Consider the following 57,671-nt stretch of genomic DNA (forward strand, 5'->3'; position numbering starts at 1 on the left):
CTATTGAAGAATTTAACAATCAAATTAATTACAAAAATGTAGCTTAACTTAATGTGCAGTTTTTATTTGCATATCCACAGGAAATATTTTAAGTATGCTACTCTTGGAGTTTACTTCATAAAATGTAAAGTTGTAATCTATAAAATATTTATTGTTTGGAGTGAATTTATAATTTACACCCTCATCATTAATGCGTTTTTGTATGTCTTTGTGATGTCTTATGTATAATTGAAAATTACTGCCAACATTTATTAACTCATGGAAACCTGCTTGGAATTCAACTATCTCGGGTTGAGTTTTTCTTAGATTAACGAAATTTTTACCGTATATACTAAATGAGTCTATTTTGTCCTTAATCAATGTGATGCCTATATATTCTTGTTTTTCAGCAGGATTTAAAATTAGCTGATCTTTATAAACATCATATTTTAATTTGATATTGTGGTATGGCTGATTTGTATATACAACAGTTCCTATGCTAAATTTATCGTTTTTAAAAAACATCGTGTAATCACCGACTACCTTATAAGGATTGTAAGCATATGGTCCATTGTTTAAACCTATATTTTCTTTACCAACAATCGAGTCAAACTTTGAGTATAAAAATGGGTCTGTATTTGTTTGTGAATAGAGTTGTAGAGTGCTTGTAATCATTGTGAAAAATAGTACAAGATTTATTTTGGTTTTTTTGTATTGCATTTTATATAGAAAAAATGAATTTGGTTATTGGTTAGATATTATTTTTTTTATAAAAATAACATTATAAAACACAAAAAAAATTAAAAATGTTATTATTTTTTATTTTTTGTGTGATAATGAATTTAAAGGATGAAAAAAAATGATTTTATAAAAAAAGTTTTCAATATTGATTTATTACTTAAAAATGTATCTTTTTTTGATTCAAGTTGGTGTAACAAAAAGAGGCTATCCATTCGGATAGCCTCTTTTCTATAAATAAACCTTTAGTAAACTAAGATCTGATTACTCTTTTTTCTCCTCACGAGGAGGTCTGGCGATAAGTGCTTTTTTGGACACTTTTTCTTTTTTGGTTTTAGGATCGATTCCTAGGTATTTCACTTGGAAAACATCTCCCATTTTAACCACATCAGCAACATTTTCGGTACGTTCCCAAGCTAGTTCAGATACGTGTAATAAAACTTCGTTTCCTGGTGCAGCAGTATATTCAACTACAGCTCCAAAATCTAGCATTTTGATTACTTTTACCTCATAAGCTTCTCCTATTTGAGGTTTGAAAGTTAAAGCATCAATTTTGGCTAATACTGCTTTTATTCCGTCAGGATCAGTTCCTAGGATTTCTACAATTCCTTGTTCATCTACTTCGTTGATAACAATTGTAGTACCAGTAGCTTTTTGAAGATCTTGAATAACTTTTCCTCCAGGGCCAATTAATGCTCCAATGAAGTTTCCAGGAATAGTTCTAGTAAGGATTTTTGGAGCATGAGCTTTTACTTCGGCTCTTGGCGTTGCAATAGTTTCGGTTAGTTTTCCTAAAATATGCAAACGACCATCACGAGCTTGTGCTAAAGCTTGTTCCATAATATCATAACGCAATCCTTCGATTTTGATGTCCATTTGGCAAGCCGTAATACCGTCAGCAGTTCCAGTTACTTTAAAGTCCATATCTCCTAAGTGATCTTCGTCACCTAAAATATCTGACAATACTGCAAATTTTTCACCATCAGTAATCAATCCCATTGCAATTCCTGAAACTGGTTTTGCCATTTGAACTCCTGCATCCATTAAAGCCATTGTTCCAGCACAAACTGTTGCCATAGAAGACGAACCGTTAGATTCTAATACTTCAGAAACTACACGAATTGTATAAGGGCAATCGGCAGGAATCATATTTTTTAAAGCTCTTTGTGCTAAATTACCGTGACCAACTTCTCTTCTTGAAGTTCCTCTTAGTGGTTTTGCTTCACCTGTTGAGAAAGGAGGGAAGTTGTAATGCAAGTAGAATTTTTCTTCTCCTTGCTCAGATGGGGAATCGATTTGGTTGGCTTCTCTAGAAGTTCCTAGTGTTACGGTGGCCAAGGCTTGAGTTTCTCCACGTGTGAATAAAGATGAACCGTGAACTCTTGGTAAATAATCGGTTTCGCACCAAATTGGTCTTATTTCCGTAGTTTTTCTACCGTCTAAACGAATTCCTTTTTCGAGAATTACGTTACGAACGGCTTCTTTGTTTGTTTTATAGAAATATTTTCCAACTAAACCAGTAAGATCTGCGTTTTCTGCATATTCTTCTTCGGTGAATAAAGCTTTTGCTTCTTCTTTTACAGCTGCAAATTTTTCGCCTCTTTCACTTTTTCCAGAAGCTTCTTGGGCAATTGCATAGCATTTGTCATAAGCAGCTGCTTTTACTTTGGCATAAACAGTCTCGTCTTCAACTTCGCCTTCATAAGTTCTGTATTCTTGAGAACTCAATTTTGCTCTTAAGCGTTGTTGTGCTTCAATTTGAACTTTGATAGCTTCGTGAGCAAATTTGATCGCTTCAATCATTTCGGCTTCAGAGATTTCTTTCATCTCTCCTTCAACCATCGCAACAGAATCCATAGAAGCACCAATCATCATATCGATGTCTGATTTTTCTAATTCTTCTCTGCTTGGGTTGATTACTAATTTCCCGTCTATACGTGCAACACGTACTTCAGAAATTAAGTTGTAAAATGGGATATCTGAAACTGCTAAGGCTGCCGAAGCGGCTAAACCTGCTAAGGCGTCTGGCATTACTTCCTCGTCATGAGACATCAATTGTATCATAACTTGTGTTTCGGCGTGATAATCGTCTGGGAAAAGAGGACGCAATACACGGTCAACTAATCTCATTGTTAATATTTCGCTGTCGCTTGGTCTTGCCTCTCTTTTGAAGAAACCTCCAGGGAAACGCCCTGCTGCAGCAAATTTTTCACGATAATCTACGGTTAATGGTAGGAAATCTACACCTGGGTTGCTGCTACGAGCCGAAACTGCGGTTGCAAGGATCATGGTGTCACCCATTCTTACTACTACAGAACCATCAGCTTGTTTTGCTAAACGTCCTGTTTCGATCGAGATACTTCTTCCATCTCCTAAATCGATTTTTTCTACAAATAATTGTGGAATCATAATTTTTTTTCCTTATTGGTTATACAATCGGTCTTAGTCGTGTTGTTTGTTGTAGTTGTTGTGTAGTTAATGTCTAAAACCCAATGAAAAACCAAACTTTTTTTAATTAGATGTCAATTTTCGCAAATTTGACAAGAATTTTTAAATTTAAAATATTTTTTTAAATCTAAAAAGATAAATAAAAAAAGAGGCACTTTCGCACCTCTTTTCTTTATATTGATTATTTTCTAATACCCAATACTTTGATAATCTCACGATATCTGTTGATTTCTTTTTTCTTCAAGTAATCTAACAATGCTCTTCTTTTACCTACTAATAATACCAATGAACGCTCAGTGTTGAAATCGTGACGATTTTTTTTCAAGTGCTCAGTAAGGTGAGTAATTCTGTGAGTGAATAGTGCGATTTGTCCTTCTGCAGATCCTGTGTTTTCTGCTTTTCCTCCGTGTTTAGCGAAGATTTCTGCTTTAACTTCTTTAGTTAAGTACATGCTAATATTATTTAAATGATTATTATGCGTTCTTACTTTATTGTAAGATGGGCGCAAAAATACTATATTATTTTGAATTTTGAGTTATGAATTATGAATTATTTTATTTGTTTAAAATAATTTAGCAACCTCTTGATTCACAAATTCTAGAAAACGCTCATCGGCTTCGGTAAATGGATCGATCACATGGCTGTCAATATCAATTTGACCAATATTTTGACCGTTTACAAAAAGAGGGATTACGATTTCTGATTTTACCGTAAAACTACAAGCGATGTAATTGTCTTGTGCACTTACATCAGGAACAACAAAATTGGTATTGCTTTCGGCCACTTGTCCGCAAATCCCTTTTCCGAAAGGAATAACAGTATGGTCAGTTTCTGCTCCAACATAAGGGCCAAGGTGTAATGTTTTGGTCTCATGGTTGGCAAAATAAAAACCTACCCAGTTGTAATAGGGAACTGAATTACTCAAAAGTTGACAAATATTTAAAAGTTTTTCATCTCTTGAGGTAGTTGTTTTTGTGGTTATTAGGGTTACTTCTTGTTGTAATTCTTGAAAAGTCATGATCTGTATATTTTTATGCAAAAGTATTTAAAGCTAATCCCATATTTGTATAAATTTGGCAAAAAAAATAAATTTGAAAAAGTATTTTATTTATTATAAGCCTTTTCTGTTTTTTCTGGCTAGTTTTTTTGGGTGTTATATTTTATTGACCTTTCTGTATCAATTCTTTTTAAAAGATTATAAGGATGTTACGGTCGATCCTGTTACTAGAGTTGTAGCCCAAAATACCGAAACATTAATTTCGTTTTTTTCTTCAAATGTTCATACTGAAGTTGTTTTTGGTGAACCTTTCGTTAAGATGTATTTTCAAGATCTTTATATGTTTAGAATTGTTGAAGGGTGTAATGCAATAAGTGTTGTTATTTTATTTATCTCATTTGTAGTTGCTTTTTCAGGTAGTTTAAAAAATACTTTGCTTTTTATTTTAGGAGGGAGTCTTGTTATTTATATTCTAAATGTGATCCGAATAGCTTTACTATTGTTTTTACTTTATTATTTTCCTGAGCAAAACGATCTGTGGCATGATATTTTTTTTCCTCTAATTATTTATGGATTGGTCTTTATTTTATGGATAATTTGGGTTAATAAATTTTCTAAATATGCTAAATAAAATGCTTCAAAATAAGTCTCGATTTTTGGGATGCATCGTCTTGGTTTTTTTGTTGGCACTTGTTAGGTTTTTTGAAAATCAACTGTTTTATGATCCTTTTTTAGATTATTTTAAAGGGGATTATTTAGAAAAACCTTTGCCTGATTTTAATGTAGGATTGTTGTTTTTGGGATTAGTGTTTCGGTTTGCTTTGAATGCATTGATTTCGTTAGGGATTTTGTATTTTTTATTTAAAGATAAAGACATGATTCTGTTTGCAGGTGTTTTGTATTTGTTTCTTTTCTTTATTCTTATACTCGCTTATTTTGGTATTCTTTATTTTTATGACAATAGTGAAAATTTATTGTATTTTTACGTGAGGCGCTTTTTGATTCAGCCATTGTTTGTCATTGTTTTTATACCAGCTTTTTATTTTCAAAAGCTTACAAAATGATAGAGAATTGGTGTGAGGTTGTTTCTAAAATTAATTGAAATTTATAAAACGTTTAATATAAAGGCTTGAGTATGTAATTGTTTTTATAAAAGTTTAACAACATGTTGGTTTTGTGTACTCAATAATATATGTTAATTTTGTGATATGAAATTTAAAAAGCACATAAGTATTTTTTTGACAGTCCTATTTTTGGTTTCCAATGTAGGGTATTCATTTTATGTGCATTACTGTGGTGATTCTATTTCGTCGGTAACTTTAAAACCTACAACTTTAGCTTCGGATATGAAGTCTGAAGGAGATTGTTGTCAAAAAATTTCAACCGAGAAAGAGCGTTGCTGCAAGGATAAAAAAATTGTTGTTCAGAAGAAAACTGAAGACAAAATTTTTAAATCTGTCGCATTTGAATTTTCAAGTGTTTTTTTGGTGCCAAAAATACAGTTAGTTGTTTTTGAAACAGTTGTACTTCTTTTAAATAAAATTTCTATAGCTTATCATTGTGATGCCAATGCACCACCACTCTTTAAGCTATATAATCAATACCTCCTTTATGATATACTATAATGTTTAATTTGAGTTAAGGTCATTTTGACTTAGCATTTTTAATCATTATACTATATTAATATGAAAACAAAATCAATAATGTTATTATTGCTCTTGTTGGCTACTTTTGGGGTATATTCTCAAGATACCTTACAAGAAATAAAAGTAAAAAACAAACGCAAGAGCTTACAAAAATCTTATACCCTTACGGGAAATACTACGCTCATAACGCACAAAGAATTACTCAAAGCTGCTTGCTGTAATCTAGCTGAAAGTTTTGAGACAAATCCTTCTATAGATGTTAATTTTTCGGATGCGTTGACAGGTACAAAACAAATAAAAATGTTAGGATTAACTAGTCCGTACCTAATGATTACTCAGGAAAATATTCCTTCGGTACGCGGTGCATCTCAAACTTTCGGATTGTCATTTACACCAGGCCCTTGGATTGAAAGTATTCAAATCACTAAGGGTGCGGGAAGTGTTGTTAATGGTTTCGAAAGTATTTCGGGTCAAATTAACACCGAACTGGTAAAACCATTGACAGACATTCCTTTGTTTCTGAATGCATATGGTTCTACGGACTCTCGTTTTGAGCTGAATGCTAATTTAAATAGAAAATTGTCTGATAAATGGGCGACTAGTTTGTTGTTACATGGTAATATTCGAAATTCAAAAATGGATATGAATGACGATGGTTTCTTAGATAATCCTCTACAAAAACAACTTAATTTAGTAAATCGTTACCAATATTATAATGCAGAAACGGGTTGGGTGAGTTTTATTAATTTCCAGTTTATGGATGATCATAAACAAATGGGGCAATTGGATTTTAATCCAGATACCGACAAAGGAACAACTAACCATTGGGGTTCAGAAATTGATACTCGAAAAATTGATCTTTCTTCAAAAATAGGATATGTTTTTAAGGATATGCCTTATCAAAGTATTGGTTTTCAGAATGCTTTTTCTAGTTATAATCAAGATTCTTATTATGGTTTGACGGATTATGCTATTAGGCAAAATAGTTTTTATTCTAATTTAATCTTCAATTCTATTATAAATAACGATAGAAATAAGTTTGCTACAGGTTTGAATTTTACCTTTGATGATTACAGAGAGTTTGTAAATGCAACAGATTATAGTAGAACAGACAATACGGTTGGTGCTTTTTTTGAATATACTTACGATAATCAAGATAATTTTAGCTTAATACTAGGAGGTAGAGTTGATTATGGCAATCGTTTAGGCATTTTTGCAACTCCAAGACTACACGCCAAATACAATCCTTGGGAAAAAGGAGTTTTGAGATTATCTGCGGGGAGAGGAAAACGTTCGGCTAATATTTTTGCCGAAAATCAAACTTTGTTTGCCAGCTCTAGAACATTCGATATTCTAAATGCAGGAGGTAAGTTATATGGATTAGATCCTGAAATTGCATGGAATTATGGTCTTAGTTTTATGCAAGGGTTTAAATTGTTTGGTAGAAGCGGGGATGTAACGGCTGATTTTTACAGAACAAATTTTCAAAATCAGATTGTTGTTGATGTTATGGAAAGCCCGCAATCAGTGGTTTTTCATAATTTAGATGGAGCTTCGTATGCGAATAGTTTTCAATTAGAATTTAATTATGAATTAGCAAAACATTTAGAATTTCGTTCTGCTTACAAATATTATGATATAAAAACCGATTATCTGTCTGGAAATTATCAACGACCATTGCAAGCTGCTCATCGTTTCTTTGGAAATTTAGGCTACGAAACGCATATTCAAGACAAAGGACAGCAGTGGAAATTTGATTTTACATATAATTGGATTGGAGAACAACAATTACCTAATACGGCTTCTAATCCTGTGGCATATCAACTTCCAAGTAATTCTCCAGCCTATTCTTTGATGAATGCCCAAATTACTAGAACTTTTTCGAGTACTTTTGAAGTGTATGTAGGAGGAGAGAATATTGGGAATTATACTCAAAAACCTGCAATTATAGATCCGCAAAATCCTTTTGGCTCTTATTTTGATGCTACAATGTTATATGCACCCGTATTTGGGCAAATGTATTACGCAGGATTGCGATTTAAAATAAAATAAAACAATTAAGAATTAAATTTAAAAATATAAAGATCATGAAAAATATAGTTATAATTATGTTGTTGGTATTGGTTGGTTTCTCTGCACAAAGTCAAACAAAAAAAAATAAAAATGCCAAATATACTACCGAAGTGAATGGAAATTGTGAACAATGTCAGAAGAGAATTCAAAAAGCAGCTTATTCTGTTCCTGGAGTAAAATCGGCTACATGGGATATTGGGACCCATCAATTGACTGTAGTTGTTAATGAAGAGAAGTGTTCTTTGACAGATGTAAAAAAAGCAATCGCCAAAATAGGGCATGATACAGATTCAGTGAAAGCAACAAAAGAAGATTATGATAATTTGCACTCCTGTTGTCAATACGATAGACTTTAGTTTGTTTAGCAATAAAGTTTTTGTACGAGTCAATTGATTTGTATAAAACAAAAAAGGAAGCATCAAAATAGAAGTTCTGTTTTGGTGCTTTTTTTTTAATCGTTAATTAAACTTTAAAATAAAGCACGGGTTTGTGGGACATCTAAATTATTATTACTTTCACGGCTCAAATTTAAAGCAGAAATTTATGAGTAATTTTGATTGGACCCAATTAGTAAATCCTGAATTTTATATAACATTTACAATTGGAGGCGTTCAGTTGGGTTTGTATATCGTTTTGTTTATTGTTTTTGCAGAAACTGGCCTTTTTGCTGGTTTTTTTCTTCCAGGTGATAGTTTACTTTTCCTTGCTGGAATTTACAGCAGAGATTTGGTTCAGAGTGTGATTTATATCGAAAGTGATTTGTTAAATCTTCTTTTGCTTGCCTCATTAGTAGCTTTTTCGGGTATAATCGGGAATATGGTTGGATATTGGTTCGGTGCCAAAAGCGGATATTATTTATACAATAGAGAGGATACTTTTTTGTTCAAGAAAAAATATTTGATTCAATCTAAAGATTTTTTTGAAAAACACGGAGGGAAAGCTATTATCTATGCAAGGTTTTTGCCTGTAGTAAGAACTTTTGCTCCTATTGTTGCTGGAATCGGGAGTATGGATAAGAAAAGATTTATGTTCTATAACATATTGAGTTCTATTTTGTGGTCTTTTACATTGATATTTGCCGGTCATTATTTATACGGATTTTGTCTAAATCAATGGGGGATAGATTTAAAAGAGCATATAGAGAAAATTGTAATTGCTATTATTTTAGTGTCAACAATCCCAGTTTTCCTAAAGTTATTCAAACAGAAAGGTGCTGCTAAATAAGTACTTTATATAAAAGTAAAAACCGTCTAATTAGACGGTTTTTTTTATGAGAGATGATTGAAAAAAACGATTTTCGACATCGCAAAAATCGTTTTCAATTCAAATATTACATCATACCTGGCATACCTCCACCCATGTGGTTTCCTCCGCCAGCATTTTCTTCTTTGATATCGATTAAGGCACATTCTGTTGTCAGAATCATACCTGATACCGAAGCGGCGTTTTCTAAAGCTACACGAGTTACTTTTTTAGGGTCAATAATTCCTGCTTTTAGCATATCAACATATTCGTCAGTTTTGGCATTGTATCCAAAATCACCTTTTCCTTCAGATACTTTTGCTACAACTACTGAACCCTCAAGACCAGCATTTTCAACAATCGTTCTTAATGGAGATTCAACTGCACGAGAGATAATTTTAATTCCTGTTGCTTCATCAGCGTTTTCTGCTTTTAGGCTAGAAAGAGCTTCTTTTGCTCTTAATAAAGCAACACCTCCACCTGCAACAATTCCTTCTTCAACGGCAGCACGAGTTGCGTGAAGGGCATCATCAACACGGTCTTTTTTCTCTTTCATTTCAACTTCAGATGCAGCTCCAACATAAAGAACAGCAACACCCCCAGCTAATTTAGCCAAACGTTCTTGTAATTTTTCTTTGTCATAATCAGATGTAGTAGTCTCCATTTGACCTTTGATTTGGTTCACACGATTTTTAATCATGTCTGCATCACCAGCACCGTTTACAATGGTAGTGTTATCTTTGTCGATAGCGACTCTTTTTGCGCTACCAAGCATTTCTAATGTTGTGTTTTCTAAAGTGTGCCCTCTTTCTTCTGAGATTACAGTTCCGCCAGTTAAGATTGCGATGTCTTCTAGCATTGCTTTTCTTCGATCTCCAAAACCAGGAGCTTTAACAGCAGCAATTTTTAAGGCTCCACGTAATTTGTTTACTACCAAAGTTGATAAGGCTTCACCATCAACATCTTCAGCAATAATTAATAATGGTTTTCCGGATTGTGCAACTGGCTCTAAAACAGGTAATAATTCTTTTAAAGAAGAAACTTTTTTGTCATACAAAAGGATGTAAGGGCTGTCAAGTTCTGCTTCCATTTTTTCTGGATTGGTAACAAAGTATGGAGAAAGATATCCTCTGTCAAATTGCATTCCCTCTACAACATCTACGTAAGTGTCTGTTCCTTTGGCTTCTTCAACAGTGATTACTCCTTCCTTTCCAACTTTTGCAAAAGCATTAGCGATTAATTCACCAACTACTTCGTCGTTATTGGCTGAGATCGATGCAATTTGTTTGATTTTGTCAGAGTCGCTACCAACAACTTTTGCTTGTTTTGCTAGATCAGCAACGATTACTTCAACTGCTTTGTCTATACCTCTTTTTAAGTCCATTGGGTTTGCTCCAGCAGCAACGTTTTTAAGCCCTTCTTTTACGATAGCTTGTGCTAAAACAGTAGCGGTAGTAGTTCCGTCTCCAGCTAAATCATTTGTTTTAGAAGCAACTTCTTTTACCATTTGAGCTCCCATGTTTTCAAGAGCATCTTTTAATTCGATTTCTTTTGCAACCGAAACACCGTCTTTAGTTACAGTTGGCCCACCGAAAGATTTACCAATAATAACGTTACGCCCTTTTGGGCCAAGTGTTACTTTTACAGCATTTGCCAATGCATCAACTCCACGTTTTAATCCATCACGTGCTTCTATATCAAATTTTATATCTTTTGCCATTTTATTTTGTTCTGTTTAAAGTTTATTAGTTTAAGATTTCAAGTTGTCTTGATACTTAATTCTTTCAGACTTATTGTTGTTTAGATGATAGCAAGGATATCGTCCTCACGCATAATCAAATAATCTTTTCCTTCTAGTTTTAATTCGGTACCAGCATATTTCCCGTAAAGAACTGTGTCTCCAATTTTTACAGTCATAGTGTGGTCTTTTGTCCCATTTCCAACAGCAACTACTGTTCCTTTTTGTGGTTTTTCTTTGGCTGTATCTGGAATAAAAATTCCTGACGCTGTTTTCGTTTCAGCCGCTACTGGTTCAATAAGAACTCTATCTGAAAGAGGTTTAATGTTTAAAGTCATGATTTTTTATATTTATATTTAATTTACTGATTCTTGTTCTTTCAGAAATTATGCCATTGCGCTTAAACTGACATTATTTCTTATGAAAAATGCCAGCTTTGGCAGGCTGGCATTCTATGTATTGGTGTAAATAAATTACTTAGCTGGTGTAGCTGGTGCAGGTGTGTTTTCTGCAGGAGCTTGAGTAGGAGCATTTGTTTTTGGAGCTGCTGCCTCAGTGTTATCTATAATTTTTGAATCAGAATCGCTTAAGGTTCCAGTGAAGCTTAAACCTGAAAGTAAAATTAAAGCAATTAATAAAGTTGCTAATGTCCAAGTGCTTTTGTCTAAGAAATCAGTTGTTTTCTGAACACCACCTAACATTTGAGAACCACTTATTGTAGAAGATAGTCCGCCGCCTTTAGGATTCTGAACCATTATTACTACTACCAATAGAAAACATACTATTGTAATTAAAACTAAAAAAATTGAAAACATACTATTATTTATTAATTATTATTTTGTTGGACTATCTTAATATCTTTTATACGGTCTGCAAAGAAACTACTTTTTTCTGGATATTTCAAAATTAAAATTTCATAAGCTTGAATAGCTTTTTGATATTTTTTTTGTTCCAAATATACTTTGGCTAAAGTCTCTGTCATCAAATAAGAATTGTCTTCTTTGTTTAAGTCGATATTTGGTGTAAATACGGCTCCAGGCTTTATCGGTGGTATTTTTGGACTGGTCTCTATGAACTTGTCAATCAATGCTGCTTTTTTTATTTTATCTTCATCAATGATTGGCTGGGGTTCTTTGGGAATACTTTTAATTTCAGGTGTTTTTTCGCGAACGATTGGTTGAATGCGCGAAATTTGTAACCATTGATGAAAGGAATGGGTTTCGGATTTTGAAAAATCGATTGGTTTTCCTATTTCTAATTTTTTTTCAATTTCGGTTATAGCTTCCTCTGTTGTTTCTTTGGTTTGCTGGGGTAAGGCGGTATTGATTGGCCCTAAAATCGATTGCTCTATATTTTTATCAATATCAATTTTATCAACAAGTAAAGAATTACTTGAAAGAGTTGTAGTGTTAGCTTCTTTTATTGAAGTAAGTATCGAATGCTCCAAAGGACTTATTTTGGGCTCGTCTATTTCTTCTTTTTTTATAATTAAACTATCTACTACATTAATATTGAGTAATTCCTCTATTTTTTTTTCGTAAGTTTTCTTTTGAATTGCTGTAAATGAATCTGAAGTTATAAAATCAAACAATACACTTCTATCTGTTGTGTGAGCTGCGGCTATTTTTAAAGCAAAATTATATTTGTAGCTATTTTGATTATAAAGACCTTTCAGACGTAATGCTCTTGCGCTTTGGAAAAATGGAAATTCATCCAATACTTTTTCTAAAGCCATCGTTTGATTTTCGATGATTTCCTCTGGTTGGTTTAATAAATAATTATAGCTACTGATGTTCATTTTAAATATTTCTTACTTTTTTATTTGACTATATAATTGGAAACTAATTTACCATTTTGCTAGAGATTCGTTGAAAATATCTTGTGTGATTCTTTCGAATATTTCTTTGATTGCGGCGTCTTTTGTCGCTCCAACTAATTGTGTATTTGCTGGAAAATCATAATAAAATTCGAAAGATTTATCGAAATCATCTGACTCTTTGTTTTTATTGGTAAACCTAACATTTATTCTAATTTTCAGCCTACTTTGAGCAGCTTTTTGATCAGCAGTTGCTGTCATTGGACTAATTCGGTAATCTGTAATTTCGCCTTCATAGGTCAAATCTCCTCCATTTTTTACTAATTGTAAATTGGTTTGGTTTTGGATTAAGTCCTGTAAAGTTAACGTAAAAGTTCTATCAATACCAGGTTCGATTACCTCTGCATTATTAGGAAAAAAGTTTACTTGATAGGTTTTGGCATCAATTTTTCCTGTTCCTGTAAAGTTGTAAACAGAACAGCTGTTGGTAATTGTTGTAATGGTAAGTAGTAATAATAAATGTATTTTTTTCATTGTACTTTGTGAAATTCTTTTTTAGAAACTTTCTAAAGGAGAGAATATAGTTTCCAAATGTAGTTTTTTTAGTGTTTGAGTTTTGTTTTATAAATCAAATTGTTTTATTTTTCGATATAGAGTGCGTTCCGAAATTCCTAATTCGTCAGCAGCAGCTTTTCGTTTTCCTTTGTTTTTCTCTAATGATTTTTTGATCATTTCAATTTCTTTCTGCTCCAATCTCAAAATTTCTTCTTCTTCTATGGTTTCAGCCAGAAGATAATTGTTGGAATCCTGCTCTTCATAATCTTGTTCAATATTTGAATGATATGAAGTGCTTGGAGTTTCTTCAAAATCTATTTCGCTATCATCTTCTTTTGATCCGTAAATTTTTTTGATAAGTGATTTGTTATTTTCCTGAACATTAGAATTTCCATTTTGCATTAATTCTAAAGTAAGTTTTTTTAAATCGTGTAAATCACTTTTCATATCAAAAAGAACTTTGTACAAAATTTCTCTTTCGGTATTAAAGTCGCTTTCGCTTTTTTTATCTTTTATAACTGAAGGTAAAACGTTGTTGTCTTCACTTGGTAAATACGATTGAAGTGTTGTAGCATTTATATCTCTATTGGTTTCTAGGACTGATATTTGTTCGGCAACATTTCGCAATTGTCTAATATTACCACTCCAGCGAAACTTTTGCAAAAGCAAAATAGCACTTTCGTCTAGTTTTAATGGAGGCATTTTGTATTTGTTGGCAAAATCGGCTGCAAATTTTCGGAACAATAAATGGATATCATCTTGGCGCTCTCTTAATGGCGGTAATACAATATCTACAGTGCTTAAACGATAGTATAAGTCTTCACGAAATTTTCCTTTTTCGATAGCCTTGAATAAATTAACATTGGTTGCTGCTACAATTCGAACATTTGTTTTTTGTACCTGAGAAGATCCAACTTTTAAGAATTCTCCATTTTCTAAAACACGTAACAAACGAACTTGCGTAGTAAGGGGTAATTCGCCTACTTCGTCAAGGAAAATTGTTCCGCCATTGGCTACTTCAAAATAACCTTCTCGGGTGCTGGTGGCGCCTGTAAAAGCTCCTTTTTCATGTCCAAAAAGTTCACTATCTATTGTTCCTTCAGGAATAGCACCACAGTTTACAGCTATGTATTTTCCGTGTTTTCGATGCGATAGGGAATGGATTATCTTTGGAATGCTTTCTTTTCCTACACCACTTTCACCAGCAACCAAAACAGAAATGTCGGTCGGTGCAACCTGAATGGCTTTTTCTATTGCACGATTCAGTTTTGGGTCATTCCCAATAATCTCAAATCGTTGTTTTATGTTTTGAACTGTTTCCATTTTTTATATCAAGGCTAGAAGCAATTTGTTTTTTTAATTTACCACAAATTACACAAATTTTCACAAATTCTTTTTCTATGTATTTATTAATCTTTTGTGAATTAATGATTTGTTTTGAAAATTTGCAATTATTCCGACTGGTGTGTCTGCTAATTTCATATAATTTAATGTTTGTGCAAGATGATCATTACTAATTTCTTTTACTGATTTTATTTCGAGAATAATATCATCATAAACAACAAAGTCTGCATAAAATTTATGAGGTAAAATAATTCCCTTGTATTCTACATTAAATTCTTTTTCTCTTTCGAACGGAATATTATGATTTTTAAATTCTATCTCTAAAGCATCTTTATAAACAATTTCAAGTAAACCAGGTCCCAGTAATCGATGAACCTCCATACAAAGGCCTACAACTTTGTAGTTTTCATCTTTTTTGTAATAATACTCAGAGTCACTCATGTTAATTTTTTAATAAAAGTAAATTTGTGAAAATTTGTGGTCAAAAGAAATTAGTTCATTTCTGAATATCCTACTGCTTCCCCTTTTAGGGTTCCGCTAGTACAACTTATGATTTTTACATTTACAAAATCTCCAATTTTATAATGTTCTTTTGGGAATACCACTGTGATGCTTTGTGAATTTCTGCCCGAGAATTCTTCCTTCGATTTTTTGGATACTTTTTCAATTAAAACTTCAACTGTTTTCCCTATAAATTCTTCGCTACGAAACCAAGCGTGTTTTTGTTGCAAATCAACAATTTCTTGTAATCTTCTAGCTTTGGTTTCTTCAGGGATATCATCTTTCATTTTTCTTCCAGCCAAAGTTCCTGGGCGTTCAGAATAACTGTACATGTAACCAAAGTTGTATTTTACATATTCCATCAAGCTCAAAGTGTCTTGGTGATCCTCTTCGGTTTCTGTTGGAAATCCTGAAATCATATCTTGCGTGATGGCAGCATCAGGAACAATTGCGCGGATTTTATTTATCAAAGTCATATATTCTTCGCGAGAATGCAAACGGTTCATTTCCTTTAAAATTCGATTACTTCCCGATTGAACAGGTAAGTGAATGTGCTTGCAGATATTTGGGTATTTGGCAATAACATGTAAAATGCTTTCGTGCATATCCTGCGGATTAGATGTCGAAAAACGAATTCGCATTTTAGGAAAACCAACAGCAACCATTTCAAGCAATTGATCAAAATCGACTGCGGTTGCTTTTTGCATTTCGGTAGCGTTTACAAAATCTTTTTTCAATCCGCCGCCATACCACAAATAACTATCTACATTTTGGCCTAAAAGAGTAACTTCTTTAAACCCTCGATTCCATAAGTCTTGAATTTCGTTCATAATACTTTGAGGTTCGCGGCTACGCTCACGTCCTCGAGTAAAAGGAACCACACAAAAGGTGCACATGTTGTCACAACCTCTGGTGATCGAAACCAAAGCGGTAATCCCGTTGCTCATCAATCGCACCGGAGAAATATCGCCATAAGTTTCTTCTTTAGACAAAACAACATTTATGGCATCACGACCATCTTCAACTTCATTCAATAAATTTGGTAAATCTTTATAGGCATCAGGTCCTACAACAAGATCTACAATTTTTTCTTGTTCTAAAAACTGACTTTTCAAACGTTCAGCCATACAACCCAAAACGCCTACTTTCATTTTTGGGTTTACTTCACGTTTTACAGCGTTGTATTTTTCTAAACGTTTGCGAATGGTTTGTTCTGCCTTATCTCTAATAGAACATGTATTGACCAAAACCAAATCGGCTTCTTCTAGAACTGAAGTAGTGTTGTAACCGCCATCAGCAAGGATAGAAGCAACGACTTCGCTGTCTGAAAAGTTCATGGCACAACCGTAACTTTCAATAAAAAGTTTTTTAGTGTTTTCTGGTTTATGTTCTAATACAAGGCTATTCCCTTGTTTGCTTTCTTCAATTATCTTTTCCATAAGGGTATTTTCAATTCCGCAAAGATAAGGTAAATGCAGTAATTATGACAAGATGTCAGATGAAGAATTAACAACTTTTTATGTACTTGTTTTTAGGTTTTGTATTTAGGAGCTACTTCCTGCTTTTCGTTACAAGTCCTCGTCCCGCTGGCAACATTTTTATGTAGTTGCAAGAGCTTCCTTTGGTCGCTTTGCCTCTACACAAAATGTAAGCCATCGAAACTCTGGGCTTTTCACTATAATCAGGGCTAGGGCAGTAGTTTTCAAAAAGAAGAATTTACAAAACCCGAAATTCTTTCAATAAAAAACCATTAGCAACAGATTTAAATTCGTTCAATTGATTTTGAATCCAAATGGGCTCCTGTTTCAATTCTTTAGCCATTATCGTAGCGACTTTTTCAGAACATTCTATCGCTGCTCGTGCATCTAGAAATAATAACCTAACACGTCTTGCTAGAATATCTTCTACAGTTCTGGCCATCTCGTATCGAATGGCCCAAACCACTTCGGCTAAAGTATATTCGTAATTTGGGTGCAATTTTTCTTTGAGTTCAGGTTCGGTTCTTTGTAATTCAAGTATATCATTGGCATCTGTTCCATAGACAAACAAATGGTTTTGAAAATTTGTGGTGTTGTTTTGATTGTTTCCGTGAATAGATAAATGCTTAGTGACACATTTGTTTTTGGGTAATTTATGAACTTCGATAGTTTTGTTTACAAGATCTTCGGCGATTTTTCGATAGGTTGTCCATTTGCCCCCGGTTACACTAATTAAACCTGTTTTTGAAATAATTATTTTATGGCTTCGGGAAACTTCTTTAGTGTTTTGTTCTTCTTTTCCAGGAACTGCCAGTGGTCGTAATCCTGCAAAAACGGATAAGACATCTGATCTTGTTGGTTTTTTGGATAAGTATCGTTGGGCTGTTTCTAATACAAATTGAATTTCTTTTTCTAATGCAATTGGTTCGATTGCCGTTTTCTTGACTAGTGTGTCGGTTGTGCCAACTACAATTTTATCATGCCAAGGAACTGCAAAAAGTACTCTTCCGTCACTTGTTTTTGGGATCATCAGTGCATTTTCGCCCAAAAGAAATGATCTGTCAAATACTAAATGAATACCTTGACTCGGAACAATGTATTTTTTATAAACGGTATCATTCATTTTCATAATAGCATTGGTAAAAACGCCAGTCGCATTTATAACCGTTTTGCTTTTTATGCTATATTCTATTTGGGTTTCTTTATCTATTGTTTTTACACCTATAATTTGTTTTTTATTATTTTTTAGTAATTGAGTAACTTTAAAATGGTTGAGTACGCAAGCTCCTTGTTCTACAGCGGTTTGTGCCAGATTTATTGCCAAACGAGAATCGTCAAATTGGCCGTCGTGATAGAGTACTCCGCTTTGTAAGTCTTTTTGTTGTATCGAGGGTAATGCGTTTATGGTTTGCTCTTTGGTTAAATATTTGGAACTTCCTAGACTCAACTTTCCAGCTAATACATCATAAAGTTTTAGACCTAAAGTATAAAAATAACCTCCCCACCAATTGTAATTAGGGATGATAAAGGATTCGTTCTTAACTAAATGTTTTGCGTTTTTGGCTATTAATCCTCTTTCTTGAAGGGCTTCCATTACTAAAGCAATATTGCCTTGTTCTAGGTAACGAACTCCGCCGTGAACCAGTTTTGTGCTTCGGCTAGAGGTTCCTTTAGAAAAATCTATAGCTTCTAATAGAAGTGTTTTGAGTCCTCTACTGGCCGAATCTACTGCTGTACCCAGTCCATTAGCACCTCCGCCAATAATGATGATGTCCCAAATTGGCTCTTGGTTGAGTTTTTTTAACTGTTCTGTTCTATTCATTTAGCAATTTTATTGTAGTAAATTTAATCAAATAATTATATGATTTGTTGTTGTAAAATGAATTTTAAGTTACCCGAAAAGCATTGGACAGTTTTAATTGTGATCTAAGATCATTTTTTCGAACAGCAGTGTGATTTTTGAATTAAAAAAAAATCTGCTTGCTAAAAAAATAACAAGCAGATTTATAAAAAAATATAAAAATTAAGAGAAAATTTTATTGCCAACCGCCACCAAGTGCCTTATACAATTGTATCAAAGCATTGAATTGTTGGTATTTGTTATCAATTAGACTCAATTCAGCGTTTAGAGTTTCCGCTTTTGCAGCCAAGACTTCCAGATAATTTACCATACCGTAGGTCAATAATTCATCTGAGTAATCGCTGGCTAAATTCAAGGTTTCAACTTGTTTGTTGCGAACTTCAATTTTAGTAGTTTCATTTTTATATTGTGCTAAAGCATTTGAAACTTCGTTTCCAGCAGTAAGTAAAGATTGCTCAAATTGTAATAAAGCGGCTTGTTGGTTGGCTTGGGCAACTTCATAGTTCGTCCTGATTTGTCTTTTATTAAAGATGGGTTGGGTTAATCCGCTAACAATATTGGCAAAAATAGAATTCGCACTCAACCATTGTTTGATGTCAATACTTTGAAAACCTCCTGTAGCTGATAATGTAACAGTTGGATAAAAGTTGGTTTTTGCAATGTTGGTTTGTTCAAAATTTTGAATCAAATTATATTCTGCCGCAATAACATCAGGTCTGTTTCTAAGCAGAACAGCAGGAACACCTAAAGTGATTTGAGTATCTATTTTTTGATTTTCGATGGTACCTCTTTCTAAGTGTTTTGGATTTTCACCCATTAACATATTTAGTTTGTTTTCAAGAAAAATCACATTGTTTTTCAAATCAGCCAAAATCAATTCAGTTGTGAATTTCTGCGCTTCGGTTTGTTTTACACCCACTTCATTCACCGATCCCGCTTTTTTCAAATCGATCATGGTTTGAACACTCTCTACACGATTGATTAGAGTTTCTTCGGTAACTTTTATTTGGGCATCAACAGAAAGTAATTCAAAATAAGTAGAAGCAATTTGAGCAATTAAATCTGATTTTACCGCTTGATTGGCTGCTTGAGTTTGCAAATAAGCAGCATTGGTAGCACGTTTGTTACTGCGTATTTTACCCCAAATATCAGCTTCCCAAGATAAATTACCAGTCAATTGATATTGGTTAACCTTTGTGTTTTGAACCACTCTACCCATTTGACTGTTTTTGGATAATTCTTGATGAGTCCAATCGGCACCCATAGAAAAAGAAGGTAAATACCCTGCTTTTCCTTGTTTCATCATGGCTTCAGAGGCTGCCAAGGTTTGCATGGCAATTTTGATATCCAGATTGTTTTGCAATCCAGTTTTGATGTATTCCTGCAAAATTGGATCTGTAAATATTTTATCCCAAGACACATTCGCCATTGAAGTACTATCGGTACTTTTTGTTTCGGTACGATACAATTCATCGGTTTTAACTTCCGGCCTTTTATAATCTTTGGTAACTAAACAAGATTGCAACAAGATTGCCGAGATTGCCAATAAAGCAATGTTGTATATTTTATTTTTCATAATCTTATTCTAAAGTTTGAATGTCTGATTCCTCAACAGGTTCAGGGAGTGGTTTTCCAGAAATTTTTTCTTGTAAATTTTGGAAAATGATAAACAAAATCGGAATAACAAATACTCCTAAAACAGTTCCGATTAACATTCCGCCAATAGCTCCTGTTCCGATGGCTTTGTTACCCACAGCTCCAGCACCTTGTGCCAACATTAATGGTAATAATCCTAAGATGAAGGCAAACGAGGTCATCAAAATTGGACGCAAACGTGCTACTGCTCCTTGAATAGCGGCTTGGGTTACACTCAATCCTTTTCGTCTGGCATCGGCTGAGAATTCTACAATCAAAATGGCATTTTTCGCTAACAGACCAATAAGCATAATGAGCGTAATTTGAAGGTAAATATTATTGGTTACCCCAAAGAAGAATGCAAAAATGTAAGCTCCAGCTAAACCAATTGGTAAGGATAATAAAACGGCAATTGGCAATACATAACTTTCATATTGAGCTGATAGTAAGAAATAAACAAACACGATACATAATATGAAAATAAAGAGGGTTTGTCCGCCGGCACTGATTTCTTCACGAGTTAGTCCTGAAAATTCGTATCCGTAACCCAAAGGTAACTTTTCGGCTGCTACTTCTTGAACCGCTTTAATAGCATCTCCAGAACTAAATCCAGGATTTGGTGCTCCAGTAATTTTTACCGAAGTAAATAAGTTGAATCGCTCAATAGCTTGTGGACCAAATACTTTTTCTAATTTCACAAATTGCGAAATTGGAGCCATTTGACCTGAACTGTTTCGAACTAAAACGGTATTTAATGACTCAGGATCGGTTCGGAATATTGGTTCTGCTTGATAAATAACACGGAATTGTTTTCCGAATTTATTAAAGTTTGACGAATACACACCTCCGTAATATCCTTGCAAAGTTCCTAAAACATCGGTTACTGTAAGTCCAGCTTTTTTAATGGCAGGAACATTCAAATCAATTCGATATTGAGGATAGTTTGGCGAAAATGCTGTAGAAGCATATTGAATTTCCGGGCGAGCATTTACAGAAGCCAAGAAATCTGAACTTACTTTGCTGAACTCCTGAATTGAACCTCCTTTTTGGTCTTGTAATTGCATTTCAAAACCATTCGAAAATCCGAAACCAGTTAGGGTAGGACGAGCAAAGAACAAGACTTTAGCATCTTTAATTGTCGCTGTTCGTTTAAAAAGTTCTTGAACTACAGCCGAAATTTCAGATGATTTTTCTTTACGTTCTGCCCAAGGTTTTAGTTTTACAATTACCATTCCGTAGTTGTTACCTGTACCGCTAAGCATACTACGACCCGAAATACGAAGTACTTCTTTAATTTCAGGAATGTCATTCAATTTGTTTTGTACCTCTAATAAAACCTCTTCAGTTCTTTTTAAAGAAGTTCCAGGTGCTAATGAAATATCAGACATAATTGATCCCGTATCTTCATTAGGAACGAAAGCTTTTGGCGTAATATTTAATAATAAAACGAAAATTCCAGTAAAAATGGCAATTCCCAAGAAAGCCAACCATTTTCTCTTAACAAAAAATTCTACTGACTTTTTATATTTGGCTGTGGTAGCATCAAATCCAGTATTGAAAGCAGTATAAAAACGGTCTAAAAATCCTTTTTTAGGTGCATTTTTATCGTGTTCTTTCAAGAAAATGGCACATAAAGCAGGTGATAATGTTAGGGCGTTAATAGCTGATAAAACAATAGAAACCGCTAATGTTAATCCAAATTGTTTGTAGAAAACTCCTGATGAACCACTAATAAAAGAAACTGGAATAAATACCGCTGACATTACCAGAGTAATCGAAATGATGGCGCTACTGATATCATTCATAGCACTATGGGCTGCTTTTTTAGGATTATGTTCACCGGCTTCCATTTTGGCATGAACCGCCTCAACGACCACAATGGCATCATCAACCACAATTCCCACCGCTAATACTAAAGCAAAAAGTGTCAATAAGTTGATGGTAAAACCAAACATACTCAAGAAAAAGAACGTACCAACAATAGCCACTGGAACCGAAATAGCCGGGATAAGTGTTGATCTCCAGTCTTGTAAGAAAACGAAAACTACCACGAAAACTAAAATAAAGGCTTCAATTAAAGTGTGAATTACTTTTGTAATGGATTCATCCAAAAAGTCATTCGCATTAATTAAAGTGGTGTAATTTACCCCTTTTGGAAAATTTACTGAGGCATCGTCAAGTACTTTTAACGAATGTTCAATTACTTCCTGAGCATTTGATCCAGCAGTTTGGGCAATGGCAATTGCTACCGATTGATTTCCATTGGTCAATGTGTTACTGGCGTAATTGATAGCTCCCAATTCTACTCGTGCAACATCGCCTAATTTAAGAACTTCTCCATTTGGTGTTGAGCGCACCACAATTTCTTCAAATTCTCTAGTGGTTTGTAAACGACCTTTATATTTTAAAATATATTGAAAAGAGTGATCACTACTTTCTCCTAATTGTCCAGGAGCCGCTTCAATGTTTTGTTCGGCTAATAAGGCATTGATATCAGCTGGAACTAAACCGTAGGCCCCCATTACGTCTGGTTTTAACCAAATACGCATAGAGTAATCTTTTTGACCAAAGATCATAGCTTCTCCTACACCAGTAACCCTTTTTAGTTTAGGAACGATATTGATGTTAGCATAATTTTGAAGGAAGGTCATGTCATAATTAGGATTTTCACTGTAAAGTGAGAAAATCAAAATATTGTCACTTTGTCTTTTGGCTGTAGTTACCCCAGCTTTTGTAACCTCTTGTGGTAAAAGTGGAGTAGCACGTGATACACGGTTTTGAACGTTTACCGCAGCCATATCTGGATTGGTGCCTAATTTGAAATATATATTAATGGAAGCTGAACCGTCATTATTAGATGTAGAAGTCATGTAAGTCATGTCTTCAACACCATTAATTTGTTCTTCCAGCGGAATTACAACGGAGTTCATTACTACTTCGGCACTAGCTCCTTGATAGTTAGCCGAAACGGTAACAGTTGGAGGGGCAATTTCTGGATATTGTGAAACGGGAAGTGATATTAATCCCAAAACACCCAGAATAACGATGATAATAGAAATCACCGTTGACAATACGGGTCTGTCAATGAATTTTGAAAACATAGGGTGTTATTTTATTATTTAGTTTCTTTTGTGTCAGAATTTGCTAATACAGGATTAGCTACAATTTCAGGTTTGATTTTAGTTCCTTCAGAAATAATTCCGATTCCTTCAATTAAAATGGCATCATCCACATTTAAACCTTTATCAACTACATAAAATTTTCCGCCTGGAACTTCGCGAACTTCTACTGGTTTAGCGACAACTTTATTGTCTTTGTCATAGCTAAGAACAATTCTTTTGTCTTGCATTTCTAAAGTTGCATTTTGTGGAATTAAAATTACATCTTGTAAATTGGTTGGAATTTTAACAGTCCCGCTACCACCAGAACGCAATAATTTATTAGCATTTGAAAAACGTGCTCTTACATTAAATGATCCAGTTTGCGTGTTGGCTTGACCACTAAAAGTTTCAATTTTCCCTTTTTGATCGTATTCAGTTCCATTACTTAAAATCAAATTTACAGCTGGCATTTGGGCAATTTTTTCCTGAAAAGTTTTTCCAGCTGCATGCATGGTAATATCCAATTGTTGTTTTTCGTTCATGGAAAAGTATGCGTAAATAGTGCTTACATCAGAAATTCTCGTCAACGGTTCTGTAGTTTGGCTGCTTACATAACTTCCTAAGCGTAAAGGCAAGGTTCCTACAATTCCATTTACAGGACTTTTGATGTTTGCATAATTAATTCTTGCAATGATACTTTGGTAGGTACTTTTTGCACTAGCTAAATTGGCTTTGGCAGTTTCTAATTGTACATCGCTAATGATTTTTCTTTCAACTAATGGTTTCAAACGATTAACTTCTACTTGAGCAGCATCTACTTTAGCTTTAGCAGCACTAGCTTCCTGATCGGCAGTTTGAGTTTCTAATTTAAAAAGAGGTTGTCCTTTTCTCACTTCTTGTCCTTCTTGAACATAAATCTTTTCAATATAACCATCTACTTTGGCACGAATGTCAATATCGGTAATACCTTCAAGGGTTGCTGGATATTCAGCCAATAAAGAGGTGTTAGATTTGCTAACTTTAATAACTTTATAAGGCATAACAACTGGCTCTTTTTGTTCGTTTTTCTTTGCACATGAAGCAAATACTAGCATTATGGCAATTAGCGAGAATTGAATATTCTTCATTTTGGATTATAAATTATGATTATGATTTTTTTTCTATTTCTTTAAATTCTTCAATTGATTTAAGAAGAATATCTTCAATATTTTGCACGTAAGATTTGTAAGCTTTGGCATGTTCTAAGTTGTGACTTTCTTGTTTGCAACTCATGGTTTGTGATCGGTAAATAGTAAGCTTGTCAATCAGTTCTTTTTCATGATTAATGACCTTAATATAATTAGCCAATCGGTTACTGAAAGGTGCTGCCTTAAAGTATTTCCTGCGGTCACCTGCAAAAGTGTGATAATAAATACGTTCTGAGTTTAATAATAAATGTAAATTGGTTGATACCGAACTTTTGCTAGCTCCTATTTTAGTTACAATATCTTCAAATGTCAATCCTTGTTTACATCCATCAAGAATTAATAACCCCATAATTCGGGCAGCTAAGGGAGGTACATTGTATATGGACTCAAAATGTATCCCAAACATCTCGATTAATTCTTCTTTTTCTTTTTGTAAATCTTCCATTAGTAAAAAATTTACTCAAAGATAAAGTTAGTTCGGTAATCAACGAACTAACCGAACTTTAAACTTTTGTTAAAAAAACGAAATCGATTTATTTTCAATAATCATCACATCAAAAAAAAAATGAAGTTATTGTTTTGTGCAAAATCTTGAAATTGATTTTTGAAATTGTTATTGTGATTAAATTTTTTAATGGTTGTTGTCAATAAATAATTGTTTTCTGTTGAGATTTAAATTGTAATTAAAATCAATGAAAGGTAGATATTTAAAAAAAAAAATTATTTTTGCGATTCAAACAATAGCAAGATGGCAAAGAATTTAGTGATAGTTGAGTCCCCTGCAAAGGCAAAAACAATCGAGAAATTTCTAGGAAGTGATTTTCAGGTTGAATCAAGTTATGGGCATATTGCCGATTTACCTTCCAAAGAAATTGGAGTAGATGTCGAAAATGGATTCACACCCAAATATGAGGTTTCCTCAGAAAAAAAAGCGTTAGTGTCTAAGTTGAAAGCTTTAGCTAAGAATGCCGAAATGGTTTGGTTAGCAAGCGATGAGGACCGCGAGGGAGAGGCTATTTCTTGGCACTTGGCGGAAGAACTAAAACTGAAACAAGAAAAGACAAAACGTATTGTTTTTCATGAGATTACAAAAAATGCTATTCTTAAAGCCATTGATAATCCCCGAGAGATTGATTATAATTTAGTCAATGCACAACAAGCCCGTAGGGTTTTGGATCGTTTAGTGGGATATGAATTGTCTCCAGTTCTTTGGAGAAAGGTAAAAGGAGGATTGTCTGCTGGACGTGTTCAATCTGTTTCCGTTCGATTGATTGTTGAGAGAGAACGCGAAATTCAAAATTTTACTCCAGTTGCTTCCTATTCTGTTGTGGCCGAGTTTACAACTGAAGCAGGAAAATCACTTAAAGCAAAACTCCCAAAGAATTTTAATACTAAAAAAGAAGCTGAAGATTTTTTAAATCAAAATATTGGCTCTATATATAAGGTAGCAGATTTAGAAACTAAACCTACTAAGAAATCTCCAACTGCCCCTTTTACAACGTCAACATTACAACAAGAAGCAGCAAGAAAATTGTATTTACCTGTTGGAATTACGATGCAATTAGCACAGCGTTTATACGAAGCTGGACTTATTACATATATGAGAACAGATAGTGTAAACTTGTCTAAAGAAGCGATGGATGCTGCTCAAGCAGAAATTATTAAGTCGTACGGAAAAGAGTTTTCGTTTCCAAGAATTTTTGCTAATAAGAGTAAAGGGGCCCAAGAAGCTCACGAAGCTATTCGTCCAACTGATATGTCGCGTCATACCGTAGATATTGATAGAGACCAGGCTCGCTTGTATGATTTAATTTGGAAAAGAACTTTGGCTTCGCAAATGAGTGATGCTAAGTTAGAGCGTACCAATGTGAAAATCGAAGCTAATAACCATTCTGAAGTTTTTACAGCTTCAGGCGAAGTTTTGCTTTTTGAAGGTTTTTTGAAAGTGTATCTTGAAGGACATGATGAGGAAGAAGAAGAACAAGAAGGATTATTGCCTGCATTAAAAGTAAACGAAAAATTAGAAAATAATTATATTACCGCTACCGAAAGATATACTAGACCAGCTGCACGTTATACAGAAGCTTCTTTGGTGAAAAAATTAGAAGAATTAGGGATTGGCCGTCCTTCAACGTATGCTCCAACAATTTCAACAATTATTAATAGAAATTATGTTGAAAAAGGAACTTTAGAAGGTCAAGAACGTAATTATACACAATTGACTTTACAGTCGGGTAAGGTTACTGATAAAGTCCTCAAAGAAAATACAGGTTCTGATAAAGGAAAGTTGGTTCCAACTGATATTGGAACAATAGTTACGGATTTCTTAGTTAAAAACTTTGGAAATATTCTTGATTATAATTTTACTGCAAAAGTAGAACATGATTTTGATGAAATTGCCGAAGGAAATATCGAATGGACCAAAATGATGCAAGAGTTTTATAATACTTTTCATCCTACTGTAAAAGATGTTGAGGCTAATGCGGATAGAGAAAGTGGTGAGCGTGTTCTTGGTGTTGATCCAGAGTCTGGAAAACCAGTGTCTGTTCGGTTAGGAAAATTTGGACCAATGGCTCAGATAGGTGAGGCTGATGATGAGCAGAAAAGATTCGCAAGTCTTAGACATGAACAAAACATAGGTAATATTACTTTAGAAGAAGCGTTAAATTTATTTTTGCTTCCAAAAAATTTGGGTATATATAAAGGAGAAGAAGTAGAAGTTAGTAATGGTCGTTATGGACCTTATGTACGACACGGAAGTGTTTTTATTTCTTTGCCAAGAGGTGAAGATCCATTAGATGTTTCAATGGTAAGAGCGCAAGAATTGATCGATGAAAAAGCTATAGCTGACGCACCAATTGCTGTTTATAAAGGAGAAGGAGTTCAAAAAGGAACTGGTCGATTTGGGCCTTTTATTAAATGGAACGGAATCTTTATTAATGTTAGCAAAAAATATGATTTTGATAATCTCTCTCAATCTGATATCGAAGCTTTGATAGAAGATAAGTTGCAAAAAAACATTGATAAGGTAATTCATAATTGGGAAGAAGAAGGGATTTTAGTTGAAAAAGCACGTTGGGGTCGTTCTGTAATTAGTAAGGGTAAAATAAAAATTGAGCTGAGCAAAGATATAGATGCTTCAAAGTTGACTCTCGCAGAGGTTCAAGAAATGATTGCAAAAAAGGCACCTGCTAAAAAAGTGGCTGTCAAAAATGCGACAGCTACTAAAAAACCTGCCACAAAAAAAGCAACTACCAAGAAAAAGTAACAAAGACAATTCTGTTTCAAATAAAAGTTTGAAATATATAATATAAAAAACAAAAGATGGAGTTTGATTTTTTGGTACCATTAGATGCTGAAATTTTAGAATTTGTACAAGGTTTAACTACTCAGCATTTGGGTAGTAAAGTTGTATTCCATACCAATGATTCAACTCCTGATCTTGAACAAATAGATATTGCAATAATAGGTGTTCTAGATAATAGAGGAACAGGTAATACAAAAACAGGAGTCAATCTAAGTGAGGTTAGAAAAGAATTGTATAGCTTATATCCAGGAAACTGGAAAGCTTCTATAGCTGATTTTGGTGATATTTTACCAGGAAGCTCAAAAGAGGATACTTATTTTGCAGTAAAAAAAATAGTTTCGAGTTTAATAAAAAGAAAAATCACACCTTTAATAATAGGAGGTTCGCAGGATATAACCTATGCGCTTTATCGAGCTTATGATGATTTAGAGCAAATGGTGAATTTGGTTTCTATAGATAGCCGTTTTGATTTTGGTAAAGAAAATGCTCCAATTAGTTCTGATTCTTTTTTGACAAAAATTATTATAGACGAGCCTAACAATTTATTTAATTTCTGTAATATTGGTTATCAAACCTATTATAATTCTCAGGAAGAAATAGATTTGATAGAAAAATTATTTTTTGATGCTTATCGTTTAGGAGAGGTTTCTACTAATATTTCTATTTCAGAACCTATTTTTAGAGATGCTGATTTGGTTAGTTTAGATTTAACCGCCTTGAAGTCGTCAGATTCGGGTAATTTTATCAATTTTTCTCCAAATGGATTTAACGGAAAAGAAATCTGTGCATTGTCTAGGTATGCGGGAATAAGTGATAAGGTAAGTTCGTTTGGTGTTTTTAATCATAATAACACAAAACAAGAAGCGGTATTAATTGCTCAAATATTTTGGTATTTTATAGAAGGGTTTCATTACCGTTCAAATGAATATCCTTTTGGTAGTAGAGAGAACTATTTAAAATATATAGTTCCTTTAGAAGATGAAGATTTGGTCTTTTACAAAAGTGATAAAACAGATCGATGGTGGATAGAAATTCCATTTGTAGTCAGTTCGAGCAATAAATTAAAAAAGAACACGTTGTTACCTTGTTCTTACGAAGAATATTTGTCAGCTTGTAATCAGGAAATGCCTGAAAGATGGTGGAAAGCACAGCGTAAAAATATTGTATAAAATGTCTAGAAAATAAATTTGAAAGATTTTTAGATAAAAAGTTAAATTTATGTGATTCTTTAAAATAATTACCTAATACTTACAATTTTTTCAAAACTATGTTTTTTGTCGTTATTTTTTTACTCTTTGACGATTTTTTATTTTTTTTTTAGATTTTTTAACATACATTTGACTAAATAATTTAAGACTTTGAAAGGATTGTTTTTTTTAAAAAAAATAAATAGGTTTACAGTCTGTATAATAATGAATAGATAACCCCAATTTTTATGAAGAATTTCATTGCATTTACGGCAATTTTAACCGTGTTAATTAGCTGTGGTAGATCAAGCGACAAAGGTGAGTTGGTTGGTGTGAAAGGAGCAAAGTGGCATCCTGAAAAACCTTATGGAATGACGCTTGTCCCTGGAGGATCGTACATCATGGGTAAATCTGACGATGATGTTGCTAATGTTGGTGATGCACCAACTAAAACAGTAACTGTTAGATCCTTTTATATGGACGACACTGAAATTACCAATAGTGAGTATCGTCAATTTGTGGAATGGGTAAAAGATTCTACAATTCGTTTGCGTTTAGCTATTTTAGCTGAAGAAAGTGGGCAAACAGCACCAGCTGATGGAAAAGGTAAAAATGTAGGTAGTATTGCTGATTACTCTTTTAGTAGTAATATGGATCCTGAAAAAATGACCGCCTATGATAAGTATATGTATGATAATTATTATAGTATAGGTAGTGATAAAGATCCAAATGCTTATAAAAGGCTTAATAGAAAAACAAAGCTTATTAAGGATGTAAAAAAATATCCAGATGAATATTATGTTGAGGTAATGGATTCTATGTATTTACCATTAGAAGCTTCTTATAACGGCTTGAGAACAATGGATGTAAACAAGTTGAAATTCCGTTATACTTGGATGGATATTCAAGCGGCTGCTAAAGCAAAAGTTGGGAAAAGACAAGATTTTATTAGAACAGAAGAAGTAAAGGTTTATCCTGATACTACGGTTTGGATTAAGGATTTTAGTTATTCTTATAATGAGCCAATGCATAATGATTATTTCTGGCATAAGGCTTATGGAGACTATCCTGTAGTAGGGGTAACTTGGAATCAAGCTAAGGCTTTTTGTGAGTGGAGAACTTTAAATAAAAATATTTGGTTGAAATCTAAGAAAAGTCATTATGATAATGTAAACTCATTTAGATTACCAACAGAGGCTGAATGGGAGTATGCTGCTAGAGGAGGTTTAGAATCTGCTACTTTTCCTTGGGGAGGGCCTTATACTAAAAGTGATAGAGGTTGTTTCTTAGCAAACTTTAAACCAAATCGTGGAGATTATGCTGCAGACCAAGCATTATATACTGTAGAGGCTAAATCATATGAACCAAATGGTTACAACCTGTACAATATGGCTGGTAACGTTTCAGAATGGACTGATTCGGCATATGATGCAAACTCTTATGAGTTCATGTCAACAATGAACCCTGCAATTATTGATAATTCTAATAAACGTAAAGTAGTTAGAGGAGGTTCTTGGAAAGATGTTTCTTATTTCTTACAGGTTAGTACTCGTGCATTCGAATACTCTGATTCTGCTAGAAGTTACATCGGTTTTAGAACAGTTCAAGATTATATGGGAACTCAAACAACTAAAAACGGAAAAAAATAAAAAAACCCTAGATTACATAAATAACAAAAACCTATAAATTAACTTTAAAACTTTAAAAAAATGGCTATATTGAGCAAAAAAGCAATGAATTTCGCGTATGGTATGGGAGCGGCAGTAGTAATTATTGGAGCTTTATTTAAAATTACTCACTTTGAAATTGGACCATTAACAGGAACTCTAATGCTTTCAATAGGATTGGTAACTGAAGCATTAATTTTTGCCCTTTCTGCGTTCGAACCTGTAGATGAAGAATTAGATTGGACTTTGGTTTATCCTGAACTTGCAAATGGAGAAGCTCGTAAAAAAGAATCTAAAAAAGAAAGTGTAGCTGATGCTCAAGGGTTATTGTCACAAAAATTAGATGCAATGCTTAAAGAAGCTAAAATTGATGGTGAATTGATGTCAAGTTTAGGAAATAGCATCAAAAATTTCGAATCTGCTGCTAAAGGTATTTCTCCTGCAGCTGATGGAATTGCTGCTACAAAAAAATATAGTGAAGAATTGTCTATGGCTGCTGCACAAATGGAATCTTTGAACAGTTTATACAAAGTTCAATTAGAAAGTGCTTCTAGAAATGCAGAAGCTAATAAAGAAATCGCTGAAAATGCTGATAAATTGAAAGAGCAAATGCAATCAATGACAGCTAATATTGCTTCTTTAAACAATGTTTATGGAGGTATGTTAACAGCTATGAATAACAGAGGATAATTAGTTATTAAAACTATTAAATTTTAACGAATAACTAATTATTAGAAAATATGGCAGGAGGAAAATTAACCCCTAGACAGAAGATGATTAACCTTATGTATTTGGTTTTCATCGCAATGTTAGCAATGAATATGTCCAAAGAAGTTTTGTCAGCTTTTGGTTTGATGAACGAAAAATTGGAAGTTACAAATACAACAACGACTCAAAGAAACCAAGCTTTTATGGAAAAATTGGGTCAATTGGCTCAAGAACAACCAGCACAGTATGCTGACTTAAAAGCTAAGGCAGATAAAGTAAAGTTGTTAGTAGAAGATTTGAATTCTTACCTTGATAATTTGAAATCTGAAATGACTGCTGGTCTTGAAGATTCTAAAGATTATGAAGTAATGGATAAAGGTGATTTCTTAGATAGCAAATTTTTTGCTAATGACAAAATCACTCCAGCTGGACAAGAATTTGTTGATAAAATTAATAAGTATAGAATAGAGGTAGCTAAATTAGTGCCTTCTGTAGCTCCAAAAGTAAATCGTGTTTTTTCTACAGAGGATGTTACAAACAGAGATGGTATCAAATTACCTTGGTTAGAGTATAACTACAAAGGTTTCCCGTTGGTGGCTTCTTTGACAAAATTATCACAATTACAAGCTGATGTAAAAAATATTAATTCTGAAGTATTGTCAACAATGCTTACAGGTGAGCAAGCAAGCCAACTTTCATTTACCAACTATAAAGCTTTAGTGGTTTTAGATAAAACGGCTTTCTTCCCAGGAGAAAAAGTAACTGGAAAAATTGTTTTGGGACGTGTTGATGAGAATACTAAACCTAAAAGTGTTATCTTAAATGGGGCTAACATGAGTCCATCAAGTTTTAAAGCTGGTGGAGTTGAACTTGGTTTCACTGCTGCTGGTTTAGGAGAAAATCCATTGAAAGGTAAATTTATCTTTACTGAAAATGGTAAAGATGTTCCTGTAGATTTTGAAAGTACTTATACAGTTGTACCAAAACCTAATTCAGCTACAATTTCTGCTGATAAAATGAATGTGGTATATAGAGGTGTTGTGAACCCAATGACAATTTCTTTTGCGGGTGTTGCTGCTAATAAAATCAGTGCTTCTGCACCAGGTTTAAGTTCAGCTGGAAGACCAGGTGCTTATAATATGACTCCAGGGCAAGGTTCTGAAGTGGTAATTAATGTTTCCGGAACTTTACCTGACGGACAAAAAGTTAGTGATAGAAGATCTTTCAGAATCAAAGGTATTCCTGCTCCAGTTGGCGCAATTGGTGGAGAAATGGGAATTGTTAAAGGAGCTAAGTCTCGTTTAGAAGTTTCTCAAGTTTCTGCTAAATTACCAGATTTTGATTTTAACGTTAATTTAAATGTAGTTGGATTTACTTTAAAAGTTACAGGTCAGGCCGCTGTAATAGTATCTGGAGACAGAGTTAATGCGCAATGTAAAAGTGCTTTAGCAAGAGCGACTAGAGGAGATCAAGTAACAATTACTGATATTAAAACAAAATTAGTTGGTTCTGATATTATGCTTTCTAGAACTGCTCCAGTAATTTACGAAATACAATAAATATTTAAGTTGTTGAAAATTTACCTACTTAGATAAACTTAATAATTAATAAGATGAAGACTAAAAAATTAGTAGTAGTTGTTGCATTTGTTGCAGGGAGTTTTTCTTCATTTGCGCAGTCTAATTTGCTTAATGCTAAGACACCTGAGCAAATTGGTGTGAAAACTCAATCTCAAGTATCTCTTGATAATGATAAACCTTTAGCATACGGTTATGTAGATGATAGAGATATTTTGATGGGGAAAACTACTTGGGAGATAATTGATTTGAGCGAAAGATTTAATTTTCCTCTTTATTTTCCAATTGATTCTACTAATATCGGAAAAGACAGAAGATCTTTGTTTGATGTTTTGATTAAAGGTATTAAAACGAATAGAATAACTGAGGTTTATGCTGATGATTATTTCAATACAAAAAAGACTTTCAAAGATATGACAAGTTCTTTTACTTATATTGATACCACGAATGCTGGTAGAGAAGAAGTAAATGCTAATAGAGATTTGTATTTTCCGAAAGAAACCGTAACTTACAAAAAAGTTAATGGAAAAAGAGTTAAAGTAGTTGGACCACCAGCTGTAGCTAGAACTTTAGATCCTCAATTTATTGATAAAAGAGAACTTACAGCTCAGGATGTTACGGGATATAAGTTAAAAGGATATTGGTATTTTGATAAGCGTCAAAGTGAACTAAAGTATCGATTACTTGGAATTTGTCCTATTGCTCCTGAAGCAAGAGAAGTAGGAAGCGAAAATCCTGATTACATCGAATTGTTTTGGATTTTTTACCCTTCAATCAGAGATTATCTGCATGAGTATTTAGCTTTCAACGAAAAAAATTCAGCAATGCCAATTTCTTTTGACAGAATTTTAGATTCACGCCAATTTAGTGGAACTATTTATAAAGAAGAAAATGTTTATGGCGATCGTTTGATTACAGAATATATCAACGAAAATGCTTTAAATCAATTGCTAGAATCGGATAGAATTAAAGATAAAATTCGTGATTTTGAACACGATATGTGGAATTACTAATTCTTTATAATTTTACAAAAAAAACTCTTACTTCAAAAGTAAGAGTTTTTTGTTTTTTTAATATATATAAAATGATCATGCTCGATTATATAATTGTAGGTTCTGGTTTAGCTGGGATTTCTTTTTCAGAAATAGCGTTGCAACACGATAAGAGTTTTGTTGTATATAATGACGATTCTCAAAATTCGTCTAAAATAGCTGGAGGTCTCTATAATCCCGTTATTTTAAAGCGTTTTAGTGAGGTTTGGCAGGCACAAAAGCAATTGCATTTGATGAATGATTTTTATTCTAATTTGAAGAATAGATTTACAGATACATTTGATTTTAAAATGCCAATTTTGAGAAAATTTTTCTCAGTTGAAGAGCAAAATAACTGGTTTGCAGCTTCTGATAAAATACAGTTGAGCCCTTTTTTGTGTACTACTCTCATTTTTGATAAGTATAATGGTATTGATTCCCCTTTTGGTTATGGTGAAGTTTTACAGACAGGATATGTAGATACAGCTTTGTTGTTGTCCCAATATCAAGAGTATCTTTTGCTACAAAATAAAATGATTTTAGAGTCTTTTGTCTATGAAGATTTAATTATTGAAAAGGAGTATGTATCATACAAGAATCATAAGGCAAGACATATCATTTTTGCAGAAGGATATGGGATGCATTCTAATCCTTATTTCAAGGAATTACCTCTGGATGGGACTAAGGGTGAGTTGTTTATTATAAAAGCACCAAGCCTAAATTTAGATGTCATTGTAAACACGAGTGTTTTTATTTTGCCTTTAGGAAATGAATTGTTCAAAGTTGGCGCAACTTATAATTGGAAAGATAAAACTGATTTGCCTACAGAAGAAGGAAGAATTGAATTGGTAGAAAGGATTAAAGAAATAATCAATTGTGAGTTTGATATAATTGAACATTATGCAGGAGTGAGACCCACTGTTAGAGACCGAAGACCACTAGTTGGAACCCATCCAGTTTATCAAAATATTCATATTTTGAACGGACTAGGAACAAGAGGCGTCATGCTTGGGCCTGCAATGGCTGCGGATCTATATAATTATATTGAGAACAATATTCCTTTAGATAAAGAAATTGATATCAAAAGATTTAATAAAAGGATAAAAAAATGATTTACTTATCTTTTGTTGAGGGGTCATAAGACACAAACATATTGATATAAATATTTCTTGACCATCTTAATACGATAGGAAATGTAATAACTAGTGTGATTATAATGGCTATAAACGTAGTTTGAATATCAGCACCAAAAAAAAGAAATGCAATTATAAAAGTGGCTATTCCTATTGCGACATTGAGTGCATAACTAACGTACATAGCACCATAAAAAAAAGAAGGTTCTATTTGGTATTTTAATCCACAATGACTGCATTTTTCATTCATTTTAAGTACAGAACCTAAATGTAATAGATTTTTATCTGCATACATACTCTCTTTCATGCATTTTGGACAAGTTCCTGTTAAAATGCTATATAGTTTGGATCCTTTTTTTAACATTTGCAAAAAATTATGATTTGTTAATTTTAATTATACAAATTTACTAATACAATAAAGAATAAAATAATTTATTTACATGCTTAATATACACAATTTATCTGTTTCGTTTGGTGGTACTTATTTGTTTGAGGAGGTAACTTTTCGATTAGGAGCTGGTGATAGAGTAGGTTTAGTCGGGAAAAACGGAGCTGGAAAATCTACAATGTTGAAAATGTTGGCAAGAGATTTTGCCCCCGATTCAGGAGTTATTTCTCAAGAAAAAGACATCAAGATGGGATTTCTGCGTCAAGATATTGATTTTGAAAAAGGAAGAACTGTACTTGAGGAAGCTTATGAAGCTTTTACTGATATTAAAGTTGTCGAAAAAAAGCTTGAAGAAATTAATCATCAATTGGTAACTAGAACTGATTACGAAAGTGAAGAATACAGTAAAATAATTGAAGATTTATCTGATTATACTCATCGTTTTGAATTATTAGGTGGATATAACTATGTTGGAGATACCGAGAAGATTCTACTTGGATTAGGTTTTAAAAGAGAAGTTTTTGATAATCAAACAGAAACTTTTTCGGGTGGTTGGCGTATGCGTATTGAGTTGGCGAAATTGCTTTTGCAAAATAATGATGTTTTGTTGCTAGATGAGCCTACGAATCACTTGGATATAGAAAGTATTATTTGGTTGGAAAGTTTCTTGCGTAATTATCCTGGAGTGGTTGTAATCGTTTCACACGATAAAATGTTTCTGGATAATGTAACCAATAGAACTATCGAAATTTCTCTTGGTAAGGCTTATGATTTTAACAAACCTTATTCAGAATATTTAGAATTGCGTCAGGAACTTCGCGAGAAACAATTGGCTACCCAAAAGAATCAGCAAAAAAAGATCGAAGAAACTCAAAAGCTGATTGATCGATTCCGTTATAGTGCAACCAAATCTTCAATGGCGCAATCGTTAATAAAGAAATTAGATAAAGTTGAGCGAATTGAAGTGGACGAAGATGATAATTCGGTTATGAATATTTCGTTTCCTGTTTCTAAAGAACCTGGTAAAGTGGTTATTGAAGCCGAAAATGTAACTAAAGCTTATGGCGATAAAACAATTTTAAAAGATATTTCTTTATTGGTAGAGCGCGGAAGTAAGATTGCTTTTGTGGGGCAAAATGGTCAAGGGAAATCGACTTTTATAAAAGCTCTAGTTGACGAATTCGAGTATGAGGGAACTATCAAATTAGGGCATAATGTTCAGTTGGGTTATTTTGCTCAAAATCAAGCAGAATATCTAGATGGCGAAATTACGTTGTTGCAAACTATGGAAGATGCCGCAACAGATACCAATCGTTCTAAAGTTAGAGATATGTTGGGATCTTTTTTGTTTAGGGGCGATGATGTAGAGAAGAAAGTTAAAGTACTTTCAGGAGGAGAACGAAACCGTTTGGCTTTGTGTAAATTATTGTTGCAACCTATTAATGTCTTATTGATGGATGAGCCTACGAACCACCTAGATATTAAGTCGAAAAACGTATTGAAGGCTGCTTTGCAAAAATTTGGAGGGACTTTATTGATCGTTTCTCACGACAGGGATTTTTTGCAAGGAATGTCAAATATTGTCTATGAATTTAAAGATCAAAAAATTAAAGAGTATTTGGGGGATATCAACTTTTTCTTAGAACAGCGTAATATAGAAAATATGCGTGAAGTCGAGAAAAAAGATGTAGTTAAAACGGTTGCTTCTAAAGAAAATAAAAAGGTTTCTTATGAAGACCAAAAGAAAGGGAAAACACTTCAAAACCGTTTGAGTAAAATTGAAAATCAAATCAAGCAATTGGAAATAGATATTCAGCATGACGACAAAATGTTGACCTCTAATTATGATAAACATATCGAAGATGCTTCTTTTTTTACAGCTTACAACAAGAAAAAAGCAGATTTAGATCAATTGCTTTTGGAGTGGGAAATTGTTCAGGAAGAAATAGATAAGTTGTAATTTTAATCGTTAACGTCAGTTATAATCTTTCTAAAAAAGCAATGATTGTCTTATTGATAATCATTGCTTTTTTTAGCGACTACGTAACGGAACCTATCCCTTGAATGGATTTCTCTCCTGCCAAACGACTTCGGGTTCTAATTTTGGAAAAATTTTCGGAACCTGTTTGTTTATTTGCGAGTTGCTATGATTCATGTAGCCATACATTTGAAATGGTTTGGCTCCAACAGAACTTTTAATCTCCAATGCTGTTCGGGCAAAAATTATTGCTTTAAATCCTTTGTTGATAGAATAAGCAACCATATCATAGAGCATATTTAGGTATAACATTTTCTCTTTTTGCAAGCTTTCGTCATAACCCAAAAAATAGGTGTCTATCACATCTCCATTTTTAATTAAGGTGTTGAAACCAATTAGTTTTCCGTCTAGGAAATATCCGTAGAATAAAAATTTATCTTTTAAAATTTCTTTGAAAACCCTAAAATGATTTTGGGTCAAAAAGAAAGTGTTGAATGGAGCATTTTGTGCCACATGATGATAGAGCTCATAAATGCTTTTTTCGTATTTGATAATATCCTCTAAGTGGAATTTCTTTTTCTCGATTCCTTCAGCTTTCTTTCTTGCTCTTTTATATTGGTCTCGGTATTTCTTAATCAATGAATCAATGTAATCTTGTTCGGTTTTCCATCGGCTAGGAATATCAAAAATCATATTGGGTTGTACACAATATTTATAATCTTTAGAGAAAGAGTCTTTGTTGAAATATTGAATTTCGGTTTCGTTGTAGTCTTTAAAAGTTGTAATGTGAATTTTTTTGCCAATCGATTTAAATTTTAATTTCAAATCATTTGCAGCCTGCCTTAAAGCAATAACGCCATCAGATGGTGAAATACTTTCCGAAAACTGGAAAGAATTTTGTCCCGTGAGCATATTGTTGCCGATAACCAAGACATGCGAAGCGAATTTTTTTAAAATAAATTTTCGAGTTGTTGTCTTTATACATCGATCTCTATCGCCAAAAGATTCTAATTTATTCAAATTCAAAAATTGTGCAATAGCAATCCCTACCAAGTTTTGTTCTTGGAATAATCCGATATAATGACAAATCATATTTTTGGGAGCAGATTGATCTAAGATTTCAAAATATTCTTTGGATAAAAAAATATTTTTATAACCAAGATCATCCCAGTTCTCAGGAAGTTGTTTGGCTGTTTCGTAAATTTGATAGGAAAGAGTTGTTTTCAATTTTGGTTAGAATATTTATTCAAAATTAGCCAATAAAGTTAATTATGTACTTAGAGTCGTTTTAATTTAACTAATTTTAGGCTAAAAATAATTTCCAATTAATCAGTAGAAGAAAATTATGTCAAAGCAATACGGTCAGTTTTTTTTTAAATAATTAAAAATAACAACGAATGGAAATTTATACAGAACAAACGGTAGTCCCTTTTTTGAACAATTTGAAAGATTGGTATTTTAAAGAGCAAGCAATAGAAAAGAAATTTGTATTTAAAAATTTTAACCAAGCATTAAGTTTTATTGTTCAAGTTGGGGTATTGGCAGAAAAGATGAATCATCATCCAGAACTTTTTAATGTATATAATAAAGTCAATATACGTTTGAATACCCATGATTCGGGAGGGGTAACACAGAAAGATATTGAGTTGGCTCGGCAAATTGAAGGGTTGTTTTAAGAGCAAAACCTTATTCCTAAAATTATAGAAATAAGGTTTTTTATTTGAAATTAAATTACATCCAACCGCAAACTAGTGAACCCATAATGGTCAAAGAAATAATCCAAAAGCCAGAATGTACCAATATATATTTGGTCGATTTTCTCTCGAATAGTCCGTTTATAGCGATAATAGGCATTGCAAAAAATAAACCAGATATAAACCCGTGCAAAGCACCATGTTTGTAGGTTCTAAATGCGGTACCGTAATCTTGCATAAAAGCCTGAAATGATGGTAAAGCTTCGCCTATTTTCATTGGGCCTCCAATCATTCCAAGTGCACCGCTTTGGTGAATTGTAAGTGACATTTCGGTGATAACAATCATAATCGAAAAAATATAGGTGAGTCCGAATATCTTGAGCATATTTCCCTTTGCAAGTTCTTCTTGTGTAAATCCGTTTTCTTTCATCCAAATGGTTCCGAAAATTTTTGGATTGTACCAAATAAAACCAACTACTAATGGGGCCAAAGCCGCAACTAAAATTGCAATCCAATTCATTTCCATGATTAAAGTTTTTAAGGTTATGGTATCAAATGTAAGATTTTTTTTGATGCGATTTGGTTTGTTTACTTCTATTTTATTACCGATTTTATGGTTGTAAATGTAATTTTTGATTTGAAAATCGGTGATGAGAAAAAAAACAAGTGAGTAGATAGGTTTAATTGTAAGGTGTTGTGTGTTAGTTTTATGAGCGAAATTCGAAGTTTTTTGATTTTTAAATTTGTAAGACAAATCTTTTATTATTTTTTATTTTTGTTATTTAGTCGATTTTTTTTGTTTATTAACGAAGTTTTTGATTAATTTGGTAAGGAACTTTTAAATATAACAAATGAGTAATAAAATTACGCTTCTACTTTTTACCGTATTTTTTTCAACCTCTGTTTTGGCAACTATATCCAAAGCCGAAAAAGAAGTACTTATCAAATTCAATCAAGTTACAAACGGAAGTAAATGGATCAATAAATGGGATTTGTCAGGGCCTATGGAAAAATGGTATGGGATAAAAGTGGTTGATGATAAAGTGGTTTCTATAAATTTGAATAATAATAATTTAACAGGCCGGATTCCGATTGAGATTACAACATTGTTGAATTTGCAAGAATTAAATTTGGGAACCAATTTATTGAATGGTGAGATTCCACTCAACATAGGTAATTTGAAATCCTTGCAAGTTTTGGATTTGTCATTTAACAAATTAACAGGCTATATTCCTAATTCTATTTGTACACTATCAAATTTGAAAAAATTGATGCTCGATAGAAATATTTTGTCTGGATTACTGCCTCAGCAAATAGGAAAGTTAACGGCTCTTGAGAATTTATCATTGTACGAAAACTCTTTTGGTGGGTCTTTACCAAATTCTATATACGAGTTAAAGTCTTTAAAATCACTTTCGCTTTATAGCAACCGATTTGTTGGTAAATTAAGTCCGTCAATTGGGAATTTAGAAGCATTAGAGAATCTAAACCTTTTTGATAATGACTTTAAAGGGCAGGTGCCTATTGAATTGGAAAAATTAACACGTTTGAAAAAAATGAATATTTCCTATAATTTATTTTCGGGTCAGGTTTCGAATAAATTGTCTCTTTTGGATAAGTTGAATATGACCATGCGAAATGAAATTGGAAACGTAATTTCTCTTCCAGTAAGTAAAGGATAAATTTTAGACTTACTGGCTGAGATTTAGAAGATTGTTTGTTTTAATACATTTAGTTAGATTACCCTGTAAACTCATACATTACAGGGTTTTTCGTTTTTTGATGTAAGCTTAAGGTTATGCTGTAATTATCAAATGTTATAAATTTGATAATTTTAGAGGTTGTATTGTGTCAGTTTCTTGATTTTTTGTAGATTTACTGAGGATTTAGTAGATATTGCTAAATTGGTCAAATCAGAATTATTTAAACCAAATTTTAAAATATTATAATTATGATAGTACAATATCAAGGAGAACAAAATGGTATTCCAGCTACATTTACTTTGCGAATTATTGGTAACAATCTTTCAAAAAGTAGCTCTAATTATCAAATTGATTTGCTGGTAGATAGCAAACCGTTACCAATTTTCACTTCTCTTATTCATCAGAGTTTGTCAAATTGTTTGAAAGAAGTTTATTTGTTTAGAAAACATAATAACATCAAGTTTAATGCTTCTTCTGAAAAAGTAGCACCAAAATTAGTGCCTTACGATTTGGTTTTATTCAACTATAACAAGTACGCATTGTTTGCTTCTTAATTTTTAATCTAATCGATATTATAAAGACTGTTCATTTTGAGCAGTCTTTTTTTTTATAAATAGATTTCAAAATGAGATTATAATGAAAGTTGTTTTTTGAGAATAACGAAAATAAGTCAATACCTTATTATATATAAATCAATGAGATTGATGTTTAAGTTTAGTGTAAAACCTTTTTGGAAATCTCAAAATAGGTGTGTTTTTTATAAAGCTTCTGTAGGTCTTTTTTTAATGATTAAAAGTAAATTCTTCAATTTTAAGTAATGTAAATGCATTATGCGCAGGTTTAAGTTGTTGTTTTTCAAATAGATATAAATAGGTGTAACGTAGTGAAAAGCATCTGTAACATAGCGATACCACTAAATCCTTTTTTAACAAATACATTTGGATCTCTTGATTTTTTATAGATATCTAAAAAATAAGCAGTCAAAATTTTTAATACTGTAAATATTAGCTTAAAAAATTAACGAAATCTTTATATAAGTATTTTATGATTTAATAATCCTTTTGATAAACATCAAAATCTTCAATTACTCATGAAATCTATTCGTAAAAAGTATAGACACTTTATTATAGAGAAATATAAAATTTCAGTTTTCAGTAAGTTGTTTTATAAACAGTTTATGAATCTGAAACAAGTTGAAAAATTAACCAAAACACTTAACCAAGATTTAGTAACATGACCAAAAAATTATTCATTCGGAAAGCTTTTTCCTGTATTGTTTGCTTAAAAAAAACAATCGGTTGCAATTTTATTAAAACAGCAAATAATATAACTACGCTGTTTTTGAACTCTTTTCCTGTCGGGCATTTGAAAGTAATACTATCGCTGAATACTATTTGATTTGCTGGAATTCAAATGATTTTAGTTAAACTCTAATAGATATGAAAGTTGTTGTCAATCCAACTGTATGAAATATCTGTTCTGGAACAAAATTAAATTAATCTAATAAGTCTATGTAAAGTTTTCAATTTTCAGGAAGGCTTTAAATTATAGAGGAGTTCAAACATTTTAATAATATGAAAATAAAAATATCTAAAATTCTAAATGGCACAAAATATATTCCTTTGGGAGTTTTGTTTCATTTTTTGTTTACAGGGAATTTATATGCCTCAGAGACAAAGATGTCTATTTCAGGTATAAATGTAAGCAGTGCTTTTGATCAAGAAATTATTGTGAGGGGTAGAGTTACCGCAGCTTCGGATAATTTAGGAATTCCAGGAGTTAACATTACTGTAAAAGGTTCAAAAAAGTTTGTTGCCGTTACTGATGTTGATGGTCGATATACTATAAATGTTCCTTCTTCGGATGCAATTTTAGTCTTTAGTAGTGTAGGTTTTGTTAATGTTGAAAAGAGTGTTGATCTCAATACGGAGATTAATGTTGTAATGAAACAGGATCAAACCAATCTGGGGGAAGTTGTTGTTGTAGGATACGGGAAGCAAAAAAAGGGAAGCTTAGTAGCTGCTATTAGTCAGGTTTCTGGAAAAACGTTGGAACGTGCGGGAGGTGTACAAAGTATAGGTGCTGCATTGACAGGGAATGTACCTGGTTTAATAACTTCGGCCAGCTCTGGTATGCCGGGAGAAGAGGATCCTCAAATTTTTATTCGTGGTGCAAGTACTTGGAACAATGCCCAGCCTCTTGTTCTGGTGGATGGTGTAGAGAGACAAATGAATAGTGTCGAGATTACTTCTGTAGAATCTGTTACGGTATTAAAAGATGCTTCTGCAACAGCAGTTTATGGTGTTAAAGGAGGGAATGGTGTAATCCTTATTACTACTAAACGTGGTCAATCTGGTAAAGCATTGATAAGAGCTACTTTTAATACAACGATGAAGGTACCGTCTAAATTACCAGAAAAACTGGATTCTTATGATGGTCTATTAGTTAAAAACAGAGCAATTGAAAATGAACTAGCATTGAGTCCATCGAGTTGGAATGATTATATTCCTCAGGCCATTATTGATAAGTACAGATATCCTGCAAATGTTGCTGAATCTGAGCGTTATCCTAATGTGGATTGGCAGGACGCTTTATTTAATGACTTTGCAATGTCATATAATGCTAGTTTAAATGTAAGCGGCGGAACAAAATCTGTAAGATATTTTGCAAGTGCCGACTTTTTGAGTGAAGGCGATTTATTTAAGAAATATAATAATAACAGAGGATATGATCCTGGTTATGGTTTTAACCGTCTGAATGTTAGAAGTAATTTAGATTTTCAAATTACGTCCAGCACTGTTTTCAAAGTTGGTCTTGCTGGTTCACGTGGTGTGAAAAAAAGTCCTTGGGGTGCGTCAGGGGGTGAATATACTATGTGGGATGCTGCCTATTCTACAGCTCCTGATGTTTTCCTGCCGTATTATGAGGATGGTTCCTGGGGATATTTTGCTCCAAATGAAGGTAAAGCATCAAATTCTGTAAGAAACCTTGCTATTAGTGGTATTCAGTTTGTAACAACTACAAAATTAAATACGGATTTTACACTTGAGCAAAATTTAGATAAATGGGTAAAGGGACTTAATTTTAAAGGTTTAGTTGCATTAGATAACTCGTTCGTTGAAGGAGACAGGGGAGTAAGTGATTTGTATAATGATGTTCAGGAAAAGTATATTGATCCACTTACAGGAGTGGTTCTTTTCAAGAAAGCGTATGACAATAATAATAGATTTGATTTTCAAGAGGGAGTAAAGTGGACTTCTACTGGAGGGGCTGTGCGAGATTGGAATACTTACCGTAAACTTTTTTATCAATTACAGCTAAATTACCAAACCAAAATTGCAGACGATCACAATATTTCTGCAATGGGGCTCTTTAGCAGAGATAAAGATGCGCTCGGAAGTGAAATACCGCATTATAGAGAAGACTGGGTATTCCGCGGTACCTATAATTATGCCAATAAATATTTTATCGAATATAATGGTGCTTATAATGGTTCTGAAAAATTTGGTCCGGAAAATCGTTTTGCATTTTTCTCTTCCGGGGGAGCAAGCTGGATTGTTTCGAAGGAGAATTTTATGAAAAAAACAGAGCCTTTTCTTGATTTGTTAAAATTCCGTGCTTCCTATGGTCAGGTTGGTGATGATGGAGGTTATGAGAGAGATATTAAGAGAAGGTTTATTTATCAATCTCAATGGGGATATGGTGGTAAATCGCGTTTAGGAACTACAGGGGAAACTGCTGAACAAAGTCCTTATACCTGGTATAGTGAGTTATCAGTTGAAAATCCTGAAATACATTGGGAAATAGCCAAGAAAACGAACGTGGGTGTTGATTTTGGATTCTTTAAAGGATTGGTTTCAGGTACTTTTGACTGGTATAGTGAGGATCGTACAGATGTATTATTACCGGGTGATCAAAGAGCAATTCCTCCCTATTTTGGAGCCACAGCACCAATTGCCAACTTGGGACAAGTTGAAAACAGAGGGTATGAATTAGAGTTAAAGTTTAATTATACTTTTGGAAGTGGCCTTAATTTATGGTGGACAACTAACTTTAGCCATTCAAAAAATAAAATTATAGCCGCAGATGATCCGGAATTATTTCCAGATTATCAAAAAAAGGAAGGATATGCTGTAAATCAGGCCCATTCTTATGTAAGTCAAGGGTATTACAATACTTGGGATGAGTTATATGCAAGTACAATTCATAGTACAAATGATACTGCAAAATTACCGGGTAATTACAATATACTTGATTATAATGCCGATGGTATCATTGATGCTAAAGATAATATTCCTTATGGATATACGGGAACACCTCAAAATACCTATAACAACACTGTTGGTGTTAACTGGAAAGGTTTTAGTGCATTTGTACAGTTTTATGGTGTAAATAATGTTACCAGACAAGTAGTTCTTACAAGTTTAGGGTCTCAGAATCATGTGGTTTATGATCAGGGATCCTACTGGTCACAAGATGATACAAATGCAGATTTGCCTATGCCACGCTGGCTTGCCACTGCCAGTGATTTTAATAATGGCAGCAGATTCATGTATGATGGTTCCTATCTGCGTTTGAAAAATGCTGAGGTCGCTTATACTTTCGACGGAAAAACAAATTGGATAAAATCGGCTGGACTTCAAAGCATACGATTTTATTTAAATGGAAATAATTTGTTTTTGTGGTCTAATATGCCGGATGACAGAGAAGCAAACTATGCTGGAACGGGTTGGGCATCACAAGGAGCTTATCCAACTGTGAAAAGATTCAATTTGGGAGCTAACATTATATTCTAAAATTTTAATTATGAAGAAATATATTAAAACAATATTAAAGTACAGCTGTGTTTTAGGCTTACTTATGGTTTCAGGATCATGCGAGGATTATCTTGAAAAATCTCCGGATTCAGTTATATCTCCTGAGGAAGCTTTTAAAAACTTTGAAAATTTCCAAGGATTTACAGAGGAATTGTATCATTGTATTCCAAATTTTACTAACGCTTATTGGACAAACTCCTGGAATTGGGGGGAAGATGAAATTCAATCTACTGCTCGTGATTTTCATTTTGGTGTTAAAATTGACAAGGGTGATTTTTGGGGTTGGCAGTCTGAACATGATGGCTGGCAGGCAGGATGGATGAATCGTAGAAATGTGACAACAAATGACCCAACAGGTAATGATCGTATGACTAAGGATTTATGGACATTGGGATGGAGAGGTATTCGTAAAGCCAATATTGGTCTTGCCAATATTGATAAAATGACAGAATATACCCAGGAAGAAAAGGACATGATTAAAGGTCAGCTGTTGTTTTTTAGAGCATGGTTCCATTTTGAGTTTATGCAATATTTTGGAGGTCTTCCATATATTGACGAAGTGCTTCCAAGTGATGAACCACTAAGGTTACCAAGACTTAGTTACCAAGAGTGTGCTGATAAAGCTGCCGCTGATTTTAGAGCTGCTGCAGATTTACTTCCTGTTAATTGGGATAATACCGTTATTGGTAAACGTACATTAGGGAAGAATGAACTCCGTATCAATAAGATAATGGCTCTGGGATATTTGGGTAAAAATTATTTATGGGCAGGAAGCCCGCTAATGAATAAAGTATCTACAGGAACTGAGACCTATAATGCTGAATATTGTAAAAAGGCAGCAGCAGCTTTTGCAGAATTATTGACTATTACTGAAAGTGGGACTTCTCAATATAAATTAATGCCATTTTCAAAATACAGTGACAACTTTTATACTACTGGAAGCAACTGGAAAATACCAGGTGGAACAGAGGCTATTTTTAGAGGTCCTTACTGGGGAGCAAACGGATCTAACTGGGGTACTTCTAAACAATATCAGCCAGCTCCTCAAATATGTGATGGAGATGTAAAATTCCTGCCTACATCTAATTATGTTAATTATTATGGAATGGCAAATGGAAAACCTATTAAGGATATAACTAAAGCAGACCCTGATTCTGGATATGACCCAAGTTATCCTTGGAGAGGCCGTGATCCCCGTTTCTACAATGATATTGTATTTGACGGTGCAAAATGTGTTACGGGTTCTATGCCAGCTGAAGAAGAATCAAATCGTTATGCAAACCTTTATACTGGCGGAAGCTATCGAAATATAAGCACAGGAAGTAGGACAGGTTATTTGCTGTATAAATTCATTCCTAGAAATGCTAATAAGTTCGATGATGGTTTTGGATATGGGAATAATTTAAATATTCACCTTCCTTGGATGCGTTTGTCTGATATTTATGTGATGTATGCTGAAGCAGCAGCTCAGGGTTATGGTTCACCTACAGGGAAAGATCCAAAATATTCAGGAACAGCTGTAGATGCTATAAATATAATTCGTGACAGAGCTGGTGTCGGACATGTTGCAACAGAGTATTTAGGATCATTAGATTCTTTTATGAATGAAGTTAGACGTGAACGTGCGGTTGAGTTAAGTTTTGAAGGACATCGCTTTAACGATTTACGTCGTTGGTTACTATTAATAAAAAGCCCATATACGATTAAGAAATCGATAGAATTTGACCGTGCAACTTCATTTGATGCTACAAAACCAAATGAAAATAAAGTTCTTAATATTCGTGAGGAAGTAATTTTGACAAGAAATTTCAGTGAAAAACATTACTGGTTACCGTTAAAGAATGCGGATGCAAGTATCTATTTGGAGTTTTCACAAAATCCTGGATGGTAATTAAAAAGATTATTTTAAAAATTAAAAATAAAATTATAGAATAATGAGATATATACAACTTAAGATAGTGTTATGTTTTGTACTATTTGCTTTCATACCTGCCAAGATTATTGCTCAGATTGATCAGAAAATAAATCTTTCAGGAATTGTTACAGGAGTAGACGGTAAAGCTCTTGAGAACGCAACGCTTATTAGTAACGAAGATAATGTTACAGTAACTACCGATATGAATGGAAGTTACTCAATGAGCGTAACTGCAGATACAGATATAGAAGTTAGCGCTGTTGGCTATGCGACGTTTGTCGTAAAAGCCACGCCAGGTACAAATGATATTAATTTAAAAATAGACGAATCGAATTTAGTTCAGATTGCTTTTAAGAAAGAGCAAGGGAAAGATTTGATGGGAGGTATTTCTTATATAAATCTGCCCGAGATATTACAAAAAAATTATACTGTTAATAGTTTAGAAGGAACTAATGCCCTTATTGGAGGTTTTAATGGTACACTTTGGGGAATGGGGGGATATCTGGTATTAGTAGATGGAGCTCCTCGTGATGCCTCTACGGTATTATCTACAGAAATTGATCAGATTACTTTTCTAAAAGGAGTTTCAGCAGTGGCACTTTATGGAAGCCGTGCAGCCAAAGGAGTAATTTATATTACAACAAAGAAAGGTAAAGTACAAAAACAACAAATCACTACAAGATTTGACAATGGAGTATTTATACCGAAAAGCATGCCTAAATATTTAGGATCTGCAGAATACATGAAATACTATAATCAGGCTCGTGTTAATGATGGTTTAGATCCAACATATACAGACGAAACAATCTATAATTATGCGTCTGGTAAAAACCCGTTTAGATATGCTGATGTTAATTATTATGCACCGCAATACGTAAAAGAATTTTATTTTAATTATGATGCAAATATTGAGATTACAGGAGGAAATAAAACAGCACGTTATTATACTGTTGTGAATTTTAACTCCCAACAGGATCCTTTACAGGATTTTGGAGAGGCTGCAAATAATAATAACAATAGGTTTAATGTAAGAGGAAATGTAGATATTAATATTAGCGACCGGATTTCGGCCACAATTGGTGCAAATGCTATATACAATAATTCAAGAGGTGTAAATACCGACTATTGGAATGGCGCTGCAACTTTACGACCTCATTTATTTAGTCCATTAGTGCCTATTAGTATGATTGAAGAGGGCGATGATGCTTCTAATATTCTTGTAGGAAATAGTAATTATATTGTAGATGGTAAATATTTGTTAGGTGGAACACAGCTTAATCCTACCAATCCTTTTGCTTCTATTTATGCGGGTGGATACAATACTTTTACAAGTCGTCAGTTTCAGTTTAATACTGGGGTGAATGTTGAGCTTGGAGATGTAATTAAAGGATTGACTTTTCGTACTGATTTTGCAGTTGATTATGCAACTTCTTATAATCAATCTTACAATAACAGTTATGCAACCTATGAAGCAGCGTGGAATACGTATGCAGGATTTGATCAGATTTCCTACTTAACTAAATATGGTAAAGATGCTAAGGATGGTATAGAAAATATTAATAATAGTGCTTTTGCTCAAACAGTTACTTTTTCTGGGCAGTTTAATTATTTGAGAAAAATAAATGAAAAGCACAATTTGTCAGCAATGCTTTTAGGCTCCGGATTTCAACAAGGACAATCTAGTGTTTATCATAAAACAAGTAATGCTAATTTAGGTTTAAATTTAGCTTATAATTTTGACCAAAAATATTATGCAGAATTTAATGGTGCTTATGTACATTCTGCCAAATTTGCAGAGGGTAACCGTGGTGCTTTTTCTCCTACAGCATCTTTAGGATGGAAATTATCCGAAGAGGATTTTATGAAAGGTCTAACGGCTGTTAATAATTTAAAATTGACAGTTTCTGGAGGTGTGTTAAATACTGATTTAGATGTCAATAGTTATTATTTATATGAAAGTATTTATAATCAAACTGATGGTGCTTGGTTTAGCTGGAGAGATGGTGCTCTTAACAGAAGTACAGATATTAGAAGAGGTGAAAATTTAGATTTAACCTTTGCTAAGAGAAGAGAAGTGAATGTAGGATTAGAAGGAGCTTTCTTTAAGAATTTAATAACTGTAAACACTAACTTTTTCATGAATAAAGTTACTGGAAATGTTATTCAGCCTTCAAGTTTATATCCAAATTATTTTGTTACAGGTTGGCCTAATACTTCATTACTGCCATATATTAATTATAATGACGATGAACGTATTGGTTTTGATTTTGATGTAAGATTCAATAAAAAAGTGGGTAGTGTTGATTTAGCTTTAGGATTCACAGGAACTTACGTAAATACTGAGGCAACTAAAAGAGCTGAATTATTTGAGGATGATTACCAATACAGTAAAGGTAAGCCGCTGGATGCAATATGGGGACTTAAAAGCGATGGTTTTTTCCAGGATGCACTTGATATTGCTAACTCACCATCTCAAATTTTTGGTGAAGTTAAACCAGGAGATATTAAATATGTAGATCAAAATGGTGATGGCGAAATAAACAACCAAGATCAGGTTTATTTAGGTAAAGCAGGCTGGAATGGGGCTCCATTTACATTTGGAGTTAATTTTACGGCTAAGTGGAATAATTTTACATTCTTTACAATCTTTACAGGTCAGACTGGTGCAAATGCAATGAAGAATAGCGCTTATTTCTGGATGGATGGAGAAGATAAATATTCAATTAATGTTCGTGATAGCTGGACCGAAGAGACTAAAGAAACGGCAACTTATCCAAGGTTAACTTCTCTAAACAGTGATAATAACTTGCGCCCTTCAGATTTCTGGTTGTATAGCACCAATAGAGTAGATCTTTCTAAAGTTCAGCTTACGTATGATTTTCCAAAAAAGACGCTTCAAAAAACTTTTTTTAGTGAACTTAGTGTATATGCGCTTGGATCAAATCTGTTGACAATATCTGAAAACAGAGACATTATGGAATTAAATGTTGGAAATTCTCCACAGACCAGATATTATAATCTTGGAGTTAAAGCATTATTTTAAAATTGAAAAACACTTAATTTAATTATTATGAAAGTAAAAATAATATTTTTTATATCAATCTTGTTTGTTTTTTATAGTTGCGAGGATTTAATTGAGCCAGCTATAGAAAACAATAGAGGACTTGAAGATATGTATGCAGAAGCAGAATTTGCACAAGGAATTCTTCTTAATGCCTATACAAGATTACCAGGAAATAGCTGGACATTTAATGATGTAGCAACTGATGATGCTGTAACCAATAATATTGCAAGTGGTTTTCTTAAGGCAGCTACAGGGCAATGGGCAGCTAATACTAATCCATTTGACCAATGGACAAATTCAAGAGCGGCAATTCAGTATTTGAATCTATTTCTTGCCGAAGCAGAGAAAGTGCAATGGGCAAAAGATCCAAACGTAAGTGTTTTATTTAAAGAACGTTTAACGGGAGAAGCTTATGGTTTGAGAGCATTGTATATGTACTATTTATTACAAGCTCATGCAGGAACTGGTTCGAACGATCAGTTACTAGGAGTGCCAATATTATTAGAGCCAGAAACACCAACTTCAGATTTTAATGTGCCACGTTCTACATTCGAAGATTGTATGAAACAACTGTATAGTGATGTAGAGATGGCTGTAAAGTTATTACCTCTAGATTATGCAGAAGCAATAGCATTGCCTCCAGGATATGATAATTTAAGTGATTATAATCGTGTTTTTGGTGATTTTGCAAAGCAAAGAATGTCTTCTAGAATTGCACAATTTGTTAGAGCTCAGGCCGCTTTATTGGCCGCAAGTCCTGCTTTTAGCGCTGGGAATACAACAACTTGGGATGATGCTGCGAAATATTCAGGTGAATTATTAAACTTAAATGGTGGTTTAGCAGGAATAGCTCCTAATGGATTAAATTGGTACAGTGATGTGACCGAATTAACCAATATAAAATCGGGTGCAAATCCTCCGGAAATAGTTTGGAGAGGTGATATTGGAGATAGTAATAATTTAGAAATGGATAATTTTCCTCCAACTCTTTTCGGAAATGGACGTGTTAACCCAACTCAAAATTTAGTAGATGCATTTCCGATGGCAAATGGGTATCCTATTACTAATTCAAGTAGTAATTATGTTCCAACAAATCCTTATGAAAATCGTGACCCGCGTTTGAAAAAATTTATTTTAGTAAATCAATCAACAGCTGGAGTTAATAATACTGTAATAACAACAGCTAGTGACGGTACTACAAATGATGCGCTAAACAAAGTAGGAACATCTACTCGTACAGGGTATTATATGAGAAAATTATTGAGACAAGATGTAAATTTAAATCCTACTTCAACCAATAATCAGAGACATTATAAACCACGTATGAGATATACTGAATTGTATCTTATATACGCCGAAGCAGCCAACGAAGCTTGGGGACCAACTGCAACAGGTTCTATAGGATTTTCAGCTTATGATGTTATTAAGGCATTAAGACAAAGAGCAGGAATCACTCAGCCAGATCTTTATTTGGAGTCTATCAAAGCTGATAAAACAGAAATGCGAAACATGATTAGAAATGAGCGTCGTTTGGAGTTATGTTTTGAAGGATTTAGATTCTGGGATTTGCGTCGTTGGAATTCTAATTTAAATGCTGCCGCCGAAGGTGATAAAATTGAAGCAGGGGTTCATCAAAAAATCACAGTAGAAAACAGAGTTTATAAAGAGTATATGAAATTTGGACCGATTCCATATTTTGAAACTCTTAAGTTTAATGCTTTAATACAAAATAAGGGATGGTAGAACTTAAAGTTCTATTTATTGTGTACGGAAATTTAATATAATTAAAGAAAAATGAAAAACAAGATATTTTTAATATTGGCGGTGGTGTTTGTCTCTTTGACTTCGTGTACCAATCAAGATGCAGAATTTGAAAATTTTGATTATAACTCAGTTTATTTTGCTTACCAAAGTCCAATTAGAACTATAACCTTAGGGGAAGATGTATTTGATACTTCGGCAGATAACGATTATAGATGCAAGATATTTGCTACTTTAGGAGGGGTTTATAGCAATGATACTGATGTTACTATTAATTTTGAGGTGGCTAATTCATTAACCACAGGGTTGAAATTTAAAGATGGAGGAGATATTATTCCTATGCCAAGTAATTATTATAGTTTATCTTCAGATAAGATTGTTATTTCTAAAGGGCAGATAACAGGTGGTGTTGATGTACAGTTAACTGATGCTTTTTTTGCAGATCCTCTTGCAATTGGTAAGAGTTATGTGATTCCTCTTTTGATGAAAAGTGTCACAAACGCTGATACAATTTTATCAGGTAAAGCATTAGTAGCTAATCCTAATAGAGCTATTGCAGCTGATTGGAATGTTGCTCCAAAGGATTTTATCTTATATGCGGTTAAATACGTTAATCCTTGGAATGCCAATTATTTGCGCCGAGGGACAGATGTGGTTACTAAAGATAATGCAACAACAACTGAGAAACGCAAAAAAGAGTATGTAGAATATGACGAAGTTGTTAAATTGAATACATTATCTCTTTCAAAACTAGTATTTCCAATTAGTAATTATAAGACTAAATTTGGGATAAATCTAAATCTTAAAGTAGATCTTACCTTTGATCAGAATGAAAAAATTAGTGTTAAAGAAAGAGAAGCTTCTTATCAATTAAATGACTCAACAACGGTATATAATATTACTGCTTCCGGAATAGGATCTTTTGTAAAGAAAGGAGAAAAACAGAGTTGGGGTAATAAAGATAGAGATGGGTTGTATTTAGACTACAATGTAAATTATACAATCAGAACTACTTTTCCTGTAAAAGGTTTGCCTGAAGATATACAAGAGGTTAAGTATGTAACCAAAGACACATTGGTATTAAGAGATCGAGGAGTTACAGCAGAATTTTTTGAAGCTTTACGTAAGTAATAATTTGATGATTTTATCTAAAAAAATAAATGATTATGAATAAATTATATAAAATATCGCTATTGTCTTCAGTTTTGATGATGGCTGCATCCTGTACAAATGATAATACAGTGGGATTCGATTACGAAAAACCTGAGAGTATTGCGAATCAAGAGGAAATCAATGCTTATAAAGATTTAAAATTGTACGTTGATAAAACAGTTAATCCTAATTTTAAATTAGGAGCTGGAATTTCATTGTCGGATTATGTTTCTAATGGGGTGTTAACTAGACTTGTAAACAGGAATTTTGAAGAAATTACTTTAGGCTACGAAATGAAGCATGGGGCTGTTGTTCAGGCGGATGGAAGTCTCAATCTGGATAATGTTGATAAATTGTTAAAAGCAGCTAAGGAAGCAGGAGTTTCAGTTTTTGGTCACACACTTTGTTGGCATGCGAATCAAAATGCAACTTATTTGAAAAAAATAATTGCACCAGATGTTTTAAGTTCAACGGGACCAGGTTGGGATATTGCAATGGAAAACGATTTTGAGACTGATAATGCTTCAAATTTCCAAGTCAATTCTAATGTAGTGAGTAGCTACACAGCTGTAGGCCAAGGAGCAAATGGAGTAGGGAGAGCGTTAAAATTGACAAATGCTAGTGTTCGTGCTAATGAGTGGGAAGCCCAGCTTTATGTGAAATTTTTACCTGCTGTAGCAGTAGGTGATAAATACAGACTTACTATGGATGTACGTGCAGATGATGCTACAACTTCGCCTACTCAAGCACAAATCAATCCAGGGGGATATAAACATTGGGATTTCTTTGGGGCAGTTCCTTATACAACTACCTGGACTACTTATGTGAAAGAGATTACTGTTACTGCAAATATGGAAGCTTGTAATACCATTGCTTTTAATCTTGGTAAAACGGCTACCAGTTTTTACTATGATAATATCAAAGTAGAAAAGTATAATGCAACTGGTAGTATCCAAACAAAAGAAAAAACAGCAGAGGAAAAGAAAACGATCATTTCTGATGCTCTCGATAAATGGATTTCGGGTATGGTGTCCAATTCTAAGTCGTATGTAAAAGCTTGGGATGTTGTAAATGAGCCTATGGATGATGGGAATCCTTATGAACTAAAAACAGGAGTTGGTAAAGCAAATATGGCTGGAGATGAATTCTACTGGCAAGATTATTTAGGCAAAGAGTATGCTGTTGAGGCTTTTAAACTTGCTAGAAAATATGGTAATGCAACCGATAAATTGTTTATCAATGATTACAATTTAGAATACAATCTCGATAAATGTAAGGGTATCATTGAATACGTGAAATATATAGAGTCTAAAGGTCAAAAAGTGGATGGTATCGGAACTCAAATGCATATATCTATCAATTCTGATAAAAGCAAAATTGCTTCAATGTTTCAATTGCTGGCAGCTTCAGGAAAGCTTATCAAAGTTTCAGAATTGGATATAGCCGCTGGACTTAATCCAACAGCTTCCGATTTGCAACTACAAGCAGATATGTACAAATATGTAGTAGAGATGTACGCTAAATACATACCAGCTAGCCAACGCTATGGTATTACCATTTGGGGGGTTACAGATAGTCCTGCCGATTCGTTCTGGTTACCAGGCCAAAACCAAGGAGTTTGGGATCTAAAGTATAATCGTAAAATAGCTTATATAAGTTTAGCCGAAGGATTAAAAGCATTAAAGTAGTGATTTACGCTGCACAATTATTAATAATAATTGGTTTTAAAATAATGATTTAAAACCTCTTAGAGAATAATTTAGTTTTTAATTTTAAATCGTCACTTTGGTTTTGAGTGAAGCCCCAAAGATAACGGCAAGAGCTACTTGTCGTTGTCGGAAAGGGATAACCTAAAAAATCAATAAGATCTCTATTTACCATTAGTTTTTGTAATTGCTGAACTTTGTGTGAAGCAATGGAAGTAATTCATTTTTAAAATAGTAGAACAATAAATATTATGAATCAATACCAATTATCATTACCATCTATAAAAAAAATAACAGGGCTGTTTTTTTGTACATTATTATCTTTTAATCAGGCGACAGCACAGAATAGCAAGAAAAAACTCAAAGATGATAAAAATCCTGTTTTTACAGAATTTGTTTATCAAGGAAACGATCAAGTTTATAACGATAACCCTTTGCAATCAGATGAGTTTTATAGCCCTATTTTGCAAGGATGTTATCCAGATCCAAGTATAACTAGAAAAGGAAATGACTATTATTTGGTTAATTCTTCTTTTGCAATGGTTCCAGGTGTGCCAATTTTCCATTCTACAGATTTGGTGAATTGGAAACAAATTGGGCATGTACTCGACAGATCTTCTCAATTAAAAGTTGAAGATACAGGAATTTCAGCAGGAGTTTATGCACCCGATATTAAGTACAACAAAGGGAATGACACTTTCTATATGATAACCACTCAGTTTGCTGGAGGAATGGGTAATATGGTTGTAAAAACCAAAGATCCGTTGAAAGGATGGAGTGATCCTATTAAACTTGATTTCAACGGAATTGATCCTTCATTATTTTTTGATGATAATGGAAAAGCATATGTGGTTCATAATGATGCTCCAGCTCCTGGGAAAGAACTTTATAATGGTCATAGAGTTATTAAAATATGGGAGTATGATCTAGCAACAGATAAAATTGTTCCCAATTCAGACAAAATAATTGTGGACGGTGGAACCGATTTGAAACAGAAACCCATTTGGATTGAGGGACCACACATCTATAAAAAGAATGGTTTTTATTACCTAATGTGTGCCGAAGGAGGAACTGGTGATTGGCATAGCGAAGTTATTTTTAAAAGTGAGAGTCCAACAGGGCCTTTTGTTCCAGCAAACAATAATCCAATCTTGACCCAACGCTACTTAAACAAAGATCGCAAAAACAGAGTAGAATGGTCTGGACATGCCGATTTAGTAGAAACTCCAAACGGTCAGTATTATGGAGTATTCTTGGCAGTGCGACCTAATGAAAAAGGGTTTGTAAATACAGGGAGAGAGACTTTTATTTTGCCTGTAGATTGGAGAGGAGAGTTCCCTGTTTTTGAAAACGGTCTTGTTCCTTTGAAACCAAAAAATAAAATGCCTGATGGAGTAAATAATCAGACTGGAAAAAATGGTTTCCTACCCAATGGAAATTTTACGTTTACTGAAAATTTTAAAGATAAGGAGCTTGATTACCGTTGGATTGGCGTTAGGGGAGCACGTGAGAACTTTGCGACGGTTACCCAAGAGGGTCTTTCATTACAGCCTTTTTCAAATACGATCAAAGCAAATCGTCCAACCTCAACTCTTTTTTACAGACAACAACATGCTACTTTTGAAGCAAACACTACCTTGGTCTATAAACCAAAATCTGAAAATGAATTAGCAGGTGTGGTTTGTTACCAGAATGAAACCCATAATTATGTATTCGGAATTACAAAAAAAGGGAACGATTATGTTGTTGTGTTAGAAAAAACGAGTAAAGGAACTTCAACGCTGATAGCCAGCGAAAAAATCATATTTAGCAATTCAATAAAATTCCGAATTGAAGCCAAAGGCAACGACTATCGATTCAGTTATGCTTTAGATGGAGTGAATTTTAAAAATCTAGGAGGAACCAATTCTGGGGATATTTTATCAACCGATATTGCAGGCGGATTTACAGGGAGTTTGATAGGTTTATATGCAACATCAGGCAATGATATTAAACCGTAAATAGCATATAATGAAAAGATTTTATCTTCATATTTTGGCCAGTGCATTGTTTTTCTGTAGTACTTCGTTACAAGAACTTTTAGCACAAACAAAGGAAAAAGATAACAAAGCGTCACATCAGAAGGGAACACCATATACCAATCCTTTGATGTGGGCAGATTTACCTGATTTATCTGTAACGAGATCGGGTAGTGATTTTTATCTCATTAGTACGACCATGCACTTAATGCCTGGTGCGCCTGTTATGAAATCTAAAGATTTAGTGCATTGGGAAACGGCTAGTTATGTTTTTGACAGCTTAACAGATAATAAAAAATATGATTTGATTGACGGTACGGTTTATGGTTTAGGGCAATGGGCTTCGTCTATCCGATATCATAAAGGCAAGTATTATGTGTTGTTCTCTCCAAATGATCAGCCTTATAAATCGTACATCTATTCTACGACAAATCCTTCTGGGAAGTGGAATTTAGTATCACGTACAAAACATTTTCATGATGCTTCTTTGTTTTTTGACGATGATGACAAACCGTATGTTTTTTCA

The 57,671-nt window shown here is 33.4% G+C and carries 45 protein-coding genes (1 of these 45 running past the window's edge); 25 read left to right on the top strand and 20 right to left on the bottom strand.

The genetic code is table 11. The features are described from left to right. Positions 1–48 precede the first annotated feature (48 nt). The 4 genes from ABEB18_RS06260 to ABEB18_RS06275 all read right to left on the bottom strand — a co-directional run bounded on the left by ABEB18_RS06260 (position 49) and on the right by ABEB18_RS06275 (position 4,183). Entirely contained in the window at positions 49–699 is a 651-nt protein-coding gene (locus ABEB18_RS06260; RefSeq protein ID WP_348798329.1) for a hypothetical protein, read from the bottom strand. 282 nt (positions 700–981) lie between these two features. Further along, positions 982–3,126, bottom strand: coding sequence for a polyribonucleotide nucleotidyltransferase (locus ABEB18_RS06265; protein WP_348798330.1), 2,145 nt, complete (start codon positions 3,124–3,126; stop codon positions 982–984). 220 nt (positions 3,127–3,346) lie between these two features. Next, complete coding sequence (rpsO, locus tag ABEB18_RS06270) at positions 3,347–3,616, bottom strand: 30S ribosomal protein S15 (protein ID WP_348798720.1); 270 nt, start codon at positions 3,614–3,616, stop codon at positions 3,347–3,349. Positions 3,617–3,727: 111 nt separating this feature from the next. Then, positions 3,728–4,183, bottom strand: a complete 456-nt coding sequence (locus tag ABEB18_RS06275) for an XrtF-associated fRMsr-like GAF protein (protein ID WP_348798331.1) — start codon at positions 4,181–4,183, stop codon at positions 3,728–3,730. Positions 4,184–4,256: 73 nt separating this feature from the next. On the opposite strand from ABEB18_RS06275, the gene xrtF reads away from it, so the two are divergent. The 6 genes from xrtF (at position 4,257) to ABEB18_RS06305 (ending at position 9,105) form a co-directional block, all read left to right on the top strand. Then, positions 4,257–4,793 carry an exosortase family protein XrtF gene (gene xrtF, locus ABEB18_RS06280; protein WP_348798332.1) on the top strand — a complete coding sequence of 179 codons (537 nt, stop codon included), beginning with the start codon at positions 4,257–4,259 and terminating at the stop codon, positions 4,791–4,793. After that, positions 4,783–5,226, top strand: coding sequence for an exosortase F system-associated membrane protein (locus ABEB18_RS06285; RefSeq protein WP_438861434.1), 444 nt, complete (start codon positions 4,783–4,785; stop codon positions 5,224–5,226). Before xrtF ends, ABEB18_RS06285 begins: the two co-directional genes overlap by 11 nt. A 144-nt stretch (positions 5,227–5,370) precedes the next feature. Further along, positions 5,371–5,787 carry an HYC_CC_PP family protein gene (locus ABEB18_RS06290; RefSeq protein WP_438861435.1) on the top strand — a complete coding sequence of 139 codons (417 nt, stop codon included), beginning with the start codon at positions 5,371–5,373 and terminating at the stop codon, positions 5,785–5,787. Positions 5,788–5,847: 60 nt separating this feature from the next. After that, positions 5,848–7,860, top strand: a complete 2,013-nt coding sequence (locus ABEB18_RS06295) for a TonB-dependent receptor plug domain-containing protein (protein WP_348798335.1) — start codon at positions 5,848–5,850, stop codon at positions 7,858–7,860. A 35-nt stretch (positions 7,861–7,895) separates the two neighbouring features. Further along, positions 7,896–8,237 (top strand): heavy-metal-associated domain-containing protein, encoded by a 342-nt coding sequence (locus tag ABEB18_RS06300; RefSeq protein ID WP_348798337.1) that lies wholly within the window; start codon positions 7,896–7,898, stop codon positions 8,235–8,237. 187 nt (positions 8,238–8,424) lie between these two features. Beyond that, a complete protein-coding gene (locus ABEB18_RS06305; RefSeq protein WP_348798338.1) occupies positions 8,425–9,105 on the top strand; it encodes a DedA family protein in 681 nt (226 codons plus the stop codon). Between the two features lie 106 nt (positions 9,106–9,211). On the opposite strand, the gene groL is transcribed toward ABEB18_RS06305, so the two are convergent. From groL to ABEB18_RS06370, 13 genes are all read right to left on the bottom strand, one after another. Continuing rightward, complete coding sequence (groL, locus tag ABEB18_RS06310; RefSeq protein ID WP_348798339.1) at positions 9,212–10,843, bottom strand: chaperonin GroEL; 1,632 nt, start codon at positions 10,841–10,843, stop codon at positions 9,212–9,214. Positions 10,844–10,923: 80 nt separating this feature from the next. Then, positions 10,924–11,199 (bottom strand): co-chaperone GroES, encoded by a 276-nt coding sequence (locus ABEB18_RS06315; protein WP_100431955.1) that lies wholly within the window; start codon positions 11,197–11,199, stop codon positions 10,924–10,926. Positions 11,200–11,334: 135 nt separating this feature from the next. Further along, positions 11,335–11,676 carry a preprotein translocase subunit SecG gene (gene secG, locus ABEB18_RS06320; protein ID WP_348798340.1) on the bottom strand — a complete coding sequence of 114 codons (342 nt, stop codon included), beginning with the start codon at positions 11,674–11,676 and terminating at the stop codon, positions 11,335–11,337. Between the two features lie 11 nt (positions 11,677–11,687). After that, positions 11,688–12,659 carry a tetratricopeptide repeat protein gene (locus ABEB18_RS06325; protein WP_348798341.1) on the bottom strand — a complete coding sequence of 324 codons (972 nt, stop codon included), beginning with the start codon at positions 12,657–12,659 and terminating at the stop codon, positions 11,688–11,690. A 48-nt stretch (positions 12,660–12,707) separates the two neighbouring features. Further along, complete coding sequence (lptE, locus tag ABEB18_RS06330) at positions 12,708–13,211, bottom strand: LPS assembly lipoprotein LptE (protein ID WP_348798342.1); 504 nt, start codon at positions 13,209–13,211, stop codon at positions 12,708–12,710. An 87-nt stretch (positions 13,212–13,298) separates the two neighbouring features. Beyond that, complete coding sequence (locus ABEB18_RS06335; RefSeq protein ID WP_348798343.1) at positions 13,299–14,555, bottom strand: sigma-54 interaction domain-containing protein; 1,257 nt, start codon at positions 14,553–14,555, stop codon at positions 13,299–13,301. A gap of 75 nt (positions 14,556–14,630) precedes the next feature. Then, on the bottom strand, positions 14,631–15,017 hold the full coding sequence (locus tag ABEB18_RS06340) for a GxxExxY protein (RefSeq protein ID WP_348798344.1): 387 nt from the start codon (positions 15,015–15,017) through the stop codon (positions 14,631–14,633). 50 nt (positions 15,018–15,067) lie between these two features. Then, positions 15,068–16,516, bottom strand: coding sequence for a tRNA (N6-isopentenyl adenosine(37)-C2)-methylthiotransferase MiaB (miaB, locus tag ABEB18_RS06345; protein ID WP_348798346.1), 1,449 nt, complete (start codon positions 16,514–16,516; stop codon positions 15,068–15,070). 277 nt (positions 16,517–16,793) lie between these two features. Further along, the gene (locus tag ABEB18_RS06350) at positions 16,794–18,377 is read right to left on the bottom strand and encodes a glycerol-3-phosphate dehydrogenase/oxidase (RefSeq protein WP_348798347.1); all 1,584 of its coding nucleotides are present in this window, start codon (positions 18,375–18,377) and stop codon (positions 16,794–16,796) included. 214 nt (positions 18,378–18,591) lie between these two features. Next, positions 18,592–19,992, bottom strand: a complete 1,401-nt coding sequence (locus tag ABEB18_RS06355; protein ID WP_348798348.1) for an efflux transporter outer membrane subunit — start codon at positions 19,990–19,992, stop codon at positions 18,592–18,594. A gap of 4 nt (positions 19,993–19,996) precedes the next feature. Continuing rightward, positions 19,997–23,152 (bottom strand): efflux RND transporter permease subunit, encoded by a 3,156-nt coding sequence (locus tag ABEB18_RS06360; RefSeq protein WP_348798349.1) that lies wholly within the window; start codon positions 23,150–23,152, stop codon positions 19,997–19,999. Positions 23,153–23,166: 14 nt separating this feature from the next. Then, positions 23,167–24,279 (bottom strand): efflux RND transporter periplasmic adaptor subunit, encoded by a 1,113-nt coding sequence (locus ABEB18_RS06365; RefSeq protein ID WP_348798350.1) that lies wholly within the window; start codon positions 24,277–24,279, stop codon positions 23,167–23,169. Positions 24,280–24,298: 19 nt separating this feature from the next. Next, positions 24,299–24,784, bottom strand: coding sequence for a GbsR/MarR family transcriptional regulator (locus tag ABEB18_RS06370; protein ID WP_348798352.1), 486 nt, complete (start codon positions 24,782–24,784; stop codon positions 24,299–24,301). Between the two features lie 303 nt (positions 24,785–25,087). Between ABEB18_RS06370 and topA the strand changes: the two genes are divergently transcribed. From topA to ABEB18_RS06405, 7 genes are all read left to right on the top strand, one after another. Next, entirely contained in the window at positions 25,088–27,607 is a 2,520-nt protein-coding gene (topA, locus tag ABEB18_RS06375) for a type I DNA topoisomerase (protein WP_348798353.1), read from the top strand. A 56-nt stretch (positions 27,608–27,663) separates the two neighbouring features. Then, a complete protein-coding gene (locus ABEB18_RS06380) occupies positions 27,664–28,815 on the top strand; it encodes a formimidoylglutamase (protein ID WP_348798354.1) in 1,152 nt (383 codons plus the stop codon). A 266-nt stretch (positions 28,816–29,081) separates the two neighbouring features. Beyond that, on the top strand, positions 29,082–30,482 hold the full coding sequence (gene porK / locus ABEB18_RS06385) for a T9SS ring complex lipoprotein PorK/GldK (protein ID WP_348798355.1): 1,401 nt from the start codon (positions 29,082–29,084) through the stop codon (positions 30,480–30,482). Between the two features lie 60 nt (positions 30,483–30,542). After that, positions 30,543–31,190: a type IX secretion system motor protein PorL/GldL gene (gene porL / locus ABEB18_RS06390; RefSeq protein WP_348798356.1), complete on the top strand. Its 648-nt coding sequence runs from the start codon at positions 30,543–30,545 to the stop codon at positions 31,188–31,190. A gap of 50 nt (positions 31,191–31,240) precedes the next feature. Next, positions 31,241–32,767 carry a type IX secretion system motor protein PorM/GldM gene (gene porM, locus ABEB18_RS06395; protein ID WP_348798357.1) on the top strand — a complete coding sequence of 509 codons (1,527 nt, stop codon included), beginning with the start codon at positions 31,241–31,243 and terminating at the stop codon, positions 32,765–32,767. Positions 32,768–32,820: 53 nt separating this feature from the next. Then, positions 32,821–33,798 carry a type IX secretion system ring subunit PorN/GldN gene (gene porN / locus ABEB18_RS06400; RefSeq protein ID WP_348798358.1) on the top strand — a complete coding sequence of 326 codons (978 nt, stop codon included), beginning with the start codon at positions 32,821–32,823 and terminating at the stop codon, positions 33,796–33,798. A gap of 77 nt (positions 33,799–33,875) precedes the next feature. After that, on the top strand, positions 33,876–34,928 hold the full coding sequence (locus tag ABEB18_RS06405) for an NAD(P)/FAD-dependent oxidoreductase (RefSeq protein ID WP_348798359.1): 1,053 nt from the start codon (positions 33,876–33,878) through the stop codon (positions 34,926–34,928). A gap of 1 nt (position 34,929) precedes the next feature. Here ABEB18_RS06405 and ABEB18_RS06410 read toward each other — a convergent pair whose 3' ends face one another. Next, positions 34,930–35,313 (bottom strand): DUF983 domain-containing protein, encoded by a 384-nt coding sequence (locus tag ABEB18_RS06410; RefSeq protein WP_348798360.1) that lies wholly within the window; start codon positions 35,311–35,313, stop codon positions 34,930–34,932. 76 nt (positions 35,314–35,389) lie between these two features. Between ABEB18_RS06410 and ABEB18_RS06415 the strand changes: the two genes are divergently transcribed. Beyond that, a complete protein-coding gene (locus tag ABEB18_RS06415; RefSeq protein ID WP_348798361.1) occupies positions 35,390–37,297 on the top strand; it encodes an ABC-F family ATP-binding cassette domain-containing protein in 1,908 nt (635 codons plus the stop codon). Positions 37,298–37,390: 93 nt separating this feature from the next. Here ABEB18_RS06415 and ABEB18_RS06420 read toward each other — a convergent pair whose 3' ends face one another. Continuing rightward, positions 37,391–38,542 (bottom strand): GNAT family N-acetyltransferase, encoded by a 1,152-nt coding sequence (locus ABEB18_RS06420; protein ID WP_348798362.1) that lies wholly within the window; start codon positions 38,540–38,542, stop codon positions 37,391–37,393. Positions 38,543–38,712: 170 nt separating this feature from the next. On the opposite strand from ABEB18_RS06420, the gene ABEB18_RS06425 reads away from it, so the two are divergent. Beyond that, positions 38,713–38,991: a 4a-hydroxytetrahydrobiopterin dehydratase gene (locus tag ABEB18_RS06425; RefSeq protein ID WP_348798363.1), complete on the top strand. Its 279-nt coding sequence runs from the start codon at positions 38,713–38,715 to the stop codon at positions 38,989–38,991. Between the two features lie 55 nt (positions 38,992–39,046). Here the strand turns inward: ABEB18_RS06425 and ABEB18_RS06430 are convergent, their stop codons facing one another. Beyond that, complete coding sequence (locus ABEB18_RS06430) at positions 39,047–39,535, bottom strand: DUF1761 domain-containing protein (protein WP_348798364.1); 489 nt, start codon at positions 39,533–39,535, stop codon at positions 39,047–39,049. Positions 39,536–39,860: 325 nt separating this feature from the next. Between ABEB18_RS06430 and ABEB18_RS06435 the strand changes: the two genes are divergently transcribed. The 10 genes from ABEB18_RS06435 to ABEB18_RS06480 all read left to right on the top strand — a co-directional run. Continuing rightward, positions 39,861–40,691 (top strand): leucine-rich repeat domain-containing protein, encoded by an 831-nt coding sequence (locus tag ABEB18_RS06435; RefSeq protein WP_348798365.1) that lies wholly within the window; start codon positions 39,861–39,863, stop codon positions 40,689–40,691. 269 nt (positions 40,692–40,960) lie between these two features. Next, complete coding sequence (locus ABEB18_RS06440; protein ID WP_348798366.1) at positions 40,961–41,266, top strand: hypothetical protein; 306 nt, start codon at positions 40,961–40,963, stop codon at positions 41,264–41,266. Between the two features lie 1,020 nt (positions 41,267–42,286). Continuing rightward, positions 42,287–45,508, top strand: a complete 3,222-nt coding sequence (locus ABEB18_RS06445) for a SusC/RagA family TonB-linked outer membrane protein (protein WP_348798367.1) — start codon at positions 42,287–42,289, stop codon at positions 45,506–45,508. A gap of 10 nt (positions 45,509–45,518) precedes the next feature. Further along, on the top strand, positions 45,519–47,420 hold the full coding sequence (locus tag ABEB18_RS06450) for a RagB/SusD family nutrient uptake outer membrane protein (protein ID WP_348798368.1): 1,902 nt from the start codon (positions 45,519–45,521) through the stop codon (positions 47,418–47,420). A 43-nt stretch (positions 47,421–47,463) separates the two neighbouring features. Further along, complete coding sequence (locus ABEB18_RS06455; protein WP_348798369.1) at positions 47,464–50,487, top strand: SusC/RagA family TonB-linked outer membrane protein; 3,024 nt, start codon at positions 47,464–47,466, stop codon at positions 50,485–50,487. A gap of 27 nt (positions 50,488–50,514) precedes the next feature. Then, entirely contained in the window at positions 50,515–52,251 is a 1,737-nt protein-coding gene (locus ABEB18_RS06460; protein ID WP_348798370.1) for a RagB/SusD family nutrient uptake outer membrane protein, read from the top strand. Between the two features lie 51 nt (positions 52,252–52,302). Beyond that, entirely contained in the window at positions 52,303–53,400 is a 1,098-nt protein-coding gene (locus ABEB18_RS06465) for a DUF5627 domain-containing protein (RefSeq protein WP_348798371.1), read from the top strand. Between the two features lie 35 nt (positions 53,401–53,435). After that, complete coding sequence (locus tag ABEB18_RS06470; RefSeq protein WP_348798372.1) at positions 53,436–55,109, top strand: endo-1,4-beta-xylanase; 1,674 nt, start codon at positions 53,436–53,438, stop codon at positions 55,107–55,109. Positions 55,110–55,378: 269 nt separating this feature from the next. After that, a complete protein-coding gene (locus tag ABEB18_RS06475; RefSeq protein WP_348798373.1) occupies positions 55,379–57,127 on the top strand; it encodes a glycoside hydrolase family 43 protein in 1,749 nt (582 codons plus the stop codon). Positions 57,128–57,137: 10 nt separating this feature from the next. After that, positions 57,138–57,671, top strand: the start of a protein-coding gene (locus ABEB18_RS06480; RefSeq protein WP_348798374.1) for a glycoside hydrolase family 43 protein. 1,095 nt of this gene lie beyond the right edge of the window; 534 of the gene's 1,629 nt are visible here — the first part of the coding sequence; it begins with the start codon at positions 57,138–57,140; its stop codon lies off the right edge, out of view.

Origin of the sequence: Flavobacterium adhaerens, from assembly GCF_040045115.1 — a bacterium.
In the GTDB taxonomy this organism is placed as follows: domain Bacteria; phylum Bacteroidota; class Bacteroidia; order Flavobacteriales; family Flavobacteriaceae; genus Flavobacterium; species Flavobacterium adhaerens.

What these genes read in the sequence shown, in the direction of transcription:
- ABEB18_RS06260 (WP_348798329.1), bottom strand. Translation starts at nt 699, where the DNA reads ATGCAATACAAAAAAACCAAAATAAATCTTGTACTATTTTTCACAATG.
- ABEB18_RS06265 (WP_348798330.1), bottom strand. Translation starts at nt 3,126, where the DNA reads ATGATTCCACAATTATTTGTAGAAAAAATCGATTTAGGAGATGGAAGA.
- rpsO (WP_348798720.1), bottom strand. Translation starts at nt 3,616, where the DNA reads ATGTACTTAACTAAAGAAGTTAAAGCAGAAATCTTCGCTAAACACGGA.
- ABEB18_RS06275 (WP_348798331.1), bottom strand. Translation starts at nt 4,183, where the DNA reads ATGACTTTTCAAGAATTACAACAAGAAGTAACCCTAATAACCACAAAA.
- ABEB18_RS06285 (WP_438861434.1), top strand. Translation starts at nt 4,783, where the DNA reads ATGCTAAATAAAATGCTTCAAAATAAGTCTCGATTTTTGGGATGCATC.
- ABEB18_RS06290 (WP_438861435.1), top strand. Translation starts at nt 5,371, where the DNA reads ATGAAATTTAAAAAGCACATAAGTATTTTTTTGACAGTCCTATTTTTG.
- ABEB18_RS06295 (WP_348798335.1), top strand. Translation starts at nt 5,848, where the DNA reads ATGAAAACAAAATCAATAATGTTATTATTGCTCTTGTTGGCTACTTTT.
- ABEB18_RS06300 (WP_348798337.1), top strand. Translation starts at nt 7,896, where the DNA reads ATGAAAAATATAGTTATAATTATGTTGTTGGTATTGGTTGGTTTCTCT.
- ABEB18_RS06305 (WP_348798338.1), top strand. Translation starts at nt 8,425, where the DNA reads ATGAGTAATTTTGATTGGACCCAATTAGTAAATCCTGAATTTTATATA.
- groL (WP_348798339.1), bottom strand. Translation starts at nt 10,843, where the DNA reads ATGGCAAAAGATATAAAATTTGATATAGAAGCACGTGATGGATTAAAA.
- ABEB18_RS06315 (WP_100431955.1), bottom strand. Translation starts at nt 11,199, where the DNA reads ATGACTTTAAACATTAAACCTCTTTCAGATAGAGTTCTTATTGAACCA.
- secG (WP_348798340.1), bottom strand. Translation starts at nt 11,676, where the DNA reads ATGTTTTCAATTTTTTTAGTTTTAATTACAATAGTATGTTTTCTATTG.
- ABEB18_RS06325 (WP_348798341.1), bottom strand. Translation starts at nt 12,659, where the DNA reads ATGAACATCAGTAGCTATAATTATTTATTAAACCAACCAGAGGAAATC.
- lptE (WP_348798342.1), bottom strand. Translation starts at nt 13,211, where the DNA reads ATGAAAAAAATACATTTATTATTACTACTTACCATTACAACAATTACC.
- ABEB18_RS06335 (WP_348798343.1), bottom strand. Translation starts at nt 14,555, where the DNA reads ATGGAAACAGTTCAAAACATAAAACAACGATTTGAGATTATTGGGAAT.
- ABEB18_RS06340 (WP_348798344.1), bottom strand. Translation starts at nt 15,017, where the DNA reads ATGAGTGACTCTGAGTATTATTACAAAAAAGATGAAAACTACAAAGTT.
- miaB (WP_348798346.1), bottom strand. Translation starts at nt 16,516, where the DNA reads ATGGAAAAGATAATTGAAGAAAGCAAACAAGGGAATAGCCTTGTATTA.
- ABEB18_RS06350 (WP_348798347.1), bottom strand. Translation starts at nt 18,377, where the DNA reads ATGAATAGAACAGAACAGTTAAAAAAACTCAACCAAGAGCCAATTTGG.
- ABEB18_RS06355 (WP_348798348.1), bottom strand. Translation starts at nt 19,992, where the DNA reads ATGAAAAATAAAATATACAACATTGCTTTATTGGCAATCTCGGCAATC.
- ABEB18_RS06360 (WP_348798349.1), bottom strand. Translation starts at nt 23,152, where the DNA reads ATGTTTTCAAAATTCATTGACAGACCCGTATTGTCAACGGTGATTTCT.
- ABEB18_RS06365 (WP_348798350.1), bottom strand. Translation starts at nt 24,279, where the DNA reads ATGAAGAATATTCAATTCTCGCTAATTGCCATAATGCTAGTATTTGCT.
- ABEB18_RS06370 (WP_348798352.1), bottom strand. Translation starts at nt 24,784, where the DNA reads ATGGAAGATTTACAAAAAGAAAAAGAAGAATTAATCGAGATGTTTGGG.
- topA (WP_348798353.1), top strand. Translation starts at nt 25,088, where the DNA reads ATGGCAAAGAATTTAGTGATAGTTGAGTCCCCTGCAAAGGCAAAAACA.
- ABEB18_RS06380 (WP_348798354.1), top strand. Translation starts at nt 27,664, where the DNA reads ATGGAGTTTGATTTTTTGGTACCATTAGATGCTGAAATTTTAGAATTT.
- porK (WP_348798355.1), top strand. Translation starts at nt 29,082, where the DNA reads ATGAAGAATTTCATTGCATTTACGGCAATTTTAACCGTGTTAATTAGC.
- porL (WP_348798356.1), top strand. Translation starts at nt 30,543, where the DNA reads ATGGCTATATTGAGCAAAAAAGCAATGAATTTCGCGTATGGTATGGGA.
- porM (WP_348798357.1), top strand. Translation starts at nt 31,241, where the DNA reads ATGGCAGGAGGAAAATTAACCCCTAGACAGAAGATGATTAACCTTATG.
- porN (WP_348798358.1), top strand. Translation starts at nt 32,821, where the DNA reads ATGAAGACTAAAAAATTAGTAGTAGTTGTTGCATTTGTTGCAGGGAGT.
- ABEB18_RS06405 (WP_348798359.1), top strand. Translation starts at nt 33,876, where the DNA reads ATGCTCGATTATATAATTGTAGGTTCTGGTTTAGCTGGGATTTCTTTT.
- ABEB18_RS06410 (WP_348798360.1), bottom strand. Translation starts at nt 35,313, where the DNA reads ATGTTAAAAAAAGGATCCAAACTATATAGCATTTTAACAGGAACTTGT.
- ABEB18_RS06415 (WP_348798361.1), top strand. Translation starts at nt 35,390, where the DNA reads ATGCTTAATATACACAATTTATCTGTTTCGTTTGGTGGTACTTATTTG.
- ABEB18_RS06425 (WP_348798363.1), top strand. Translation starts at nt 38,713, where the DNA reads ATGGAAATTTATACAGAACAAACGGTAGTCCCTTTTTTGAACAATTTG.
- ABEB18_RS06430 (WP_348798364.1), bottom strand. Translation starts at nt 39,535, where the DNA reads ATGGAAATGAATTGGATTGCAATTTTAGTTGCGGCTTTGGCCCCATTA.
- ABEB18_RS06435 (WP_348798365.1), top strand. Translation starts at nt 39,861, where the DNA reads ATGAGTAATAAAATTACGCTTCTACTTTTTACCGTATTTTTTTCAACC.
- ABEB18_RS06440 (WP_348798366.1), top strand. Translation starts at nt 40,961, where the DNA reads ATGATAGTACAATATCAAGGAGAACAAAATGGTATTCCAGCTACATTT.
- ABEB18_RS06445 (WP_348798367.1), top strand. Translation starts at nt 42,287, where the DNA reads ATGAAAATAAAAATATCTAAAATTCTAAATGGCACAAAATATATTCCT.
- ABEB18_RS06450 (WP_348798368.1), top strand. Translation starts at nt 45,519, where the DNA reads ATGAAGAAATATATTAAAACAATATTAAAGTACAGCTGTGTTTTAGGC.
- ABEB18_RS06455 (WP_348798369.1), top strand. Translation starts at nt 47,464, where the DNA reads ATGAGATATATACAACTTAAGATAGTGTTATGTTTTGTACTATTTGCT.
- ABEB18_RS06460 (WP_348798370.1), top strand. Translation starts at nt 50,515, where the DNA reads ATGAAAGTAAAAATAATATTTTTTATATCAATCTTGTTTGTTTTTTAT.
- ABEB18_RS06465 (WP_348798371.1), top strand. Translation starts at nt 52,303, where the DNA reads ATGAAAAACAAGATATTTTTAATATTGGCGGTGGTGTTTGTCTCTTTG.
- ABEB18_RS06470 (WP_348798372.1), top strand. Translation starts at nt 53,436, where the DNA reads ATGAATAAATTATATAAAATATCGCTATTGTCTTCAGTTTTGATGATG.
- ABEB18_RS06475 (WP_348798373.1), top strand. Translation starts at nt 55,379, where the DNA reads ATGAATCAATACCAATTATCATTACCATCTATAAAAAAAATAACAGGG.